Here is a 55,410-nt window from a genome sequence, read left to right on the forward strand (position 1 = left end):
CGGCCTGAACGGCGCCATTTGCCGGCTATATTCCTGTACCTGAGCATAGTTGTCGCGCAATTAGTAGCGAATCGATGTCTCCGCCGATGGCTGGAGGCTGACACAGGATCGGGGTTTTTGGCGACGTGGGGGTGATAGGGATCAAAAAAAGTGCCCGACTCGAAGGAGTCGGGCACTTTTTTGTGCGGTGGGGTTACAGCGGCTGGGACAGTTTCGTACAGCCATTTCGCGCTGTTCAGCGTTGATGCCGGAAGCCTCCTATTGAAAGACAAGAACGGGCTGATTTATTACCGCAGCACAAGTGGCTGAAATATCAGGCAGTTAATTTCGGGACATTTTCAGTCCGAGGCCATTGGATATCCAGGCAATGCCGGCATCCGCGAAGCTAGCGAGAGGATGCCAATGAGCGTGCCTGGGAGCAGGGCGTTACCTGAACAAAAGAACTGGAAGGATCTTGGTTTACCGGACATTCGGGACATTGATTCCGAGTTGCTGACTTCTGCAATCAGAGAATGTCCGGGTGCCGAGAGTCTGGAGGCTGCATGGGAGCAAGTTGCCAAAGGCTTCGGACTTCATGACGGCCTCAATTCAACAGTGATTGAGACACCCATTTGCCCTGTTCTGGTGAGGCGCGAGCACTTGTTGCACATTGTGGAAAAACGCCCGAATGCTCGGGAGCGCTTCACAGACTTCGCGCAAGACACCCTGAAAAAGCCGTTAGAGATCTGGAAGATTTCCTACGATGACGACTCTTTCCGACTGACATACATCGGTGTCTACAACACGAAATACCAGATGCTGGTCGTGATCCATATCGATCACGGCAACGTACTCTGGAACTTCATGAACTGTGACAAAAAGGGACTGAACAAGCATCGGCATGGAGAGCTGCTGTTTCAAAGTTACCGATGGCCCAAACAAAAAGGGCAGCCTTAACAGGCTGCCCTTCACGAAAAAGTTGCTTGATATTGTGCTCCCTCAAGCAGGGGAGAAGAGGTCTCACCCGAACGCTGATTTTCAGGTCATCAACGGGGTTCCTAACGCCGACTATCGCCACCTGATGGCAGTCGGTTTCGCGCTCTTGGGGCCGATTCTCGGCCACTGAATCAGATGTGTCAACCTACGACTTCAATGGGTAAACGGTAGCGACATGGGTGTATCAATTCATTACACCGCATCACAAATGAAGTACCCCACCCCTACTTTTTCCCCTCCCGGCACACGCCTACATTGAGCTCCAACACCTGACCATCATCCCGAGGGCAGGTCACTGGAGTAGTCGTCATGCCATTTGTCAGCGTACGCATCACCCGCGACGGTGTTACCCGTGAGCAGAAAGCTCAGGTGATCGCCGAAATCACTGAAACCCTGGAGCGCGTCCTCAACAAACGCCCGGACCTGACCCACATCGTGATCGAAGAAGTCGACACCGATAACTGGGGCTACGCCGGCATCACCACCACCGAGTACCGCCGACAACTGGCGGAACGGGGCCAGTCATGACCCCGACCGTGACCATCGATTTCATTTCCGACGTGGTGTGCCCCTGGTGCGCACTCGGGGCGACAGCGCTGGAGCAGGCGATCGGCAATCTGGCCGGCGAGGTTTCGGTGGAGCTGACCTACAAGCCCTTCGAACTCAACCCGGACATGCCCGCCGAAGGCGAGCCGGCCGTGCAGCACCTGATGCGCAAATACGGCCGCACCGCCGAAGACGTCGCTGCCGGCAAGAAGATGCAGATCGAGCGCGGCAAGGCCATCGGTTTCGAGTTCGACCTGGAGAAACGCACGCACTTTCACAACACCTTCGACGCCCATCGCTTGTTGATGTGGGCAGCGCAGGAAGGGCGGCAGGTCGCGCTGAAAAAGATCCTGCTGCGCGCTTACTTCCGCGACGGCGACAACCCCAACGATCACCCGACGCTGATCCGTCTGGCGACCGAAGCCGGGCTGGATGCCGCGAGGGCCCGCAAGGTGCTGGCCAACGATGAATTCGCCAGCGAAGTGCGGCAACTGCAGGCGTTCTACCGGCAGCACGGGATCAACTCGGTGCCCGCGCTGATCCTGAACGGCAAGCACCTGGTGTCCGGTTCGCAATCGGTCGAGTACTACGAACAAATGCTGAAAAAACTGGCTGCGGCCTGATTCAACACTTACTTATTGATTGAGGATTTCATCATGAGCAACTCGAAAAAAACCGTCGTTATCACTGGCGCCTCCCAAGGTCTGGGCGAAGGCATGGTCAAGGCCTTCCGCGAACTGGGCTACAACATCGTCGCCACCTCGCGCTCGATCAAACCGTCGAACGACCCGCAAATCCTGACCATCGCCGGCGACATTGGCGACCCGGCCACCGCTCAACGCGTGATCAGCGAAGGCGTGGCCCGCTTCGGCCGCATCGACACCCTGGTCAACAACGCCGGCATCTTCGTCGCCAAACCGTTCACCGCCTACACCCCGGAAGACTACTCCGCAGTGCTGTCGGTCAACCTCAATGGCTTCTTCTACATCACCCAACTGGCCATCGCCGAGATGGAAAAACAGGGCAAGGGCCACGTGGTCAACATCACCACCAGCCTGGTCGACCACGCCATCGACGGCGTGCCCTCGGTCCTCGCTTCCCTGACCAAGGGCGGCCTCAACGCCGCCACCAAATCCCTGGCCATCGAATACGCCAAGCGCGGAATCCGGGTGAACGCGGTATCGCCGGGCATCATCAAGACACCGATGCACGGCGAGGAAACCCACGCGGCGCTGGGTGGGCTGCATCCGGTTGGGCACATGGGCGAAATCGACGATATCGCGCAGGCGGTGGTGTACCTCGATAACGCGAACTTTGTGACTGGCGAGATTCTGCACGTGGATGGTGGGCAGAGCGCTGGGCATTGATTGATGCGGTAACACAAAGCCCTCGCAGCGATGCGAGGGCTTTTTTATGGGCGACGATTTACGGATCCGGACTCAGCACTTTGACCGCGTCATCGACCAGCGCCTTGCTCAACTCCTGCAAATATTGCGAGGCGCAGGCGTGGAGTTCCGGATCGTTGGCGGCAGAGGTATCTGATGTGAGCAGTTTGGAAATGTGCAGCAGATGGGAGGCGTGGGAGAGGGCGGTGACCACCGGGACGCCGGGGTTGGTGCGAAAGAGGGCGTGGTTGGAGTGGAAGGAGAAATGGGTGAGGCCGAGGGTTTTCAGATCTTGAGGATTGGTCATGGCTTCACCTACTGTTGTCTGGGAGGTTGGCAGGGATGACCGGTGTAGCGAGGGGCGAAATTGTGGATCTTACGATAGCTGGCATGTTCAGACTCCTACATTGCATTGAAGCTGCCGCATTCGTTATCAGGCGAATGGGTGGCAGCTGTACGCAGGCTGATAAACCGGAAATGTAGGAAACCGGCAGACCCGAAGGTCTCCCACGCACAGCCGCCATTGCACGAATGCGCAGGCATAAAAAAACGCCGGCAAACGTGATTGGGGCGCTGAAGCGCCTACATGTTACTCGGGTTATCAGGCCCGGTCGCTGAATTGGCAGCGACGGGTTTGACGGTAGCGTGGGGGAGGGTTGGGCGCAATCGTGGCCAGGTGGTGGCGAGGAGGCCGACATACTCACATGCAACACTTATGTTGCATGGGTAACAAATATGTTGCACGGTCGCTCTGCCGAAATAGCGCGTGATGCGTATAAGCGACATCGAGTTTCGGCGATGCAGCTAGGCCACAAGGGTGAGGCTGAGTTTGTACCCCATGAGGAGAGGAAACGCGATGTTCGAATATGCGTTGGAAGTCCACGAGGAGCCGAGCAGTGTCTGGTTGTCCTGCGCAGAAATTCCAGAGATGCACGCCGCTGGCGACACCCTCGAGGAAGCACTCGACGGCGCCATTGATGCGATGGAAACGGCATTGTCGATTTACGTCGATGATCGCCGGTTGATTCCGACAGGTGATGCGGGAGAGCAGGAAAGTGACGCGGTGTTGCGTCTGCCTGCACTGACCGCGGCAAAGGTTGGGCTCTGGAATACGCTTTTGGAGTCTGGGGTCAGCAAGGCTGAACTTGCACGTCGCTTGGGGGTGCAACGACCTCAGGTAGATCGGTTAGTCGATTTCCTGCATCACTCCAAGATTGAGAATGTCGAGCGTGCATTGCAGCAGCTTGGGCGGCGGATTTTACTTTCGGTTGAGGCTGCTTAAGATTGGAGAAAAGCCCCCGACAGCGATCGCTGTCGGGGGCTTTTCATTTGGGGTGGAAAAAACCAATCCCAGAAACAACAAAGCCCCTGCATTTCTGCAGAGGCTTCGTTTTGTATGGTGCCGGCACCAGGAATCGAACCCGGGACCTACTGATTACAAGTCAGTTGCTCTACCATCTGAGCTATACCGGCGTGTGGGCGACGATTATAGCGACTCGGGTGCTTCTGTAAACCCCTGAATTCAGACTATTTTTGCGCGCTCTGCGAATCACGCCCGGCGCAGGACGTTGCGCAGTTTTTGTACAGCGCGCCAGGCGCGGCTGTTTTGCATGGCGCGCAGTTGGGCTTCGGCTTGTTCGGCGCGTTGCAGGGCGGTTTCCAGGGCCGGGTTTACCGGGTGGGCGAGGTTGTGGCCTTTGCACAGCTGGAAGTTGTCGAGGTTGCACGGTGGCAGGTCGAACGCGGGTTTGAGGTTGATGTGTTCGTTGGCGAGGAAGAAGCTGTTGAGGCCGTCGAACAGGACGTTGGTGTAGCCGGCGTCGGTCACCAGGTGTTCCCAGGTGTGGTCGCGCTCCCATGGGGTTTCGATGAGGATGATCCAGGGGCGGAAGCGGCTGAAGTCCATGCCGCGCAGGACGGTTTCTTCGTGGCCCTCGACGTCGATTTTCAGGAAGTGGATCGGCCGCTCGGCGGTGTGTTCTTCGCAGATCGAGGTCAGTGTGCGTGCGTTGACAGTGAAGCTTTGCACGTCCATGCCGAGGTTTTTGCGTTCTTGCGCAACGACCGGGTCAGCGGTGGACAGGCCGGTGTCGGCAATGCCGTAGAAAGTCAGTTCGCCCGGCTGGTCGCTGGCCACGCATTGCAGCGTGGTGTCGCGGGGGCGATGCTGGCGGAGTGCGTCGTAGTAGTTCTGCATTGGCTCGACGTTGATGCCTTGCCAGCCGCGATCATAAAAGGCCTTGGTGACCGAGTCGTGGATCGGGTCATTGGCGCCGACGTCGATATAAAAACCGTTTTCAAAATACTGCAGGGCGCGCCAAAGGCGAACGTCCTCGAAATTCTGTGCGTAAGAAATGAACGTCACGGTCGCTTCCTGTCGGTCAGATTTTTCTTGTTCGGGCGCGCGCTACCTGCACGGCACAGGTCTGTATAGCAAGGGCGGATGGCAGGCGCAATTGCCCGTTGCCGGCGTCCGCGATTCGGCGGTTATGTCCTTTTGGTCGAGGGCTTATGCACAACAGGCTTTGAAGAGGACGGGCTTAGAGGGGATTTTGTGGACGGGTTCTCATTTGAATCGCAAATCCCTGTTTTGCCGGTTTTTTATTCATATGAACAAAAAATGACCAGCGCTGTTAATAGCCTCAAACATCCGTGGATATTGGATCCACGATAATTCCATCAACAGAGTTATCCACAGGCTGTGGAAGATTAAACGCGTTCGGCCAGCAACAGGAAATTGCGCGGTGTGAGCGGCGCTTCGCAGAAGGTGCCGAGACGTACGACGTATCCCTGTTCGGTGAGGAAAAGTGCCCGATCCAGATTCAGCCAAAGCTCCAGCGGCCGTCGGAACAGTCCACGCAGCAGTTCCAGGTTGCGAACTTCGGCCAATCGCTGCCAACCGGCGGCTTCCAGTGCTACCCAATCTGGCGCGCCAACTGTGGATAACTCTTTCAACGCTGCCAGATCGCGGCAGTAATCAGCGAACGGTTTGTCCAGCCAGGCGCTCGGCAGGGACGGCGTCGGCAAGTATTCGTCGACGCCGCGCACTTGCCGTTGCAACAGATCAAAGGCCAGTCGGCGGGCCATGGAGGTGTCACGCTGACGTCGGACGCGGGCACCGGCGGTGACGGTTTCGCTCATCGGCAGGGACAGATCTTCCAGCGAGAGCTGTAGGGCGGAGCGTGAACCTGCGGAGGACAACGCCTGATATTCGGTGCGACTGATCCGGTTGTAGCAGCACGGTGCGATCGCCAGTTGTCGGCAGCCAGCGGCGGAGGCCAATTGCATCAGACGTACATGCAGATCGCCACAAGCGTGCAGGGCGACAGGTGTGTGTTCGGCGTCCAGCAATAAAGCGGTGTTCGCCGCAAGCACATCCTGCTCGACATGCAGCGCATGCAAGTGATAACGCTGACTCAGCGCCTGACCGCTGGCAACCAGCGCCGGGTCGTATTCCAGACAGGTGAGTTGCTGCCCAGCGCCGAGCAGACGCCGACCTAAATGGCCTTTGCCCGAACACCAATCCAGCCAGTGCTTCGGTTGCGCGGCGAACGACAAGCGGCTGGCGAAGGCCTCGATCTGCTGCCATTTGCGTCCCGGCACATCCACATTCAAGCGATGACCGGCGGCTTCCAGCGAATGCGCAGGCAATTCACCGACCGAACTCAACTCAAGCGACAGCGCCGCCAATGAAGCAAACGGCTCCGGCGCATTCAGGAGTTCGGCAGGTTGGTTGTGGGCGTTTTCCGCATCTTCCAGCGACCGCCCGCGTAGCCACGAGGCTAGTTCCGGGTAGGACGCTTCCCATGGCAGTTGCAGATGAGTGAACGGGCGGGGCTTCCACAGCGCCTGATGCGCTGTGAGAAATGTATCCAGTGCCGTGAAACGGGCGAGCAGGGCCTCGCCCGTCAGCACGTCGGAAGAATCAGCGCCCCTGGCACGCATCGACGCGCAGCCAGCGTTCCAGCAGTTTGAAACCGCGAACCAGCACGTAGGCCATCACCAGATAGAACACGCCAGCGGCGAAGAAAATCTCCACCGGCAGGTAAGTGCGGGCAATGATCGTGCGCGCCATGCCGGTCAGTTCCAGCAGGGTCACGGTGCTGGCCAGGGCACTGGCCTTGAGCATCAGGATCACTTCGTTGCTGTAGGCTGGCAGGCCGATACGCGCGGCACGCGGCAGGATGATGTAGAACAGCGCTTTCGGCCGGGACATGCCCAGCGCCCGCGCCGCTTCGATCTCGCCCGGCGGAATCGCCTGGATCGCGCCGCGCAGGATCTCGGCGATGTACGCCGCCGTGTGCAGGGTCATGGTCGCGGTAGCGCACCAGAACGGATCGCGCAGGTACGGCCACATCGAGCTGTTTCGCACCGCGTCGAACTGCGCCAGGCCGTAATAGACCAGGAACAGCTGAACCAGCAACGGCGTGCCACGGAAAAAGAAGATGTAGGCGTAGGGCACGGCGCGCACGTACCACAGCTTCGAAGAACGGGCGATGCCCAGCGGAATCGCCAGCAACAAACCGGCGATCACGGCGATGGCCACCAGTTCCAGGGTCAGCGTCGCGCCTTGGGCCAGCTTCGGCAGCCACTTGATGATGACTTCCCAATTCATTGAGCGCTCCTCGCGAAGCCGCGTGCGGCGCGTTTTTCCAGCAGGTGCATGCCGATCATCGCCAGCACGGTCAGGCACAGGTACATGAGCGCCGCCACCATATAGAAGGTGAATGGCTGCTTGGACACGGTCACGCCGATCTGCGCGTGACGCATGATTTCTTCCAGGCCGATGACCGACACCAACGCGGTGTCTTTCATCAGGATCATGAACAGGTTGCCCAGGCCGGGCAGGGCGATGCGCCACATTTGCGGCATGATCAATTTGGTGAAGATCCGCCATTTCGACAGGCCCAGGGCCACGCCAGCCTCGCGGTGGCCTTTGGGAATGGCGAGGATTGCGCCGCGAAACACTTCCGTGGCGTAGGCGCCGAAGCACAGGCCCAGCGCAATGACGCCGGCGGCGAAGGCGCTGAGTTCCAGTTCGGGATTGCCGAGGAGCTCACCGAGCGCGCGCATGGCGTTGACCGTACCGAAGTAGATCAACAGCACCCAGAGCAATTCCGGGACGCCGCGCACCAGGGTCGAATAGGTTCCGCCAAGCCACTGCAACGGCTTGTACGGGGAAGTCTTGGCCAAGGCGCCGAGCAGACCGAGCACCAGCCCCAGGCACAGGGCCGAGAGTGCCAGTTTGACGGTCATCAGCGCGCCGGCGAAGAGCGCCGGGCCGAATCCGTAGAGGTCGATAATCATGGATTTCTTTTCAAATCGCGGCAGGCAAGGCCGGGGATCGGCACCGTCATGTAACGGCGCCGATCCGGCAGGTCAGGATCAGTAGATGCTGAACGGGAAGTACTTGTCGTTGATCTTCTTGTAGGTGCCGTCGGCAACGATTTCCTTCAGCGCGGCGTTCAGCTTCTCGCGGATCGGGTCGCCTTTACGTACAGCGATACCGATCTTGTCGCTTTCTTCTACCGGGTCGCCCTTGAATTCATAGGCTTTGCCGGCGTCGCTTTTCAGCCACTCGTAGTTGACGTATTTGTCGGCGAGGATGCCGTCCAGACGACCGGAAGTCAGGTCGAGGTAGGCGTTTTCCTGGGTGTCGTACAGCTTGACGGTGATGTCGTCACCGAAGTTGTCTTCCAGGAAGGTGCCAGCCAGGGTCGCACGCTGGGCGCCGATCACCTTGCCTTTCAGCGCAGCCTTGTCGGTTTTGAAGTCGACGTTTTTCGGCGCGATGAATTGCAGCTTGTTGGAGTAGTACGGGTCGGTGAAGTCCACCGCTTGCTTGCGCTCGTCGGTGATCGACATCGAGGAGATCAGGAAGTCGAACTTCTTGGCGTTCAGGGCCGGGATGATGCCGTCCCAGTCCGAAGTGACGACGGAGCATTCAACTTTCATCTTGGCGCACAGGGCGTCGCCGATGTCTTTGTCGAAGCCGACGACGTTGCCGCTGGCGTCTTTGTTGTTGAACGGCGGGTAAGCCGCTTCGATGCCCATCTTCAGGGTCTCGGCCATGGCACCGGCGCTGAACGCGAGGGTGACGGCGGCGGCCAGGAAGACCTTTTTGTAGTTCTGCATGCGGGTAGCTCCGTTAGCGGTTGCTGGACATGAATTGTTTGCAGCGCGCCGAAAGCGGGTTTTCGAACACCTGCTGTGGCGATCCTTGCTCTTCTACCAGGCCCTGGTGGAGGAACACCACTTCGCTGGAGACCTGACGGGCAAAGCCCATCTCGTGGGTCACGAGCAGCATGGTGCGGCCTTCTTCGGCCAATGCGCGGATGACATTAAGTACTTCCTGGACCATTTCCGGGTCAAGGGCGGAGGTGGGCTCGTCGAACAGGATCACCTTGGGCTGCATCGCCAGCGTGCGGGCAATCGCCGCGCGCTGTTGCTGGCCGCCGGACAGTTGCGCCGGATAGGCGTGGCGCTTGTCGGCGATGCCGACCTTGGCCAGCAGCGCTTCGGCGACTTCGATGGCTTCGGCCTTGCTCTGGCCGAGCACGCGGCGCGGGGCTTCGATGATGTTGTCGAGCACGCTCATGTGCGGCCACAGATTAAAGTTTTGAAACACAAAACCAATCTCGGAGCGCAGGCGGTTGATCTGCTTGCCGTCGGCGGCAACCAGTTCGCCATTCTTGGCGGCCTTGAGCTTGAGTTCTTCCCCGGCCACCAGGATCTGGCCCTGATGCGGGTTTTCCAACAGGTTGATGCAACGCAGGAACGTGGACTTGCCGGAACCGGAGGAACCCAGGATCGAGATCACATCGCCGTCGCGGGCGGTCAGCGAGATGCCTTTGAGCACCTCAAGCTGTCCGTAGCGTTTGTGCAAGTTGCGGATTTCAAGCGCGGGCGTGGCCTCAGCCATGTGCGTTCCTCATATATGTTGCGCTCCTGCTGTTGGTTGGCCTTCCTGGCGAGGCGGCCAAGCTAGCATAGCGTTTCAATGGCAGCCAACAGCGCTACGAGCGGTAAACGGATGGCGTGTGGCAGGTTGTCGCATCGGCGCAGCAGACTGTCGCCCCATCAACAACCGAACGGGTGTTTGAACGTTGATTCCCGTGGGTGTCGCGTAAAAAAAGGCGCGATGTTGCCACCTTTGGCGGGGTGTTGGAAGCGCTATCCGGCCGATCGTTCCTCATTCGCCCTTTTATTGTGCATCCCGCACTTTTTCAGTGTGTTTCTGGTGCGCTCGTTCGTTTGAAAAGTGAGTCGCAGGGTAACGTTTTGGCGAAAGGCCATTATTCTCAAGGACTTGCGATGACTGTCCGGTCGCGCGGAAAACCGCACGGCAGAAGAGTTTGAAACATTTTGGCGCATTTATTGCGTGCAGAATCCGGAACGCCCCGTTGGATTCTTTTTACGAGAAGGAACGCCAGACGGGCCGGACGCAATCGCTTTCCTCGCAAAGGTAGTTCCAATGAGCAGTACCCAAAGCTCCAATGGCCTCGAACAGGGGCTCAAACCGCGTCATGTGACCATGCTGTCGATCGCCGGGGTGATCGGTGCAGGTCTGTTCGTCGGCTCCGGCCACGCCATCGCCGCTGCCGGTCCAGCCGTTCTGCTGGCTTACGCCGCTGCTGGCGCGCTGGTTGTGCTGGTGATGCGCATGCTCGGCGAAATGGCGGTTGCCTCGCCTGACACCGGCTCGTTCTCGACTTACGCCGACCGCGCCATCGGTCACTGGGCCGGTTTCACCATCGGCTGGCTGTACTGGTGGTTCTGGGTTTTGGTGATTCCGCTGGAAGCCAACGCCGCCGCAACCATCCTGCACGCGTGGTTCCCGGGTGTGGATATCTGGGCGTTCGCGCTGATCATCACCATGCTGCTGACCGTGACCAACCTGTTCAGCGTGAAAAATTACGGTGAGTTCGAATTCTGGTTCGCCCTGCTCAAAGTCGTGGCGATCATCGGTTTCATCATCCTCGGCGTTGCGGCCATTTTCGGCTTCCTGCCGAACAGCCAGGTCAGCGGCGTGTCGCACATCTTCGACACCCAGGGCTTCCTGCCGAACGGCATGGGCGCGGTACTGGGCGCGATCCTGACCACCATGTTCTCCTTCATGGGTACCGAGATCGTGACCATTGCGGCCGCGGAATCGAAGAACCCTGGCAAGCAGATCTCCAAGGCCACCAACTCGGTGATCTGGCGGATCGGCCTGTTCTACCTCGTGTCGATCTTCATCGTCGTGGCCCTGGTGCCATGGAATGACCCGGTTCTGGCCAGCGTCGGTTCCTACCAGACTGTGCTTGAGCGCATGGGCATCCCGAACGCCAAGATGATCGTTGATATCGTGGTTCTGGTTGCTGTGACCAGCTGCCTGAACTCGGCGCTGTACACCTCTTCGCGCATGCTGTTCTCCCTCGGCAAGCGTGGCGATGCTCCGGCCATGGCGACCCGCACCAACAAAAGCGGTACCCCTTACTGGGCGGTGATGCTGTCCACCGGCGCGGCATTCCTGTGCACTTTCGCCAACTACGTGGCCCCGGCGGCGGTATTCGAGTTTCTGTTGGCCAGCTCCGGCGCGATCGCGCTGCTGGTGTACCTGGTGATCGCGATTTCGCAACTGCGCATGCGTAAACAACGCATGGCTCGCGGCGAAAAAATCGTCTTCAGCATGTGGTTGTTCCCGGGCCTGACCTACGCGGTGATCGTGTTCATCGTGGCAGCCCTGACCATCATGCTGTTCCAGGAGGCCCACCGCGTGGAAATCCTCGCGACCGGCCTGCTCAGCCTGCTGGTGGTCGCGGCCGGTCTGCTGGTGGCCCGCCGCCGCAATCTGGAAAAGCGTGGCGCCGCGGTGCTGAACTGATCCGCAACGCGTAACGCAAAACGGCCGCTGTCAGTGATGACAAGCGGCCGTTTTTGTTACTGCGAGCGGTTTATTCGCTCTTCTCTTCCTGCGCTTCCACCGACTGGCCGTAGGTGTCCAGCGCAATCCCGAAATCGCTGATGAACTGCGGTTCGCTCAGCCACGCCTGGGCGGTCTCGCGATCCATGCCATCGGCCCACATGCGGTAGTCGATCAGCATGTCGGCGGCCAGGTGAGTGGCGGCCATGCCTTCGTTCTCGGCGTTTTCCATGTCCAGCAGTTCAGGATGGTCGACGATGATGAACGCCAGTTCACGCAGCAGCGTCAGCAGCATTTCATTGCGGCTGACGGCTTCGGCGTCGCGCATCTTGCTGAACATCGCCAAGGTGTATTCCGGGATCGGCTCGGCCAGGTGGCCGAGGTCATCGTCCTGCGCCAGGGGTTTGCGACCGACCATGCGGATCTGCTTGGCTTTGGCCTTGGCGCGTTTGGCGCGTTTCTGTTGCTTGTTCAGGGATGCCATGGGAACTCAGTTTTTCTGTTGGGTTTGTGCGGCGATTGCGTCGGACGCGGCCACATAGTCTTTCTGGAAATCCGGCGATTCGATCCACGCCAGAGCGCCGGCCTCGTCGGTCTCGGTGGACCACTGGCGGTACTCGATCAGCGCGGCGAGGATGAAGTCCATCGCGCCTTCTTCGCCTTCCTGCTCGTACACCAGCTCCAGCAGCGGGTCCTCGAGGAACGCGGTGCACAGGGCCTGCTGACTGATCTTCTCGGCGTCGATCATTTTCTTGAACAGTTCGGTCAGGTCCACCGATTCGAAATCGATGCGGTCGTCGTTCGGGTCCAGCTCGACCGGCGCCTCGGCACGTTTAGTGCGGTTCTGCTTGGCCTTGGTCTTGGCCCGGGCGGCGCGTTTTTGCTGTTTGTTGGCGGAAGCCATGGTGTGTGTTCCGTGGTGCGTTAAAGGGCTTGGCTGCGTGGGATTTCGCGCCCCGGTGTGTCGCAGGCCAGTTCGCCGGTCTGCAGCCAGGTCAGAGCGATGGGCCATAGTGTGGCTTGGTATGCGCTGCGAAAAAAGGCGAAATGTCCGACTTGCTGTTCACCGATGTCCTGCGGCTCGATTCGCAGGTGGGTCTTTTGTGCATTGTGGAAGTAAGCCAGCAGGCGTTCGATGGCGGGAATCGTGCCGTAGGGATCGTCGCTGATGCTGATTGCCAGGGCTTTGGCCTGGACGTTGGCGAAGGGCAGGTTGCGGATCGTTCTACCGCTCGGACGCCGCTCATAACGTGCGGCAGGTGTGCTCCAGTCGCGCACCACGCCGGCGGGCGTGTCTTCCAGCCAGCCAAGTCGCTTGCCCGGAAAATATCCACAGAACAGCGTGACCAGCGGCATCAGCAGATGCCATTTGCCGAACATCCGCCAGCGATGCTCGGGCGCGTAATCGCGCCAGTAAGCGAACTGCGCGCCGACGGTCACCAGTCGTCGGATTATCTTCCCGGACGCCCCCAGGCCTGCTGCGCAGCCGCCGAAGCTGTGCCCGACCACATCGACCGGCTGACCGGGAAACTCCCTCTGTGCGCGTGTGAGCATCGCTTCGAAATCCAGCGCGCCCCAATCCGTCCACGAAGCCTGCAAATGCCTCATCGACTTTGGCCGCGATTCACCAATGCCGCGGTAGTCGTAAATGATCACGTCGAACCCATTGGCGAACAGATACGCCGCGAAGCGCGAGTAGTGGCGGCAACGCACGGATGTGGCGGCGTTGATGATCACAACCGGGCGTTGTGGATCCGGTGAGACGTGACGCCAGGTGAAACCGCCGAGCAGATAGCCGTCGGCGGCGGGCTCTTGGAAGGGCTCGCTTTCTGCTGACAGCTGACCGAGTGGCAGCGTCGCGCTTTGTAGGTTCATGGCGATCCAGACTTTCGGGGACGGGTCGAGAATGAACTTCATGCGGGATGCAGCGCAATGATTTGGTATGCAGTGCGTACCGGATTGACGGTTCGATTAGGCGGTCGCCAATTCGTGACGCAGTGCGTCATGAATTGGCTGGGAAAGACTTGTGTAGTCTTTTTCGCATTCAAGGCAACTCCCAATCGTTCTAAAACCCACCCCGCAAGACAAAATCTAAAAAGAGGTAACGATTGGGTTCCGCGAGAACCCGGGAGTCGTCCTCATGAAACGCGTTCTTTCATTCGTGCTGCCCGTCGCCGCTGCGGCGATATTACTGTTTCCGCTCATGGCGCAGGCTGAAAGTCTGGAGCCGATCAACAATTCCGCTGTGCAGGTTCAGCAGCAAGAGCAAAACGGTGTTCGTTATCTGGCCGGCGGGATTGGTGAAGATGAGTCGAAAGCCATTCAGCAATCCGCGGGTTACAACCTGCACATGACCTTCGCTGTCGGTACGCAAAACGAATACACCGCCGATGTCGACGTGGCGATCCAGAAAACCCCCGGTGAAACCGTGCTGACGCTCAATCAAACCGGACCATTGGTGTACGTTCAGTTACCGCCAGGCAAGTACACGGTCGTCGCCACCCGCAAGGGTGAAACGCGTCGGGATGTGGCGCAAGTAGGCGGCGGTGCTGCGCGCAATCTGGTGTTCCACTGGAACGACAACAGCTAGGGACGTTGCCGGTCGCGCCGGGATGGCGCGACCGTTGCTGTGCGGCCCAGCCAGATCAATAACCACGCGGCGCCCGACAGGAAGAGGGCGAGGAAGCAATGCGTGGCGACGGCGAACCAGAAATTCACCGGTTGTGCGGCCAGCGAATACACGGCGAAGCGTTTGCCGCGTGCCATGTTGCCGATGCGGCCCTGAATCAAGCCGTCCACGGTTTCATAGGCGATCAGGCCGATACACAGGATCAGCAACAGGCCGAGCGCGATCATCAACCAGTCGGTGCGCTTCGCGGGTGGCGCGGGGTGGGGCAGGGGGACGCGGGTTCTTTTCTGGTTCATCGCGGGGATGACCCTCTTCCGTAAGGGTTGTGCAACGTATCGCCAATTCCGGCCTGCGAGAAGGGCGGAATCGGGCCGTGATCAAATCGCAGGCATAAAAAAACCCTGAATCTTGCGATTCAGGGTTTTCGGTATTTGGTGCCCAGAGACGGAATCGAACCGCCGACACGGGGATTTTCAATCCCCTGCTCTACCGACTGAGCTATCTGGGCAACGGGGCGCATTAAAAGGGTTTTTCGGATTTACGTCAAACACTTTTTTAAAATTTCTTAAATTAATTCCGTCGCTTACGATCCGACCCCCGATTTCGCGGGGTTTACTCTGCGGGCGGAACGTAGCCTTCGGCCTGAGCGTATTCCTCGCCGGAGAAGTACTTGTCCATTTCGCCCTGAAGAAATTTGCGGTCTTCGGCGTTCATCATGTTCAGGCGTTTTTCGTTGATCAGCAGGGTCTGGTGTTTCTGCCAGTCGGCCCAGGCCTTGGCCGAGACGTGTTCGAAAATATCCTGGCCCTTGGCGCCCGGGTACGGTGGGCGCTCCAGACCTTCGAGTTGTTCTTTGTACTTGCGGCACATTACGGTGCGGGTCATGTCGACTCTCCTGCATTCAAGACGGTGGCCGCGCGTTCGAGCAAGGTCTTGACCGGGGCGGCGAGGCCCAGGCGCGGCGGGGTGGCGAGGTTATACCAGAGCCAGTCGGCCTCGGCCACGTGACCGCCGGCCTCCTGCACCTGAACCAGCCAGGGTTCTATGGACAGCTGGAAGTGGCTGAAGGTGTGGACAAGGCTCGGCAGCGCCTGCTGCTCGCCCAGTTCCAGCGAGTGCTGCGCGGCGAGGTGTTGCAGATCGTCGAGGTCGTCGAGTTCCGGCAGACTCCACAAACCACCCCACAATCCGCTGGACGGGCGGCGATAAAGCAGAATCGCGCCGTCCTCGTTGGCCAACAGCGGCATCAGCGTGCGTTTCTGCGGGATGGCCTTGCGCGGCTTGGGGATCGGGTAGCGCGTTTCCAGCCCCAGCATGTGTGCTTCGCAGCCGTTTTTCAGCGGACACAGCAGGCAGCTCGGTTTGCTGCGGGTGCAGAGCGTGGCGCCCAGGTCCATCATCGCCTGGGTGTAGGCGTTGACCCGATCCTGCGGCGTGAAGCGCTCGGCGTTGGCCCACAGTTGCTTGGCGACCTTCGGCTCGCCGGGGTAACCCTCCTGCGCGGTAAAACGCGCCAGCACCCGTTTGACGTTACCGTCGAGGATCGGCGCGCGCAGGCCCATGCTGATGCTGGCGATCGCGCCAGCAGTGGACAGGCCGATGCCCGGTAGCTCGGTGAGCTTCTCGACATCCCGGGGAAACTCGCCGCCGTAATGGCTGACGACGATCTTCGCGGTCTTCTGCAGATTGCGCGCGCGGGTGTAGTAACCGAGCCCGGTCCACAGGTGCAGTACTTCGTCTTCCGGCGCTTCGGCCAGGGCTTCGACCGTCGGCAGGGCGGCCATGAAGCGGTCGAAGTAATTGAGCACAGTGCTGACCTGGGTCTGCTGCAACATGATCTCGGACACCCACACCCGGTACGGGTTGATGTTCTGTTGCCAGGGCAAATCATGGCGGCCGTGGCGGTCGAACCACTCCAGCACCGCCGTGGAAAACTGCTCCGCTCTCATCGCTTGAACAGCCCCTTCAATGCGTTTTTCAGTTCCGGGCTGACTTTGTCACCCAGTTTTTCGTCGATTTTTTCGCTGATCTTGTCGCCGGCCAGTTTGCTCGCGACCTGGCCCATGCGTTCGTTGTCCACGCGGCAGGCCTTGGCGCCCAGCTCCAGCGGGCCACGGCAACGCAGCGGCCATTCGATGCCGACGAATTTGTCGCCGACCTGACAGGCCGGGTCCGGCATGGCACTGGTATCGCCTTCGACGACGATGCCGACGCGATAGTCCATGCCCAGCACCTTGAGGTCGATATCGCCGTCACCGTTGACGCTCATGCCGGGGATGCGCACTTTCAGGTCCGGGTTGCTGGCCACGCCATTGCGGAAGGTCAGGTTGCCCTTGAGCTCCTGGAACGGTGTGTCCTTGCCGCGCGGCTCGCCGCTCAGGGATTTGCGGTTGAGGGTGGCGATGCCCTTGCACAGTTGCTGCTCAAGGTTGGCGTTGAGCAGCACGCCGTTGTTGATCACGAAACTGGCGTTGCCGTTGAGGGTTTCGATCAGCGCCTGCTGGCTGTTGCCGCTGCCGGTGACGGTGCTGGTGAGATTGACCAGCCCCTTGACCGGCGGATTCTTGCCCTGGCTTTCGAGGATCTTCTCCACCGGCACGCGGTTGATCCGGGTTTGCAGGTTCAGCACCGGTGCTGTCTGGCGCACATCCAGCGTGCCCTTGGCTTCGAAGTCGCCGTTGTACAGCTCGCCGCGCAGGTTCTCCAGGGTCAGCAGGCCGCCCTGGCCGGTGGCTTTCAGTGCGGCGTTCTGGATCGGCAATTTGTCGAGGGTCAACTGGCCGAAGGTCAGGTCAGCGTTGACGTCGAGCTTGCTCAGGCGCTCGACAGGGAACAGGCGCTCGGTGCTCCAGGCGCTTTTGCTCGGTTTTTCCGGCAGCGGGGTGCTGCCGGCCCCGGCCATGGCATCGGCCTCGGTGCTGGCGACTTCGGCCTGGCGGACCTGGGTAGCGTTGTTGGCTTTTTCCGATTTCGGCGGCAGGTAACGGTCGACGTTAAAGGTGTCGGCCTTGAGGACCGCCCGCAGCGATTGCTTGGCGAAATCTTCGACGGCGATACGGCCGCTGAAGCTGCTGTCGTCAAGTTTCAGGTTGATGTTGTCCAGCGCCAGGCTGGTCGGCGTCGCGGCGACACGGCTGACCAGTTCAACCTTGCTCAGGCTGCCTTCGGCCATGGCTGGCAGGGTCTGGCCGATGCTGTCGACGAATTTCGCCAGGTCGAACTGGGCGATGGAAATCCCGCCGGTGATCTGTGGCGTCTTGTCCAGGTCGTTGGCCTTCAGTTCGCCCAAGGCACGCAGCTGATTGACCGAAAGCTTGATGCCGGTCCATTCGGCGACGTTGGCGGCCTTGTCCAGCAGCAATTGCCCTTGCGCGGCGAAGGTCACGGTCTTGCCTTGCAGCGGATCGCCGGCAACTTCGCCGGACAGCTTCAGGTCTTCGAACTTGTAGCGTTGCAGGGCGCGCTCGAAGCGCAGCTCGCCGTTGAGCTCGGTGCGCACCCGCAGCACTGGCTGGTTGGTGCCGAGGAACGCGGTGGCCTTGACCGGGATGTTGGTCGAATCGTGAACCGCGCCGGTGCTCAACTGGATGCTTTCGGCGCTGAATTGCTTGCCGGTCAGCTCGTCGTTGTATTCCACGCGGGCGTTGTTGACGGTCAGGCTGTCGATGTCGAGGCGGATCGGCTGGGCCGGTTTTTCCGGTTGCGCAGGGGCCTCGGGGGCGGTTTCGGCCGTGGTGGTCGGCGCTGGTGTGCTGCCGGCCTTGGGCGGCACCTTGCCGATGTCTTCCCAGTTGCCATGGCCATTCTTGTCACGGCTCAGACGCAGGTTCAGGCCTTCGACGCGCACGTCGCTCATTTGCACCTCGCGGCGCAGCAGCGGCAGCACGCGTACGGACAGGCCGAGCATCTGCAGGTCGGCGAACGGTTCTGCAGGCTTGGCCAGGGTCGCGACGCTGGCCTCGTGCAGTTCCAGGCCCAGCCACGGGAACAGGCTCCAGCCAATGTCGCCATTGAGCGTCAGCTCGATGTGGGCCTTGTCGCGGGCAATCTGGCGGATCTCGTCCTTGTAGTCGTTGGGATCAAACAGGTGGGTCAGGGCGAAGCCCGCCGCCACAATGATCAGCAACAGCCCGAGAAGTACCAGACCCAGGATTTTGCCGAACGCTTTCATGGGCGAGTCCTTGTAAGTAGTCGAATTCGTAATTTAGCCGGGGAGTATAGCGCTGCATCAACCCGCGCTGTTGCGGTGCCACGTCAAGGCTGCAGAACCGCGATATACAGCGCTTCGACAACGATCGGCATCGGGGTTCCCGGGCGTCCTGAGATCAGATGACATGAAAAAGGTGATATCAGTTTGGTTTTTCTGTCACGTGCAAATGGTAACCTTCGCCCGTTCGTCCGCCCATCTGCGACTTAACGTCGCGCTTTCAAGGAGCTTCACCCGCAAAAAACGGTCATGCCTGCGTGCATAAAGGCCGGGGTGGGCAGTGGCTGGCGAACCATACTAATAATTGGGGGATACACAATGAGCACGACCATTACGGCGGACGGCTTCAAAGCCGATCAGCCCGGGTTCCTGTCCAAGGAACGCATCATCGCCAAGCCCGGTTTCAACCGTTGGCTGGTCCCGCCGGCCGCTCTGGCCATTCACCTGTGCATCGGCATGGCCTACGGCTTCTCGGTGTTCTGGTTGCCGCTGTCCAAGGCGCTGGGCGTCACCGCTCCGGTGGCTTGCGCACCGGACATGAGCTTCATCGCACAAGTCTTCTCGTCGCAATGCGACTGGCCGATCTCCATGCTCGGCTGGATCTACACCCTGTTCTTCATCTTCCTCGGCTGCTCGGCAGCGATCTGGGGCGGCTGGCTCGAACACGCAGGACCACGCAAGGCCGGCGTTGTATCGGCATTGTGCTGGTGCGGCGGTCTGCTGATTTCTGCGCTGGGTATCTATACCCACCAGATCTGGCTGATGTGGATAGGCTCCGGCGTGATCGGCGGTATCGGTCTGGGTCTGGGCTACATCTCGCCGGTCTCGACCCTGATCAAATGGTTCCCGGACAAGCGCGGCATGGCGACCGGCATGGCGATCATGGGCTTCGGCGGTGGCGCGATGGTTGGTGCACCACTGGCGACCGCTCTGATGAGTCACTTCGCTTCGCCAACCGGTGTCGGCGTGTGGCAGAGCTTCGTGGCCATGGCCGCGATCTACTTCGTGTTCATGATCGGTGGCGCGCTGGCTTACCGCGTACCGCCAACCGGCTGGAAGCCTGAAGGCTGGACTGCACCGGCGAAGAAAGCGTCGAACGCGATGATCACCCACCGTCACGTTCACGTGAACGTGGCGTGGAAAACCCCGCAATTCCGTCTGGTGTGGCTGGTGCTGTGCCTGAACGTGTCCGCCGGTATCGGCATCCTCGGCATGGCTTCGCCACTGTTGCAGGAAGTGTTCGGTGGCAAGCTGCTGGGTAACGATCTGCCGTTCGGTCAGCTGGACGCCGGTCAACTGGCTTCCATCGCTGCAATTGCGGCCGGTTTCACCGGTCTGCTGAGCCTGTTCAACATCGGTGGTCGTTTCTTCTGGGCCTCGTTCTCGGACTACCTGGGCCGCAAGAACACTTACTTCGTGTTCTTCGCACTGGGTTTTGCGCTGTACGCGCTGATCCCGAACCTCGGTCACCTGGGCAACGTTGCGCTGTTCGTGGCTGCGTTTTGCATCATTCTGTCGATGTACGGCGGTGGTTTCGCCACCGTTCCGGCGTATCTGGCCGACCTGTTCGGTACGCAGATGGTGGGCGCGATCCACGGTCGTCTGCTGACCGCCTGGGCTGCCGCTGGCGTGCTGGGTCCGGTGCTGGTGAACTACCTGCGTGAGTATCAGCTGAGCATCGGCGTTGAACGCGCCGCCGCTTACGACATCACCCTGTACATCCTCGCCGGCCTGCTGGTGCTGGGTTTCCTGTGCAACCTGCTGGTACGCCCGGTGGCCGACAAGTACTTCATGACCGACGCCGAACTGGCTGCCGAACAGGCGCTGGGCCACGACAAGGGTGCTGACGGCAGCACCGTGCTGGAGTGGAAAGCCGCGCCGGGCAGCAAGCCGTTGGCGATCGCTGCGTGGCTGGTGGTGGGGATTCCGTTGGCGTGGGGTGTGTGGGTGACCCTGCAGAAGACGGCGGTTCTGTTCCACTAAGTTCGTTTACACCTGATCGTTCCCACGCTCTGCGTGGGAATGTCTCCCTGTGACGCTCTGCGTCACATTCGAAGTGGACGCAGAGCGTCCGGGGCTGCACTCCCACGCAGAGCGTGGGAGCGATCAGTGCCATTGAACGCTTGTATGGACATGTCTATCCCCGACAGCGCGGGGTTCTATCCGTCAGTCATTCCACCTATCGTGTTTCTGTTTCGGCCCCGCGCCCCTATAATGGCTGCCTTTTTCGCCCAATGATTTTGCGGAGCTGGTGATGGCCGAACGTAAGGCGTCTGTCGAGCGCGACACTCTGGAAACCCAGATCAAAGCCTCGATCAACCTTGATGGCACCGGAAAGGCCCGATTCGATATCGGTGTTCCTTTTCTTGAGCACATGCTGGATCAGATCGCCCGTCACGGGCTGATCGACCTGGATATCCAATGCAAGGGCGATCTGCATATCGACGACCACCATACGGTGGAAGACGTCGGTATCACCCTCGGCCAGGCCTTCGCGCAAGCCATTGGCGACAAGAAAGGCATCCGTCGCTACGGCCACGCCTACGTGCCGCTCGATGAAGCGCTGTCGCGCGTGGTGATCGACTTCTCCGGCCGTCCGGGTCTGCAGATGCACGTGCCGTACACCCGCGCCACCGTTGGCGGCTTCGACGTCGACCTGTTCCAGGAATTCTTCCAGGGCTTCGTCAACCACGCGCTGGTCAGCCTGCACATCGACAACCTGCGCGGCACCAACACTCACCACCAGATCGAAACCGTGTTCAAGGCTTTCGGCCGCGCACTGCGCATGGCCGTTGAGCTGGACGAGCGCATGGCCGGCCAGATGCCTTCGACCAAGGGCGTCCTGTAATGCAGACGGTTGCAGTTATCGATTACGGCATGGGCAACCTGCACTCGGTGGCCAAGGCCCTCGAGCACGTCGGTGCCGGCAAGGTGCTGATCACCAGCGATGCGGCAGTGATCCGCGAAGCCGACCGCGTGGTGTTCCCCGGTGTCGGTGCGATTCGCGATTGCATGGCGGAGATCCGTCGCCTCGGTTTCGATTCGCTGGTACGTGAAGTCAGCCAGGATCGTCCGTTCCTCGGCATCTGCGTCGGCATGCAAGCCTTGCTCGACAGCAGCGAAGAGAACGACGGCGTCGACTGCATCGGCCTGTTTCCGGGCGCGGTGAAGTTCTTCGGCAAGGACCTGCATGAAGACGGCGAGCACCTGAAAGTCCCGCACATGGGCTGGAACGAAGTGAAGCAGGCGGTGGATCACCCGCTGTGGCACAACATTCCGGACCTGGCGCGTTTCTACTTCGTGCACAGCTACTACATCGCCGCCGGCAACCCGCGGCAGGTGGTCGGCAGCGGTCATTACGGCGTCGATTTCGCCGCGGCACTGGCCGAAGGTTCGCGTTTCGCCGTGCAGTTCCACCCGGAGAAGAGCCATACCCATGGCCTGCAATTGCTGCAGAACTTCGCGGCGTGGGACGGTCGCTGGTAAATGGCCGTCAAGAAATCCAAACCGCCGATCCTGACCCTTACTCCCGAGCAGGAGAACGAGGCCAACCGCAAGATTCAGCGGTTCATGGAGGATCGTTTCGAACTGGACCTGGGTTCGTTCGAGGCGGCGGAAATTCTTGAGCTGTTTACCCGCGAAATTGCTCCGCACTATTACAACAGGGCGATTTTCGATGTGCAGACCCACCTCAAGGAGCGGTTTGAAAGCATCGAAAGCGACCTGTGGGCGCTCGAGAAGAATTAGGGCAGCGGCAAGCTTCAAGCTGCAAGCTGCAAGAAGTACACACGCGTGCGCGCTTGCAGCTTATGGCTTGCAGCTTGCAGCTCTTTTGACGAAGGAAAAAGCATGCTGATTATTCCCGCTATCGATCTCAAAGACGGTGCCTGCGTACGTCTGCGCCAGGGCCGCATGGAAGATTCCACAGTGTTCTCCGATGACCCGGTGAGCATGGCTGCCAAGTGGGTGGAGGGCGGCTGCCGTCGTCTGCATCTGGTCGACCTGAACGGCGCTTTCGAAGGCCAGCCGGTCAACGGCGAAGTGGTGACCGCGATCGCCAAGCGCTACCCGACCCTGCCGATCCAGATCGGCGGCGGCATCCGTTCGCTGGAAACCATTGAGCACTACGTCAAGGCTGGCGTCAGCTACGTGATCATCGGCACCAAAGCGGTGAAGGATCCGGCGTTCGTCGCTGAAGCCTGCCGTGCGTTCCCGGGCAAGATCATCGTTGGTCTGGATGCCAAAGACGGTTTTGTCGCCACCGATGGCTGGGCTGAAATCAGCACCGTGCAGGTCATCGACCTGGCCAAACAGTTCGAAGCCGACGGCGTGTCCTCGATCGTTTATACCGACATCGCCAAAGACGGCATGATGCAGGGCTGCAACGTGCCGTTCACCGCTGCGCTGGCGGCTGCCACCAGGATCCCGGTGATCGCATCCGGCGGCATTCACAACCTCGGTGACATCAAGTCGCTGCTCGACGCCAAGGCTCCGGGCATCATCGGCGCCATCACCGGCCGGGCGATCTACGAAGGCACTCTCGATGTCGCCGAAGCGCAAGCTTTCTGCGATTCGTACCAAGGCTGAGGACTGACCATGGCGCTGGCCAAACGCATCATCCCTTGCCTGGACGTGGACAACGGCCGGGTCGTCAAAGGTGTGAAGTTCGAGAACATCCGTGACGCTGGCGACCCGGTGGAAATCGCCCGTCGCTACGACGAGCAGGGTGCCGACGAGATTACCTTTCTCGACATCACCGCCAGTGTCGATGGCCGTGACACCACGCTGCACACCGTCGAGCGCATGGCCAGCCAGGTGTTCATCCCGCTGACCGTCGGCGGTGGCGTACGTACCGTGCAGGACATCCGCAACCTGCTCAACGCCGGTGCGGACAAGGTGTCGATCAACACCGCTGCCGTGTTCAACCCGGAATTTGTCGGCGAAGCGGCGCAGCATTTCGGCTCGCAATGCATTGTCGTCGCCATCGATGCGAAGAAGGTTTCGGGCCCGGGCGAAACCCCGCGCTGGGAGATCTTCACCCACGGCGGCCGCAAGCCGACCGGCCTCGACGCGGTCGAGTGGGCGAAGAAAATGGAAGGCCTGGGTGCCGGTGAAATCCTCCTGACCAGCATGGATCAGGACGGCATGAAAAACGGCTTCGACCTCGGCGTGACCCGCGCCATCAGCGATGCGCTGGGGATTCCGGTGATCGCTTCCGGCGGCGTCGGCAACCTGCAGCATCTGGCTGACGGCATCCTTGAAGGCCACGCCAGCGCGGTGCTGGCGGCGAGTATTTTCCACTTCGGCGAATACACCGTTCAGGAAGCCAAGGCCTACATGGCCCATCGCGGCATCGTGATGCGCTAGCAAGCATCCCCTTTGGAGTAGTCGCTTCAAAGGGGATGCAGGTCTGGAGAGTTAAAGCGTGTCGAACTGGTCAACCCTTACCTCTGACCTGTCATCTGATCGGTCATACGCAACACTGCATAGAGTGGCAGGCAAATCCTTTTTGTGAAGATAGACTTCCATATACTCCGACTTTGGGCTGAATCCATCGGGGGCTTGACAGTCAATGCTGTCGGATGGACCGACTTTGTAGGAGTACATTTTGCTTGCCCCTTCCGAAGTCACCAAAATATAAGTGGGTCTTTTTTTCAGGTTGAGATCAGGAAGCGGAACGATTTCGTCCTCAATCAGAACGATAGGCAGCGACAAGGCATTTCGTAAGAGCCCTGGCGGTAACTCTGGCCTGGAAGAGTTTGTGCCAATGATGCAAAGGAAATAACGCCCGGTTCTGGAACCTATCTTGGTATTGATGATGGAGTTTTCGGAACTGATCGCGGCGGAGTAGTTCAAGGGGCTTTCGCATTTTTTTGCCACGCGGACTGTCTTGTGACGATAGAACGCTGTGTCGATAGAGAACCGGTAATCCCAAGTCGGTGCTATGGCAGCGCCGCTTTTCGACATCTTGATTTTCTTGTATTTGGCGGAGGTTCGCTTGTCTGTTTCTACATTGAATGTCGGATAGAGTTCGCAGTAATTTTCAAATAGAAAGCCAGATCGGAAGCAGCTTCTCAGGTGGGGTACAAAACTTCCGTAAAGATTACCTTCGATTGCAGAGTAACCTTTTTTCGTTGGTATACAGGGTTCATCCAGGTCGCAAGGGGATATAGGCGGATACTCATTACCTGTACCTACGACACCAATGACTTCATTGGTGTAGCGATCAAGCAGCGGTGCCCCTGAGACGCCTCCTTTAATACTCTTGCAGCGAGTCTTGAAGTTATTACGCCACACCCAATCTCCTTCAATGATGTCCGGAGCGGATTTAAGCGTACAAGCTGTCATTTCGAGCGTTCGATACTGTGGCGCTCCCACAACCAGAACCTCCGAATTCAGGGCTGGTGTGCCTGTGGCCAGTTTTAGAGGTTTTATACCATCTTCCATAAGTGTTTTCAGGCTGACGTCAAGTTGGACGATGGCGATGTCGACACCTTGCATGCTGCGCCATTTCACATTTTTCAGGTTGTAGGTTTTATGTTTTTCGACATCGTCAAAGTAGTTGAACGTCATGGTTCCTTGTAGGGGTTGGTTTTGCATGATTTGGCCGTTGGACAAGTTGATGCAATGGCCAGCAGTCAGAACATAAGCCGGAGGGCGCTGGACGCCTGTTGTTTCCAGCGTATCAAGCAAGGTAGCGGTGCAAGTGTAGCCGGTCGTCAGGCGACCGATACCCTGCCAGTGATCGCGTGAACCATCGCGGTTATCCAGGGTGATTGCAGGTAACAGGCGTTTAACGCCTTCGCCGTAGTCGTGATTGGTCGCCATGCAGGTGGCACAGAACAATCCTAATGTGGCGAACAACAGTAATTTGATTGAATACATCGTTAACGCTCTTGAGTTATCGGTTAAAACACCACGGTGGTGCTGGTAACGCCAATAAACCAGGGATCAAGAGCGGGGCGGTGTTAGTTATGTACTACCCAAGGCCTGGTTTTCCAGGTATGGAAGATCTTATCGGTATGAAGTCATAACGCCAGTAGACAGCATGGCGTACCCAAGGCACTCTTGGGCACGCCATGGATTTCGGTAGCCCGACATGATCAAACGCCTGCTTCTCGCCCTCGCCAGTGCCTCCGTGTTGTTGATCAACACCGGCCACGCCGAAGAAAGTCCCGACACCGATCTGGTGCTCCTCACCGAAAACTTCCCGCCGTACAACATGGCGAAGAACGGCAAGAATTTCGCCCAGGACGAAAACATCAACGGTATCGCCACGGATATCGTGCGCGAGATGTTCAAGCGTGCCGGCATCAGTTACAGCCTGACCCTGCGCTTCCCCTGGGAGCGGGTCTACAAGCTGGCGCTGGAAAACCCCGGCTACGGTGCGTTCGTCATGGCGCGGCTTCCGGATCGCGAAAAACTCTTCAAGTGGGTCGGCCCGATAGGCCCGGACGACTGGGTCATGCTGGCCAAGGCCGACAGCAAGATCACCCTCGAAACCCTCAACGACGCGCGCAAATACAAGATCGGCGCCTACAAGGGCGATGCGATTGCCGAGACCCTGACCAAGCAGGGGTTGAAGCCGGCAGTGGTGCTGCGTGATCAGGACAACGCCAGAAAACTGGTCAGCGGCCAGATCGACCTGTGGGCCACCGGCGACCCGGCCGGGCGCTATCTGGCGCGGCAGGATGGCGTGACCGGGCTGAAAACCGTACTGCGCTTCAACAGCGCCGAGTTGTATCTGGCACTGAACAAGGACGTACCGGACGAAGCCGTTGGCAAGCTTCAAACCGCGCTCGATCAGATGCGCAAGGAAGGCGTGGTCGACGAAATCATGGGGCGCTATCTGTAGTGGTCGACGAGCCCGGCGACGATTGCGCAACAACGTCGGCGCCGCTCGTGATGGCTTCCGTCGACGGGTTTGCCGCCATGACAGGCATCGGGGTTACTGTCTCGACGGTTTCTGGTGGGTATTCACTCATGACAAGACGGGTGTCATCGGTGTAACCAAGCGGGACGGTGACTTCAGTGCCATCCTCCCGTACCAGCTCGTAGTGGCTTTCCATCTGATACACCGCGACCGATTTGAGTTTTGCCGCCATGGCGATGACGACCCGAGAGCCTGATTCGCTCCACTCGCTGGAGGACGTTTCGGTGTGAGTGAAATCCCGCGGCAGGCACGCCGAGAACTTTGTTGCCCGGATATCACTGGGCATCGCAGCCGGCCAGGCCTTGGTGAATTCCACGGCGGTATGGCGATTGAATAGCCGCATGGCCGCTGCATTTTGCGCCCTTGGCGCTTTCCATTTGATCGACTGAGCCTGCTCCGTGGTATTTCGGCCGTACCCGACCAGCACATATTGGTCGGTTCTTTTCAGATCGTAGTAACGCGAGTGGAGAAATCCATCATTGGGTTGAGCGTGATCGCTGACTGCAAACCACGGCAGGCGGGCAGTCTGCGTGACCTTCGCCACTGCGCTTTCGGGATTGATGTGTGCAGTCAGTACCGGAGCTTCTGCAGGTGCGCTGACTTGAACCGGAATCGGTATCCGTAGTGCATACGCGAAAGGGCCGGTTGTCGGTTTGTTGTGGCTCGGGGCGCCAATAAAGGTACCGGGCGCAAAGCAGATTTCGCCCGCCGCGGCGGTCGGGGGATCAATGCTCCAGGCGCTGAAGTTCAGCTTTGCACCACTGCCTTTGTCATCCCAGAGCAGATCGCCGAGGTCGGCAGCAACGACCAGATCGGCCCTGACGCAACGGATGGCGTTGAGTGAGGGTTTGCCGTGATCGCTGGAGCAGGTCATACCCAGTGCGACATAGCCTTGCGGCGCAATCGGACGCCAGATCGAAGTGCGCATGGCAGCTCCCGATCCGGATTCTTTCCAGACAAGTTCGAAGTCGGTGGGTCGGCTGAGTGCTTTGCCCCTGGTGTTACCGTGGTCTTGTAACGTTGCCTCGCAGACCACTGCGGCGACAATTTCGCCGTTGATGGAGGTGTTGTTGGGGACGAGGATGTCTCCCAGCGGAAAGTATCCCGGCAGAAGATCGGGAGCCGGCGCAGGGCGCCAGAAGGTGGCGGGCCTGGCCCGTGTGCCGTTGCTGTTCCAGATACGGTTGAATTCGCTGGTGAAGTTGATCAGCAGGTTGTCGAGCCTGATCGGCTCCATTGGCCTGTCTCGCAATGAAGCACTGTCGTTGGTAGTCATAGTCAATCCTGATAATTGAATGGCAACTCGAAAGAGTTGCGACCTGTGGCAGGTCTGACTATCCGGAAAGAGGGCAGGCGCCAGGCGGTAACTATTTATGGGCGTGTGTCGGTTTGTTACCGATAAATCCCGTCTTTGCCATGCGCGGCCGTGGCGCGATTGCTGCGCACACTGATCATCTGCTTGATGTCGATCCACTCAATACCTTGGGCTTTCAACTTCGGCAGTTCCCGCTCCAGCACTGCCAGCGTCTGTGGATAAGGGTGCCCGATCATCACGGCCGAACCCTTTTTGTGCGCCAGACTGATCGCTGTCTGCAATTGAGTCAGGATCGCCGCTTCTGTGCGCTCGTCATCGAGAAACACATCCCGCGAAACACTCGCCAGATCGATCTTCTGCGCCTGCTGCGCAGCCACGGTCCGGGCGCTGGTGCGGCTGTCGACGAAGAACTTGTGGCGGCGCTGCAACTCCCCCATCAACCACGCCATGGCCACCGGCTGTGCGGTCATGCGACTGCCCATGTGGTTGTTGATGCCGGCGGTGTAGGGGACCATTTTGAACGCGGCATTCAGGCGTTTTTCGAGTTCTTCGATGGGCAGCTCGGGATGCCAGGCGAACGGGCCGGTGGCCGGGTCCATCGGCATGTGCAGGATCACGACCTTGCCGGCGCGATGGGCTTCGCGGGCGAATTCGGTGGCGTGCGGGGTGTCGGGCATGATCGCGGTGGTGACAGGCCCGGGCAGGGCCAGCACCCGGCGATCCCGGGGCAGGTTCTGCCCCAGGTCGTCGATGATCAGTGTCAGGTAGGCTTTTTGAGGTGTGGGTCTGGCAGGTTCTGCGTGAGCAGCACCCGCCAGACAGCACAGCAGGACGAAGAGGAAACGCAAAGACATCCTCAACGGCCGGACGTGATGCTCAGGCCTTTGAGCAGGCTCAGGGCCTGGGCCAACTGGTAATCGTCATCCTGCGGCATCGCCTTGGCCTTGCCGCCGGAGCCGGTCGGTTTGTCCGCGCCGCCATTGCCGTTGCCCAGGTGACCTTGCAGATCGGCTTCCTTGAAGTAGTCGCTGTCCGCCTCGTTGGTGATCTTGGCGCGGCGCACTTCGATGTCCGGGACGATGCCCTGGGCCTGGATCGAACGGCCGTTCGGTGTGAAGTACAGCGCCGTGGTGATCTTCAGCGCCCGGTCGTTGTTCAGCGGCAGCACGGTCTGCACCGAGCCCTTGCCGAAACTGGTGGTGCCCATGACCACGGCGCGTTTCTGGTCCTGCAGGGCGCCGGCGACGATTTCCGAGGCCGAAGCGCTGCCACCGTTGATCAGCACGACCATCGGCACCGCTTCGCTTTCGTCCTTGCCGGTGGCGGAGAAACGCAGCTCTGAGTTGGCGATCCGGCCCTTGGTGTAGACGATCAGGCCTTTGGTGATGAAGTGGTCGACCACTTCCACCGCTGCCTGCAGCACACCACCCGGGTTGTTGCGCAGGTCGAGGATGATGCCGTTGAGTTTCTTGCCGTTGTCCTTGCGCAGCTTGGCCAGGGCCTTGGAGACCTCTTCGCCGGTCTTGACCTGGAACTGGGTGATGCGGATCAGGCCATAACCCGATTCCAGCAGCTGTGCCTTGACGCTCTTCACCTGAATCACCGCGCGGGCCAGGGTCACGTCGAACGGCGTGCCGCCGTCGCGCACCAGGGTCAGGGTGATCTTCTGGCCGATCTTGCCGCGCATCTTGTCCACGGCTTCGGTCATGGTCTGGCCGCGGGTCGGTGCGCCGTTGATCTTGACGATGAAGTCGCCGGCCTGGATGCCGGCCTTCGACGCCGGAGTGTCGTCGATTGGCGACACGACCTTGATGAAGCCGTCTTCGGCGCCGACCTCGATGCCCAGACCACCGAACTCACCGCTGGTGCTTTCCTGCAACTCGGCGAAGTCTTCAGGGCCCAGGTAGGCGGAGTGCGGATCAAGGTTGCTGAGCATGCCCTTGATCGCGTTTTCCAGCAGGGTCTTGTCGTCCACCGGTTCGACATAGGCGGCCTTGATCCGGTCCATGACCTCGGCAAAGGTGCGCAGCTCTTCCAGCGGCAACGGCGCCTTGGAAGTCGCGGCAGTACCTGCCGGAGCGACGGCCGGAGCCGGTTGAGCGGCAAACGCCAGAGGCGCGCCGATCACCAGGGCGATCGTCAGGGCCAGCGAGGTAAGGCGGGACAAATGCAGCATGTCGAACGAACTCCTGAATTAGATGGCGTGCTTATCCTTGCGCACGGCACCATTGCGCCGGATCACTCGGGTGACCCTGCTGACGAATTGCGAAATACAGCGCTGGTGTGTCCTGGCCGCCACTGTTACCCACAGTGGAGATGGACTCACCGGCTTTTACCACGTCACCTGCCGACTTCAGTAGCGTCTGGTTGTGACCGTAAAGACTCAGAAAACCGTTGCCGTGGTCGAGGATCACCAGCAGCCCGGCACCGCGCAGCCAGTCGGCGAACACCACGCGCCCGCCGTGTACGGCATGCACCTGGCTGCCGGCGGAGGCGCTGATCATCACGCCGTCCCACTTGGTGCGGGCATCGTCGCCACGGGTTTCGCCGAAGCGTGCCAGCAGTCGACCATCAACCGGCCATGGAAGTTTTCCCCGACTTGATGCAAAAGGGCCACCGAAGGTCTCGCCGCCGCTGGATACCAGGGCGCCGGGTGTCGATTTGACCGGTTTGCGTGGGGCGTCGGAGTTTTCCGCCTCGGCCTCACGCAAGCGCTTTTTTTCGGCTTCCTGCTGGGCGATGAGCGCTTTCTGCCGCGCTTCTTCTGCCTCGCGAGCCTGGCGGGCCAGGGTTTCTTCAATGGTTTTAAGGACTTTAGACAGGTCTGCCTGATCCTGCTCGCGGGCGGCCAGTTTCTGGTCTCGGGCTTTCACGTCGTCATTGAGCTTGGCAAGGGCCTGCTGGCGCTCCTTGCGGACCTTGTCGAGCGCTTCGCGCCGAGTGTCGAGATCGCTTTGCTGCGCCAGCAACTGCGCCTGCTGCACGCCGATGTCCTTTTCGACATTGGCCAGTTGGCGCAAGGTTTCGTTGAAGCTCTTCAGCTGTTCCAGGCGAGCCTGGCTCAGGTAGTCGTAATAGGTGAGGGTGCGGGCGAATTTCTCGGGATTCTGCTGGTTGAGCAGCAGCTTGAGGTATTCCTGGCGACCGTTCTGGTAGGCGGCGCGGGCCTGGATGGCGATCAGTCGCTGCTGTTCAGTGCGCGCGCTCTGGAGTTTTTTTTTCTCCGCATCGAGCCGCTGCAGCTCGGACTCGCTCTTCTTGAGCTCTTTCTGCAGGGCTTCGACCTGCTTCTCGAGCTTGCCCATCTCGGTTTCGGTGCCCTTGAGCTCCTTTTGTACCCCGGATTTTTCCTCCTGGAGCTTGCCCAGCAGTTTTTTCAGCTCGGCAATGTCCTGGCGCGTGGCGTCCAGTTGCTGTTGGGTTTGCGCGCGCTCATCCGCGAAGGCCGGTTGGAGCAGGCATGTCAGAGCGAGGGCGATCAGGACGCGAAGCATAGAGGCGGGCGGCACCAGGGTAAGGGACGGCCTAGTATGCCCGCCCGACGCGGCAAAAAAAACGCCTCAAAGCCAACTGCTTTGAGGCGTTCGTCATAAAAAGCCGTTTCAGGCTGATTACAGGGCGTTTTTGATATCAGACCAGAATCGAAGTGCCAGTCATTTCCGCCGGTTTTTCCAGGCCCAACAGTTTCAGCATGGTTGGCGCCACGTCCGCCAGCACGCCGCCTTCGCGGACTTTCAGGTCACGCTTGCCGACATAGATGAACGGCACCGGTTCGGTGGTGTGCGCGGTATGCGCTTGCCCGGTGGATTCGTCGGCCATCTGCTCGACGTTGCCGTGGTCGGCGGTGATCAGCGCTTCGCCGCCGACTTTTTCCAGGGCTTCGACGATGCGGCCGACGCAGGTGTCCAGGCATTCCACGGCTTTCACTGCGGCTTCGAACACGCCGCTATGGCCGACCATGTCGCCGTTGGCGTAGTTGACCACGATCACGTCGTAGCGCTGGTTCTCGATGGCCTCGACGATGCGATCAGTGACTTCCGGAGCGCTCATTTCCGGCTGCAAGTCATACGTGGCGACTTTTGGCGACGGGATCAGGATGCGCTCTTCGCCCGGGAACGGTTCTTCGCGGCCGCCGGAGAAGAAGAAGGTCACGTGGGCGTACTTCTCGGTTTCGGCGATGCGCAGTTGGGTCTTGCCGTTTTTCGCCAGATAGTCGCCGAGCACGTTTTCCAGGCTGCCCGGGGCAAAGGCTGCGGGGGCCGGGATGCTGGCGGCGTACTGGGTCAGTCCCACGTACTGCACTTTTGGCTGGCGTGCGCGCTCGAATTCCTGGAAACCGTCTTCGACAAACACGCGGCTCAGCTCGCGGGCGCGGTCGGCGCGGAAGTTCATGAACACCACGGCATCGCCGTCTTCGACTTTCACCGGCTCACCGATGCTGGTGGCCTTGACGAATTCGTCGCTCTCGCCACGGGCGTAAGCGGCTTCCAGCCCTTCCTGGGCGGTGGCGGCGTTGAATTCGCCCTTGCCGTCAACGATCAGATTGTAGGCCTGGGCCACGCGATCCCAGCGGTTGTCGCGGTCCATGGCGTAGTAGCGGCCGATCAGGCTGGCGATGCGGCCCTTGCCGAGGGCCTGGAAGGTCGCATCGAGCAGTTCGATCGACGAGGCGGCGCTTTTCGGCGGCGTGTCACGGCCGTCGAGGAAGGCGTGCAGGTAGATCTTTTCGGCGCCGCGCTTGAAGGCCAGTTCGGCCATGGCGATCAGGTGATCCTGGTGGCTGTGAACGCCGCCATCCGACAGCAGGCCCATGAAGTGCACGGCCTTGCCGGCGGCCACGGCCTTGTCCACGGCGGCGCAGATGGTCGAGTTCTCGAAGAACTCGCCGTCGCGGATCGCTTTGGTCACACGGGTGAAGTCCTGATACACCACGCGGCCGGCGCCGAGGTTCATGTGGCCGACTTCAGAGTTGCCCATCTGGCCGTCCGGCAGACCGACGTCCATGCCGCTGCCCGAGATCAAGCCATTCGGCACGGTGGCCCACAGGCGATCCAGCACAGGCTTTTTGGCCGCATAGACGGCGTTGGATTCGGGGCTGTCGCTGTGACCGAAGCCGTCGAGAATCATCAGGACCAAAGGTTTAGGCGTGGTAGTCATGGAATCCACTCGTGGCTAATAAGAAGAGGGCGATGGAAAAGGGAGTTGGAGTTTAAAGCGAAGTTCCGGCGGCGTCACCGCCGGACGGGGTTTGGCCGACCATAGTGGCTGTGTATACTGGCCGACATTTTAACGCCCTGGAACCTCCTTCGATGGTTGCTCACCTGATTGAATTTGCCACTAACCACTACATTCTTGTCGGTATCTTCGTCGTACTGCTGGCTTTGCTGCTGGCGCATACGGTGCAGGGCGGCGGTAAAAGCCTGAGCACGGGCGAGCTGACCGCACTGGTCAACAAGGAAGCCGGCGTGGTGGTGGACATCCGTCCGAGCAAGGACTACGCCGCCGGTCACATCGTTGGCGCGGTGAACATTCCCCAGGACAAACTGGCCGCCCGCATCGGCGAGCTGGAAAAACACAAGGCCAAGACCATCATTCTGGTCGACGCGCTGGGCCAGACCGCCGGCACCCACGCCCGCGAGCTGATGAAGGCCGGCTTTACCGCTGCCAAGCTGTCCGGCGGGATTTCCAGCTGGAAAGGCGACAACCTGCCGTTGGTGAAGTGACATGAGCAACGTCATCGTCTACTCCAGCGATTACTGCCCTTACTGCTCGCGCGCCAAGTACCTGCTCGCGAACAAAGGCGTGGCCTTCGAAGAGATCAAGGTCGATGGCAAGCCGCAGGTGCGCGCCGCCATGGCCCAGAAGGCCGGACGCACGTCCGTGCCGCAAATCTGGATCGGCGATACCCACGTCGGCGGATGTGATGATTTGTATGCCCTGGAGCGCGCCGGCAAGCTCGACGCGCTGCTCAAGGCCTGACCTGCTGCACACTTAAAGAACCCTAAAAGACCCAAGATCAGAAAGGATCTGAGATGACTGACCAACAGAACACTGCAGCCAGCGAAGAAGAAACCGCACCGCAATTCTCCTTGCAGCGCATCTACGTACGCGACCTGTCCTTCGAAGCCCCGAAAAGCCCGGCGATCTTCCGCCAGCAGTGGGATCCGGCGGTCTCTCTGGATCTGAACACCCGCCAGAAAGCCCTGGAAGGTGATTTCTACGAAGTCGTGCTGACCCTGTCCGTCACCGTGAAAAACGGTGAAGAAGTGGCCTTCATCGCTGAAGTGCAACAGGCCGGTATCTTCCTGATCAAGAATCTGGACGCGGCTTCCATGAGCCACACCCTGGGTGCGTTCTGCCCGAACATCCTGTTCCCGTACGCGCGCGAAACCCTGGACAGCCTGGTGACCCGCGGTTCGTTCCCGGCCCTGATGCTGGCCCCGGTGAACTTCGACGCCCTGTACGCGCAAGAGCTGCAGCGCATGCAGGAATCCGGCGAAACTCCGACTGTTCAGTAAGCGGTCGATGCAACACCGAAAAAAGCGCCGTTACAGGCGCTTTTTTCTTGGCTGATCGTTCCCACGTCGAGGCGTCGAACCGTCCGCGTGGGAATGCCTCAAGGGACGCTCCGCGTCACGGGCTGCATTCCCACGCAGAGCGTGGGAACGATCAATCCAAGGGTGTTATTTGAAGTCGTTCTGCCGCCACGCTTCATAAACGGCCACTGCCACGGTATTGGACAGGTTCAGGCTGCGGCAGCCTTCGCGCATCGGCAGGCGCAAGCGCTGTTCGCCGGGCAGGGCGTCGAGCACTTCCGGCGGCAGGCCACGGCTTTCCGGGCCGAAGATGAACGCATCGCCGGGGACGAACGCGGCATCGTGAAACGGCCGCGAACCCTTGGTGGTGAAGGCGAACAGCCGTGGATGACCGAGGCTTTCGAGGCAACTGGCGAGGTCGGCATGGCGCTGCAAGGTGGCATACTCGTGGTAGTCGAGACCGGCGCGGCGCAAGCGCTTGTCGTCCATCTCGAAGCCCAGCGGTTCGATCAAATGCAGGTGGCAGCCGCTGTTGGCGCACAGCCTGATAACGTTGCCGGTGTTCGGCGGAATTTCCGGTTGAAAAAGGATGACGTGAAACATGCACGGCTCCGAAGGTAAAGATGACGCGCATTCTACGCCGCAAGCGGATCCGCGTTCGAAACTATTCCCACGGGTGATGGCCTCACTGGCGATCGTCGGTGTGATGGTCGGGATGATGATCGGCCGTTTGACCACGCCTGACCCAACCGTCGTGCAGCAGGTCGAGGTGATCGATGGCGGTCTGGCGGTGTGGTTCAACAACGAGCCGAAGCTGCATGGCGAGATCGTCGATGGCAGCGTTGCGCTGTTGTTCGAGGCCGAAGGCCAGGCGCAGAAAGGCCAGCTCAAGTTCAACGGCAAGGACGTGAACTGGCGGACGCGCTTGAGTGACGGTGGATTGTTGCTGACGCTGGTGGCGGCTCGGCCGCTGCAGGGCGACTGGGCCGGCCAGGCGGTCGATGACCGCTGGCGGCTGGAGATCCATCTCCGGGAGCAATAAAAGAGGGAATCCCCGGCCTGCCTGTACCAAGGTTCCCGAAACGGGCGGGCTCATCGCATCGCGTTCTGAGCCGGTGTAAAGAAGGAACCCCTGACCTGCCTGTATCAAGGGCCCCAAAAGGGTGGACTCGATGAGTCCGGTGTAAAGAGGGGAATCCCCGGCCTGCCTGTACCAAGGCCCCCGAAAGGGTGGGTGAATCGAATCACCTGATGGAGTTATTGCAGGGGGCGTGCCAGTTTTTCTCGTTTTGAAACAAAAAAGCCCGACACAATGACGAAGGCCCCGTAATACGGGGCCTTCGTCTTTTTACAGGTTGGGGTTTTCAGCGGTTTACAGTGCAAGCCTGGGCCAATGACCGTGCCCGATTAAGGGTCACGGTGCCTTGCGGCGGTGCAGGCTGGCGCTGAGTCTTAGCCTTCATCGCCCTCATCGTCATCCCCGCCATCGACCTTCATGCCGAGTTCCTTGATCTTGCGGGTCAGGGTGTTCCGGCCCCAGCCCAGCAGCACGGCCGCGTCGCGACGACGCCCGGCGGTGTGCTTCAGAGCCGTTTCGATCATGATTCGCTCGAACGCCGGCACCGCGCTGTCGAGCAGGCTCGACTGCCCGCGTGCCAGGGCCTGATCGGCCCATTGGCGCAGCGCCTGTTCCCAGTTGGTCACCGGCGCCGAGTCCTGCGGCAGGCTCAGCAGTTCCGGCGGCAGGTCGCTGATATGCACCTCGCGCCCGGACGCCATCACGGTGATCCAGCGGCAGGTGTTTTCCAGCTGGCGCACGTTGCCAGGCCACGGCAGGTTCTTCAGGTATTCCTCGGTCTCGCTTTTCAGCAGCTTCGGTTCCACCGCCAGTTCTTGCGCGGCGCGGCTGAGGAAGTGCTTGGCCAGGGTCGGGATGTCTTCGCGACGGTCCGACAGGCGCGGGATGTGGATGCGGATCACGTTGAGGCGGTGGAACAAGTCCTCACGGAATTTCCCGGCGTGAACCAGGGTTTCCAGATTCTGGTGGGTCGCGGCGATGATCCGCACATCGACCTTGACCGGCACATGCCCGCCGACGCGATAGAACTCGCCATCGGCCAGCACCCGCAGCAGTCGGGTCTGGGTGTCCGCCGGCATGTCGCCGATTTCATCGAGGAACAGCGTGCCGCCGTCGGCCTGTTCGAAACGGCCGCGACGCAGGTTGGCCGCACCGGTGAACGCGCCTTTTTCGTGGCCGAACAGTTCGGATTCCATCAGGTCTTTCGGGATCGCCGCCATGTTCAGCGCGATGAACGGCGAGGCCGCACGCGGGCTGTGGCGGTGCAGGGCGTGGGCCACCAGTTCTTTACCGGTGCCGGATTCACCGTTGATCAGCACGGTGATGTTGGAGTGGCTCAAGCGCCCGATGGCGCGAAACACCTCCTGCATCGCCGGCGCTTCGCCGATGATTTCCGGGGTGCGGGTCAGGGTCGGGGCGACTTCCAGGCCTTGCTGCTCCTGGGCGTGCTGATTGGCACGTTTGACCAGTGACACGGCTTCGTCGACATCGAACGGCTTGGGCAGGTATTCGAACGCGCCACCCTGATAGGAGGCGACAGCGCTGTCCAGATCGGAATGAGCGGTCATGATGATCACCGGCAGCCGCGGGTGCTGCTCGCGGATCCGTGCCAGCAGGTCCAGGCCACTGGCGCCGGGCATGCGGATGTCGGAGATGATCACGTCCGGCTGCTGGCGCGCGAGGCGGCTCATCACGCCATCGGCGCTGTCGAAGCTCTGGGTGGTCATGCCTTCCTGTTGCAGGGCTTTTTCCAGAACCCAACGGATAGAACGGTCGTCATCGACGATCCACACGGTTTCACTACGGCTCATGTCGATGTGGCTCCTTGTTCCAGTGGCAGAAAGATCGAGAACGTGGTGTGGCCTGGATGGCTGTCACACTCGATCAGGCCCTGGTGCTGGCTGATGATGTTCTGGGTGATGGCCAGGCCGAGCCCGGTACCGTCCGGACGGCCGCTGACCATGGGAAAGAAGATGGTTTCCTGCAGTTCCGCCGGAATGCCCGGACCGTTGTCGATGATCTCGATCTTGGTCACCAGGCGATGACGGACGTGGCCGATGGTGAACTGGCGCATGGCTCGGGTGCGCAGGCTGATGCGGCCCAGGCGCAGCTCGTTCTGGCTGCTGATGGCCTGCATCGCGTTGCGCACGATGTTCAGCACCGCCTGAATCATTTGTTCACGATCGATCAGGACATCGGGGATGCTCGGGTCGTAATCGCGCACCAGTGTGATGCAGCCCTGGCTTTCGGCCTCGACCAGTTGGCAGACGCGCTCCAGCACTTCGTGGACGTTGCACAAGGCCAGCGACGGCAGTTTGTTCGAACCGAGCATGCGGTCGACCAGATTGCGCAGGCGGTCGGCCTCTTCGATGATGACGTTGGTGTAATCGCGCAGGCTGTCTTCCGGCAGTTCCCGGGCCAGCAGTTGCGCGGCGCCACGAATGCCGCCGAGCGGGTTCTTGATCTCGTGGGCCAGGCCGCGCACCAGCATCTTGCTGGTTTCCTGTTTCGACAGTTGCGCCTCTTCCTTGGTGATGCGCAACAGGCGATCACGGGGATGCACTTCCAGCAAAAGCAGGGTCGCGCCGTTGCTGAGGATTGGCGTCACCGCGTAATCCACGGTCAGGGTCTGGCCGGTGAGGGCGGTGAGCATCGCTTCGCGCTTGGTGAACGGGTGCGCCTGCTCCACCGCTTGGCGCAACGAATTGAGCGCCTCGGTGGACTCGGTGAACAGCTCGCTGATGAACTGCCCATGGCTGCGCTGACCGCTGATGGCCAGCAGCATCTCCGCCGCCGGGTTCATGTACTCGAGGCGCAATTCGCTGTCGAGCAGGATGGTGGCGGTGGTCAGGTTGTCGAGTAGCAAGCGATGCAGTGCGTCACTGATGGTCATGAGGACCTCTTTTGGAGCATGGCGCGCGCAGGGATACAGCGCTGATGCGAGGAAAATGCAAAAACCAAACCAAGGCTCCGAAAAGAAGCGTTCAACCCCTGAAACGGGCGTTTGACGCTCGTTTGCGTGGCAGTCAAACCGCTCTGGCGGGTACTTTCGAACCAAAATGGGTTGGAATGTGAGTACGGTGCAGCGTATTGCACCAATATAGTGCGCAAAGCTGAACGACGTCAGAAGAAACGCAGGAAAGGATTTTTCGGTTCGGCGGGTTTGTCTTTCAGCGGGCATTCCGGGCGCACGCCATAGTCGGCGCTGACGCACGGTTTGACCTGACGCTTCTGTGCCAGGGAAATGCGCTGCATGTGGAACGGCTGGTTGGCGGTTTTCTCCACGGTCCGGCCTTGGGCGTCGAGGATTTCCACCGACAGGTTGTGGCTGCCACGATCGATGTTGCTCAGCGGGAACACCGGGCTCAGGCCGGGTTCGCCGACGGCCTGGCCATCCAGTAGCAGGCGATACAAATGACCTTTTTGCAGGCCCGGCTCGCTGGTGACGCTGACGATCAGCTCTCCGGCGCTGCTGCGAATGGTCGCGTCCGGCTCAGGGATCAGCACCCGCAGCATGTCGTAGTGGAACAGCGGCGGCTCTGCTGATTTGTTCGAAGGCGTGACCGGTGCAGCTGTCGGGTTCGAGGCCATGCGATTGCTGGTGGCCAGCGGTACACGCTTGGCGTTGCCCCGTGGTTGATCGGTGTAGACCCGATTGCCCTGTGCATCGACGTAAGTGAACACCTCGGCCGATGCGCCAGACGCGATCAGCGACAGGCACAAGGCAATCAATCCCCGTGTCATGGCTTGTGCACCCGCTGCACGGTGAACACCACCGCCGGACTCTGCTGAATGATCGCCTCGCCATTGATCACCTGCACCGCGAGCCGATGCTCGCCCCGGTCTACGTTCACCAGTTGCAGGATCGGTACATTGCTCGGCTGGCCATAAGGCGCATCATCCAGCAGCAGACGCAATTGATGCGGCGGTTGCAGGCGCGGCTTGATCAGCACGCTGACCGTGAACGTACCGTTGTTGGCGCGCAGGGCTTCTTCGGTAGGCAGGCCGGTCAGCTCCAGCGCTTCATAGGCATTGCGCGCTGGCGCTTGGCTAACCGTTTCTGACGATGGCGCGCTCGGTGCCTGAGGCTGGACGCTGTTTAGCGGCGGCAACTCCACCGGCTGCGCCTGCACGCCGTCCGGCGCGTGATCGCTGTACACGGTGTTGCCGCTGGCATCGGTGTACTTGTAGATCTGCGCGGCGGCGGGCAGGGCGATCAGCAGCAAAATACAGAGAAGGGTGCGACCCATGAAATCGACCGGAAACGAAAACGATGGGTTGCAGCATAGGCCAGTCGCGGCGGTTGGCCCAACCCCTGCACACATCCAGAGATTATTCGGTTGATCGTTCCCACGCTCTGCGTAGGAATGCAGCCCGTGACGCTCCGCGTCACCGGACGCGGAGCGTCCCTTGAGGCGTTCCCACGCAGAACGTGGGAACGATCAGAGGCGATAAATTGCGGGCACAAAAAAGGCCTCCCGAAGGAGGCCTCTTTCTGTCACGCCGCGTAGCGCGGCGCTACCGGATCAGCAGCTGTAGTACAGCTCATATTCCAGTGGGTGTACGAAGGTGCGGACCTTGATTTCTTCTTCGGATTTCAGCGCGATGTAAGCGTCGATGAAGTCGTCGGAGAACACGCCGCCCTTGGTCAGGAACGCACGGCCCTTGTCCAGCTCTTCCAGGGCTTCTTTCAGGCTGCCGCAAACTTGCGGGATCTCTTTCGCCTCTTCAGGCGGCAGGTCGTACAGGTTCTTGTCGGCAGCATCGCCTGGGTGGATCTTGTTCTGGATACCGTCCAGACCGGCCATCAGCAGCGCTGCGAAAGCCAGGTACGGGTTGGCAGCCGGATCCGGGAAGCGGGCTTCGATACGACGGCCTTTAGGGCTGTTGACGTAAGGAATACGGATCGAGGCAGAACGGTTGCGAGCCGAGTAGGCCAGCATCACTGGAGCTTCGAAGCCTGGCACCAGACGCTTGTAGGAGTTGGTGGCCGGGTTGGTGAAGCCGTTCAGGGCCTTACCGTGCTTGATGATGCCGCCGATGAAGTACAGGGCGGTGTCGGACAGGCCGGCATAACCTTCACCCGCGAAGGTGTTCTTGCCATCTTTGGAGATGGACATGTGAACGTGCATGCCCGAACCGTTGTCGCCGTACAGCGGCTTCGGCATGAAGGTCGCGGTGCGGCCGTAGGCGTCGGCAACGTTGTGTACAACGTATTTCAGGGTCTGGGTTTCGTCGGCTTTCTTCACCAGGGTGTTGAACTTGACGCCGATTTCGTTCTGGCCGGCAGTTGCCACTTCGTGGTGGTGAACTTCAACGGTCAGGCCCATTTCTTCCAGTGCGTTGCACATGGAGGTACGGATTTCGTGGTCGTGGTCGAACGGCGGAACCGGGAAGTAGCCGCCTTTCACGCCTGGACGGTGGCCTTTGTTGCCGCCTTCCACGTCCTGGTCGGACATCCACGAGCCTTGCTCGGAGTAGATCTTGAACATCGAACCGGAGATGTCGGACTTGAACTTCACTTCGTCGAAGATGAAGAACTCTGGCTCTGGACCGGCGAATACGGTGTCACCGATACCGGTGGTCTTCAGGTATTCCTCGGCGCGGCGGGCGATGGCGCGCGGGTCGCGATCGTAACCTTGCATGGTCGAAGGTTCGATGATGTCGCAGACCAGAATCAGGGTCGGCTCTTCGGTGAACGGGTCCAGAACGGCGGTTTCGTCGTCCGGCAGCAGGATCATGTCGGAGGCTTCGATGCCTTTCCAGCCAGCGATGGAGGAACCGTCGAACATCTTGCCAACTTCGAAGAAGTCGTCTTCCAGCGCATCGCGAGCCGGCATGGTCACGTGGTGCTGAGTGCCTTTGGTGTCCGTGAAGCGCAGATCAATCCACTTGACGTCATGATCTTTGATGAGTTGAACCGACTTCGACATAGTGTCCTCCGGGTGAATTAGGGCGGGTAGTGGATGCCCTTAATAGTGGTGATGCCGGCGCGAATACTCTGCCAAGGCAACCTGCCTCACAAGGGAGCAAATTGCATGCCAGTGCCCCAGCATGGGTTTTTTGCCCCAAATTCACGCTTCTGGAGGTCGAAAGCGCCTTAATGGCAGAAAACTCGCCCTTTAATGTAGCGCTTGAACTGAGAATTGACCCGTTTTGGTGCGTGCAAAACCTTCTGCACATTAACTGGTTAAACCTTGAGCAATTTCCGCTATAATCCGCGCCCCCCTTTTTCGGCTGGCCCTGCGCGCGCTGTTTTCATGAAACTAATCGTAAAAGTCTTCCCCGAGATCACCATCAAAAGCCGACCTGTCCGGACGAAATTCATCCGCCAGCTGGCCAAGAACATCCGCACCGTGCTCCGCGACCTGGACCCGGCCGTGGTGGTGAACGGTGTGTGGGACAACCTCGAGCTGGAAACCCGCGTCACCGACCCCAAGGCCCTGAAAGAGATGGGCGAGCGCCTGACCTGCATGCCGGGCATCGCGCACTTTCTGCAGATCGATGAGTACCCGCTGGGCGACTTCGACGACATCACCGAAAAGTGCAAGCAGCACTACGGCGATGCATTGGCCGGGAAGATCTTTTCGGTGCGCTGCAAGCGTGCGGGCAAGCATGCGTTCAGCTCGATGGACGTCGAAAAATATGTCGGCAGCAAGCTGCGCCGTGAGTGCGGCGCTGCCGGAATCGACCTGAAACAGCCGGAGATCGAAGTCCGCATCGAAGTTCGCGACAAACGGTTGTTCGTGATTCACAGCCAGCACAATGGCATCGGCGGCTACCCGCTCGGTGCGCTGGAGCAGACGCTGGTATTGATGTCCGGCGGTTTTGACTCGACGGTGGCCGCGTACCAGATCCTTCGTCGCGGCCTGATGACGCACTTCTGCTTCTTCAATCTGGGCGGTCGTGCTCACGAATTGGGCGTAATGGAAGTCGCGCATTTCATCTGGAAGAAGTACGGCAGCTCGCAACGCGTGCTATTTGTCAGTGTTCCATTCGAAGAAGTCCTGGGCGAAATTCTCGGCAAGGTCGACGACAGTCATATGGGCGTCGTATTGAAGCGTATGATGTTGCGCGCAGCGTCGAGCATTGCCGAACGCCTGCACATCGATGCGCTGGTCACCGGTGAAGCGATTTCCCAGGTGTCGAGCCAGACGCTGCCGAATCTGTCGGTCATCGATTGCGTCACCGACAAACTGGTCCTGCGGCCGCTGATCGTCGCCCACAAGCAGGACATCATCGACACGGCCGACCAGATCGGTACCGGTGATTTCGCCCGGCACATGCCGGAATACTGCGGCGTCATCTCGGTCAACCCGAAGACCGCCGCCAAGCGTGGCCGGGTCGAGCACGAAGAGCAGGAATTCGACATGGCGGTGCTTGAGCGTGCGCTCGCAAACGCCAGACTGGTGCCGATCGATCGGGTGATCGACGAATTGGGCCAGGATTTGCAGATCGAAGAAGTCAGCGAAGCGCTGGCCGGTCAGATCGTCATCGACATCCGCCACCCGGATGCCGCCGAGGATGACCCGCTGGAACTCGCCGGCATAGAGGTACAGACGATGCCGTTCTACGCAGTGAACGCTCGTTTCAAGGAACTGGACCCTACTCGCCAGTACCTGCTGTATTGCGACAAAGGCGTGATGAGTCGCCTGCATGCCCACCATTTGCTCAGTGAGGGGCATGCCAATGTGCGCGTTTATCGACCGAGCTAAGTGCCCGGGGCTGTTTGCCTGTGGCCTGCGTCACCGGCCCCCCGACACCGCCGTCAAGCTGTAACGGCCATGCCGGACACTACTGTCAATCGCTGCCAAGACTTGTCAGCAAACCGAATCCTCTGATCGAGATACACAAGTGATCGAAAATCTACGCAACATCGCCATCATTGCCCACGTTGACCATGGTAAGACCACCCTGGTAGACAAACTCCTGCGTCAATCCGGCACCCTGGAGCGCAACGAGCTCAACGACGAGCGCGTGATGGACTCCAACGACCAGGAAAAAGAGCGCGGCATTACCATTCTGGCGAAAAACACCGCCATCAACTGGAACGGCTACCACATCAACATCGTGGACACCCCGGGCCACGCCGACTTCGGCGGCGAAGTCGAGCGCGTTATGTCCATGGTTGACTCCGTGCTGCTGCTGGTCGACGCCCAGGACGGCCCTATGCCGCAAACCCGTTTCGTGACCAAGAAGGCTTTCGAAGCCGGCCTGCGTCCAATCGTGGTCATCAACAAGGTTGACCGTCCGGGCGCGCGTCCTGACTGGGTTCTGGACCAGATCTTCGATCTGTTCGACAACCTGGGCGCCACCGAAGAACAACTGGACTTCCAGGTTGTTTACGCTTCGGCCCTGAACGGCATCGCCGGTCTGGACCACACCGCCATGGGCGAAGACATGACCGCGCTGTACCAGGCGGTAGTCGACCACGTTCCGCCTCCGGCTGTTGACCGTGACGGTCCGTTCCAGATGCAGATCTCCGCGCTGGACTACAACAGCTTCCTGGGTGTTATCGGTGTTGGCCGTATCGCTCGTGGTCGCGTCAAGCCGAACACCCCGGTTGTCGCTATCAGCGCCGACGGCAAGCGCCGCAACGGTCGTATCCTGAAGCTGATGGGTCACCACGGTCTGCACCGCGTTGACGTTGAAGAAGCTGCAGCTGGCGACATCGTCTGCATCAGCGGTTTCGACGAGCTGTTCATCTCCGACACTCTGTGCGACATCAACAACGTCGAGGCGATGAAGCCTCTGACCGTTGACGAGCCAACCGTTTCCATGACCTTCCAGGTAAACGACTCGCCATTTTGCGGTAAAGAAGGCAAGTTCGTGACCTCCCGTAACATCAAGGATCGTCTGGACAAAGAGCTGCTGTACAACGTTGCACTGCGCGTTGAAGAAGGCGACTCGGCTGACAAGTTCAAGGTATCTGGCCGTGGTGAGCTGCACCTCTCGGTACTGATCGAAACCATGCGTCGCGAAGGCTTCGAGCTGGCCCTGGGCCGTCCTGAAGTGATCATCCGTGAAGTTGACGGCGTGAAGCAGGAACCGTTCGAAAACGTCACCATCGACATCCCTGAAGAATCCCAGGGCAAGGTCATGGAAGAGATGGGTCTGCGTAAAGGCGACCTGAGCAACATGGTGCCGGATGGCAAAGGCCGTGTTCGTCTGGAATACAACATCCCTGCTCGTGGTCTGATCGGTTTCCGTAACCAGTTCCTGACCCTGACCAACGGTGCTGGCATCCTGACCTCGATCTTCGACCGTTACGCTCCAGTGAAGTCGGGCCACATGTCCGGCCGTCAGAACGGCGTTCTGGTTTCGGTTGAAACCGGCAAGGCACTGACCTACTCCCTGGAAACCCTGCAGGCTCGTGGCAAGCTGTTCGTAGAACACGGCCAGGAGATCTACAACGGTCAGATCGTTGGTCAGAACTCCCGCGACAACGACCTGGGTGTGAACCCGACCAAAGGCAAGAAGCTCGACAACATGCGTGCTTCGGGTAAAGACGAAACCATCGCTCTGGTCCCACCTGTTCGCTTCACCCTGGAACAGGCTCTGGAATACATCCAGGAAGACGAGCTGTGCGAAGTCACTCCTAAGTCCATCCGTCTTCGCAAGAAGATCCTGGACGAAAGCGAGCGTACCCGCGCTGCCAAGAAAGCCAAGGCGTAAGATTTAGCCAAGGCTGAAAAAAACGCCCCCGGTCGAGAGATCGGGGGCGTTTTTGTTTGTCTGGCTTTCGAAAGTCTCGTTCCCACGTCGAGGCGTCGAACCGTCTGCGTGGGAATGCCTCAGCGGACGCTCCGCGTTAGGCTCTTGGGACGCGGAGCGTCCCGGGCTGCGTTCCCACGCAGAGCGTGGGAACGATCAATCAGGCGTCGGGATCAGAACCGCTCGATCGACCGCGAATTCTGCACCCGCTCCACTTCCTTCGGCTTGTACGCGCAGTAACCCGGGCGCGGGCCGATCTTAGGGTGGTTGCGGCAGGTGTCCGGGCGCTTGTCATAAATGGTGCACAGGCGGCTCTTACGATCCAGGTAGTAGCAATCGTTGTTGCTCATGCGCTGCAGGGTGAAAATCCCCGACTTCTGGTTGAAGCGCTCGACCAGCCCTTCCTTTTGCAGACGCTTGGCGATGTTCTTCGGCGGGTCGCCCAGTTCGAACTCGTCGACCACACCGATACGCACCAGATCCTTGATCTTGACCTCGACCGGCAGCGTGCAGCAGCTGGAAACGCACGAGCCGCACATCGGGGCCGAATATTTGGCCCAGGTATCGAGACGGTCGATCTCGGCTGCGGCGATCAGGTTGGGCTTCATCATCGGTGTTTACCAGGCGTGTGCATCAGGGCGCGCGATCATACCGGGACTGGTGGATTTTTGAACAACCTTTCGCCAGATTTTTTCTTCATGCGCGCACATCGTCCGACAATTCGGCACGGCCCCTGCATTCATTGAGGCATTCGCCAGAGTATTGCCGGTCGATCTCACACTCTCGGTAAAAACTGCCGAACCAGAGCCCTTACCGTCGGTCAGACCGTCTAGGCTCTGACAACTCCCCGCTCGCTCGAGGTCCTATCGATGACTCAAGAACCACTAGTTCGCGAAGCAGAGGTGGCCGCATTCCGCGACGCCGTCCTGACCAAACTCACCTATGCGGTGGGCAAAGACCCGGATCACGCCTTCGACCATGACTGGTTCGAAGCCATCGCCCTGGCGGCGCGCGATCACATGGTCGAGCACTGGATGGACCACACCCGGCAGATTTACCGCAAAGGCCAGAAGCGGGTGTATTACCTCTCGCTGGAATTTCTCATCGGCCGTTTGCTGTACGACAGCCTGAGCAACCTCGGTTTGCTGGACGTCGCCCGTGAAGCCTTGACCGAACTGGGCGTCGATCTCGAGCGCATCCGCATCCTGGAGCCGGATGCGGCGCTGGGCAACGGTGGCCTCGGACGGCTGGCGGCGTGCTTCATGGAAAGCATGTCGACCCTCGGTATCGCCGGCCACGGCTACGGCATTCGTTATGAGCACGGGTTGTTCCGTCAGGCCATCGTCGACGGCTGGCAGCAGGAACAGACCGAGCACTGGCTGGATTTCGGCAACCCCTGGGAGTTCGAGCGGCCAGAGGTGGTCTACCCGATCGGCTTTGGCGGCAGCGTCGAGACAGTCACCGACGCCAGCGGCAAGTCCCGGCAAGTCTGGCACCCGGCGGAAACCGTCCGGGCGATTGCCTATGACACACCGGTGGTCGGCTGGCGCGGGGCGAGCGTCAACACCTTGCGCCTGTGGCGGGCGAGGGCCATGGAAGACCTGCATCTGGAGCGCTTCAACGCCGGTGACCATCTCGGTGCCGTCGCCGAAGTGGCCCGGGCCGAAAGTATCTCCCGCGTGCTTTACCCGGCGGACAGCACCGAAGCCGGGCAGGAATTGCGCCTGCGTCAGGAATACTTCTTCGTCGCCGCCTCGCTTCAGGATCTGCTGCGCCGTCACCGCAACATGCATACCTCGGTGCTGACCCTGGGCGATCATGCGGCGATCCAGCTCAACGACACCCACCCTTCGATCGCCGTCGCCGAACTGATGCGCCAACTGGTCGACGTCTACGACGTGGCCTGGGACGCGGCGTGGCAAGTCACCGTCGACACGCTGTCGTACACCAACCACACGCTGCTGCCCGAAGCGCTGGAAACCTGGCCGGTGGGGCTGATGGAACGCATGCTGCCGCGGCATATGCAGATCATTTATCTGATCAACGCCCAGCACATCGATTCGTTGCGGGCCAAGGGCATCCACGATTTCGACGTGCTGCGCGCGGTGTCGCTGATCGAGGAAGACAACGGTCGCCGGGTGCGCATGGGCAACCTGGCGTTCCTCGGTTCTCACAGCGTCAACGGTGTGTCCGGGCTGCACACGCAGCTGATGCGCAAAACCGTATTTGCCGAGCTGCACAAGCTGTATCCGGAGCGGATCAACAACAAGACCAACGGCATCACCTTCCGCCGCTGGCTGTACCAGGCCAACCCGGAACTGACGTCGATGTTGGTCGATGCCCTTGGCGCCGACGTGCTGGACAACCCTGAAGAGCGTCTGCTCGATCTTGAGCCGTTCGCCGAAAAACCAGCGTTCCGCAAAGCCTTCGCCGAGCAGCGGCTGCACAGCAAAAAGGCCCTGGCTTACCTGATCCATGAACGGCTGGGGATCGCGGTCAACCCGGCGGCGATGTTCGACGTGCAGGTCAAACGGATCCACGAATACAAGCGCCAGTTGCTCAACCTGATGCACACCGTCGCGCTGTATCAGGCGATCCGTGCCGAGCCGGAAATCGACTGGGTGCCGCGGGTGAAAATCTTCGCCGGCAAGGCTGCGGCGAGTTATCACCAGGCCAAGCTGATCATCAAGCTGACCAACGACATCGCCCGGGTGGTGAACAACGACCCGACCGTGCGTGGCCTGCTCAAAGTGGTGTTCCTGCCCAACTACAACGTCAGCCTGGCGGAGAGCATCATTCCGGCGGCGGACCTGTCGGAGCAGATCTCCACCGCCGGTTTCGAAGCCTCGGGCACCAGCAACATGAAGTTCGGCCTGAACGGCGCGCTGACCATCGGCACCCTCGACGGTGCCAACGTGGAAATGTGCGAAAACATCGGCGCCGAGCACATGTTTATCTTTGGCCTCAGTGCCCAGCAGGTCGAAGCGCGCAAGCAGAACCACGAGTTCAGCGCGGTGCCGGACATTGCCGCGTCCCATCGCCTCAACGATGTGTTGCAGGCGATTCGCAGCGGGGTGTTTTCGCCGGACGACACATCGCGCTACACCGGGCTGATCGATTCGCTGGTGGATTACGACCGGTTCTTCGTCTGCGCCGATTTCGACTCCTACTGGGAGGCGCAGATGCGCGTCGATGCGCTCTGGCACGACGCCAATAACTGGTGGCGCTCGGCGGTGCTGAACACCTCGCGCATGGGCTGGTTCTCGTCCGACCGGACGATCCGCGAGTACGCCACGGATATCTGGAAGGCACTGGAGTAACTTTTAGCGACAAATGTGCGCCCGGCCCCACGATTGTTGGGCCGGGCCGATATACTGAGCCTTGGTTCCGCCCCGCCACGGGGCTGCTCAGGGATATCGACCATGCAATGGATGTTCATGTTGATCGGGCTGCTGCTCGGCTGGCTGCTCGACGAGTCGTTCAGCGATGCGCTGTTGGGCGCGTTGCTGGGGCTCGCCATCGGGCAGGCGATGCGCATCGCGCGGCTCGGTTCACAGGCTGCCGAGCAACAGCGTCAGCTGGATCACGCGAAGATCGCGTTGCAGGGCGTCGAACAGCGACTGTTTCTGCTGGAGGGCACTCCAGTGCATTCGCCAGCGCCGCCGAGTGTCGCGCCGGCCAGCGAAACGATCGTTGAACCCGTCACGGTATTTGAACAACCCTCTGCCGCAGAACCCGAGCTGATCTGGGAGCTGCCACCCGAACTCGAACCTGTTGCCGTCGCCGCCAGCGAATCCAGTCAGCCGCTGCCGGTCGATGTCTGGCGTCTGGACGCCGTTACGCCTGAACCTGAACCCCGACAACCCGCCGAACCTCGTGGCCCGAACCTTATCGAGCGCGGCATCAGCGCTGCGCGCAACTGGCTGTTCGGTGGCAACACCGTGCTGCGGGTCGGCGTGGTGCTGTTGTTCTTCGGTCTGGCGTTCCTGCTGCGCTACGCCACCGAAGGCATGGTGGTGCCGATCGAATTGCGTTACGCCGGGGTCGCGGCAGCAGCGCTGGGCTTGCTGGCGCTGGGTTGGTGGTTGCGCCATCGCAACAACAGCTACGCCTTGATGTTGCAAGGCACCGGGATCGCGGTGTTGTACCTGACGGTGTTTGCGGCGATGCGTTTGCACCCGCTGCTCGATCCGTCTGCTGCGCTGGGCTTGCTGGTGGCGGTGACGGTGTTTTCGGCCATTCTGGCCATCACCCAGGATTCCCTGGCCCTGGCCTGCGTCGCCGCACTGGGCGGTTTCGCCGCGCCGATCCTGACCTCCACCGGCGCCGGCAACCACGTCGCGCTGTTCAGTTATTTCGCGCTGCTCAACGCCGGCATTCTGGCCATCGCCTGGTTCAAGGCCTGGCGCCTGCTCAACCTGATCGGCTTCGTGGGCACCTTCGGCATCGGTTTCGCCTGGGGCCTGCGTTCGTACACGCCGGAACTGCTGTGGAGCACCGAACCGTTCCTGATGCTGTTCTTCCTGATGTACCTCGCCATCGGCCTGCTGTTCGCCCGACGCAAGTTGCTGGACATGCCGGATGCCCCGGCGGACGACGAGCGCGAGGCGCTGCTGCACTGGTCGGCGCGCAAGGGCGATTACGTCGACGGGACGATGCTGTTCGGTCCGCCGCTGGTGGGTTTCGGCCTGCAATTCGCGCTGGTCCAGCATCTGGAATTCGCTGCCGCGTTCAGTGCGCTGGCGCTGGGCATGATCTACATGGCCCTCGCCAGAATGCTGATAGGCGGTCGGGCGATGTTGCTGGGCGAGACTTGCCTGGCGCTCGGGGTGATTTTCGCCAGCCTGGCGATCCCGCTGGGGCTGGATGCGCGCTGGACGTCCGCGGCCTGGGCGGTGGAGGGCGCGGGGATTTTCTGGCTCGGTTTGCGTCAGCAACGGCCGTTGGCACGGGCCTTCGCATTGCTGCTGCAACTGGGTTCGGCGCTGGCGTTTCTCAGCCAGTTACGTGTCGGCGAAAGCAGCCTCCTCGACGGCGCGCCGCTGGGGGCATTGATGCTCGGCGCGGCGTTGTTGTTCAGCTTCTATCAATTGCGCAAGGCGTCGCCGGAGCAAACCTCGCTGTGGGAGCGTCAGGGCTTGCCAGTGCTGACGTGCCTGGGGCTGACCTTCCTGTATCTGCTGGCGCCGCTGTTCTTCTTCATTCAGGGCACGGCGATCAGTTGGGCATTGGCCGGGCTGGCGACCTTGTTCGTCGGCTTGCGCCTGCAATCGCGCACGTTCCTGTTCACCGCGTTTGCCGTGCAACTGCTCGGCGGGGCGTTGTTCCTGTTGCGCCTGCAAGGGGCGGGCGAGGATTCGGCGGCCGTGTTCAGCGCCGGTTGGAGCGGTCTGCTCAGCGCCTCGTTGATCGGTCTGGCGCTGATCGCCGGCATGCTGCTGGCGGCGCGCGACGAGATGGTGCGCAGCGATGTTCGCCTGCTGCGCGGTTTGTCGGTGGTGCTGCTGGCGGGTCTGGTGCTGATCAATCTGGCGGTGTTGTTTGTGCTGCCGTGGCAGACCGCGAGCGCAGTGTGGGCGGCCAGTGGTTTGCTGATCATCTGGCTCAGTCTGTACCTCAAGCAGCGCGTGAGTTTTGTGTTCGGTCTGCTGTTGCAACTGATCGGCGGCGCGGCGTTTCTGCTTGCCGGCCCCGAGTTGTTGGGGCCGCTGTCCAGCGAGGGGCTGCGACCGCTGGCCCATGGCGGATTCTGGACGCCGCTGGTGCTGGGTCTGGCGGCGATGATCGGGGCGTGGCGCCTGCAATTGGGCAATCACGCTTCGGCGTTCGATGTGCTGAGCCTGCAGCGACTGTCCGACGTGTTGCTGGTGTGGGGCGTCGGTTGGTGGGCGCTGGCGTGGTTCAGCGAAGTGATGCGGTTTGCGCCGGTGAATCTGGAAAAATCGCTATTGCTGCTGGTCGCCGCGTTGATGGTCGCGTTGTGGGCGGTGTTGGCCTTGCGCCTGAAATGGCCGTCGCTCGGTCTACTCTGCACCTTGCTGATTCCGGTGGCCGGGCTGGTGTTGCTGGTCTCGTGGCATTCGCGTTATCACCCGGCGGCGGATTTCGGCTGGTTGGCGTGGGCGGCGGTGTTCGTTGTGCATTTCATCAGCCTGCGACGTCTGGCACCGATGTTGCTGGCGCGGGCCTTGAGCACGGCCCATGTGCTCGGTTGCTGGCTGCTGATCGGCGTGCTGGCGCTGGAATTGCGCTACGGCCTGCTGCTGTTGTCCGAGCAGTACAACGCCTGGCGCTGGCTGGGCTGGGCGATTCTGCCGAGCGTGTATCTGTTGCTGATGGCCGCACCGCGTCAGTGGCCATGGCCGGTGGCAGCGTTCCCTCGCCAATACCGTTTGTATGCGGCGGCGCCGCTGGCGGTGCTGATGCTGGTCTGGTTCTGGCTGGCTAATGGCGTGAGTGATGGCAACGCCGAGCCGCTGCCTTACGTTCCGCTGCTCAACCCACTGGAGCTGGGTCTGCTGTTTGCGTTGTTCGGTGTCTACGTCTGGTCGCGCAGCGCCGTGGCCGAGCTTTCGATTCGCCAGGATTACGCGGCATACGTTACGCAACTGATTGCCGGCGTTTCGCTGTTCGCGTTCTGCACTGCGCTGGTCACCCGCGCTGCGCACCATTGGGCGGGGATTCCGTTCGAGCTGGATCTGCTGCTCGAATCGATGCTGGTGCAGGCCGGTCTGTCCATCGTCTGGACGCTGATGGCGCTCGGGCTGATGATCGGCGGGCATCTGCGCCATCGCCGCGAAGTGTGGCTGATCGGCGCGGCGCTGATTGCGCTGGTGGTGGCCAAACTGATTTTTGTCGAATTGAGCAACCGTGGCGGACTGGCCCGGATCGTCTCGTTCATCGGCGTTGGTGTGTTGTTGCTGGTGGTGGGCTATTTTGCGCCGCTGCCGCCCAAACGCGTCGAAGCTGCACCGGCGGCGGACCAGTCGGCCCCGGAAACCGAAGGAGTGTCGTCTTGAGTCGCAAGCTTAATCTCGGGTGGCTGTTGCTGGGCGTGGCCATGGCGGCCGGCGCCCAGGAAAAACCGGCGGACTTCGTCGCGCAGGTGCCGTTGTCGGTCAGTGGCGCAGGCCCGTGGTATCGACTCGAACTGCCGCTGAGCGTGCAGTTGCAGGCGCGCCAGACTGATCTCAGCGACCTGCGGGTGTTCAACGCCGCCGGAGAACCGCAGGCCTATGCGCTGGCCCGGGAATCGGCGCAGACTCGCGATGATGGCCAGTTGCATGAGGTGAAGTGGTTCCCGCTGTACAACTCGGCGGATGCCACCGAGCGTGCGCCGAGCGTACGCGTGCAATCCACCACCACCGGTACGCTGGTGGAAGTGCAGCCTTCCAGCCAGCTCGAAGCCGGGGAAGAAGTGCTGCGCGGTTGGCTGCTCGACGCCAGCGCGATCAAGGCGCCGTTGCAGCAGTTGATTCTCGATTGGACCAGCGAGCGCGACGGTTTCCAGCGTTTCAGCATCGAGGCCAGCGACGACCTGCAGCACTGGCAGGCTTGGGGCGAAGGTCAGGTGGCGCGCCTGACCTTTGCCGACGAACGGGTCGAGCAGCATGAAGTGGCGCTGCCCGGGCAATCGGCGCGGTATCTGCGTCTGCTGTGGGATTCGCCGGCCTCGGCGCCGGTCCTGACGTCGGCGCAACTGAAAAGCAGCGACCCGCGCAACCTGCCGCTGCCATTGGTCTGGTCGCCGGCACTGGCCGGCAGCAGCGGCAAGCCCGGCGAATACACCTGGCAGTTGCCGATGGGGCTGAACATCGAGCGGGTGCAGGTCGAACTGAAGCAGGCCAACAGCCTGGCGCCAGTGACACTGTCGGGGCGTCGCGAAAGCAGTATGCCGTGGCAACCGTTGAGCAGCGGCTTGCTCTATCGCCTGACCCAGAATGGCCAGGACGTGGTGCAGAACGAATTGCAGCTCTACGGCCAGACCGTGCAGCAGTTGAAACTGACGGTCGACGAACGCGGCGGCGGTCTCGGCGAGCAGGCACCGAGCGTGAAATACGCGGTGCGCGCCACTCAGGTCATTTTCCTCGCGCGCGGCGACGGACCGTACAGCCTGGCGCTGGGCAATCCGACCGTGAAGACGGCAAACCTGCCGCTGACCACGCTGATCCCCGATTTCAAACCGGAGAAACTGGCCACGCTGGGCAAGGCCACGGTGCAGGGTGAAGCGCTGACGACTCAGACCTCGACGGCCACCACGGCTGCGACCACCGACACCCACTGGAAGAAATTCGGCCTGTGGGCGGTGCTGCTGCTCAGCGTGCTGTTTCTGGCGGCGATGGCCTTCAGTCTGTTGCGCAAGCCGTCGGCCAAGTCCTGAATATGACGGGTGTGACCTCCACACCCGTCGGGTTTGCATCTACGCTGAATCCGGTGCCTGAACTCTCTCGGTTCGATCACGTCTGATAGCAGGAATTGCCCCCGACGCACGTTACCGGCGTCATTGCTCGCTACGGTTTCAGACTCCCTGTAAACTGCGCGGGTTTTTAGCCCCCCATTCCACCGGAGCCGTCCATGTCCCGCGTTACCCTGAGTCGCTATTTGATTGAGCAGACCCGCAGCAACAACACTCCTGCCGATCTGCGTTTCCTGATCGAAGTGGTGGCGCGCGCCTGTAAAGAAATCAGCCACGCCGTGTCCAAAGGCGCCCTGGGCGGTGTTCTGGGCAGCATGGGCACGGAAAACGTGCAAGGCGAAGTGCAGAAGAAGCTCGACGTGCTGTCGAACGAAATCCTGCTCGAAGCCAACGAGTGGGGCGGTCACCTGGCCGGCATGGCGTCCGAAGAAATGGACAATGCCTACCAGATCCCGGGCAAATACCCGAAAGGCGCCTACCTGCTGGTATTCGACCCGCTGGACGGTTCGTCGAACATCGACATCAACGCCCCGGTCGGCACTATCTTCTCCGTGCTGCGCTGCCCGAACGAATACCTGAGCCAGAACGAAGCCCTGAATGAAAAGGCTTTCCTGCAGCCAGGCACCCAGCAGGTGGCTGCCGGTTACGCGATCTACGGTCCGCAAACCATGCTGATCCTGACCCTGGGCAATGGCGTCAAGGGCTTCACCCTGGACCGCGAAATGGGCAGCTTCGTGCTGACCCACGAAGACATCACCATTCCTGAATCCACCCAGGAATTCGCCATCAACATGTCCAACCAGCGTCACTGGGAAGCTCCGGTACAGCGCTACGTTTCGGAGCTGCTGGCCGGTGAAGAAGGCCCGCTGAAAAAGAACTACAACATGCGTTGGGTCGCGGCGATGGTTGCCGACGTGCACCGCATCCTGACCCGTGGCGGTCTGTTCATGTACCCGCGCGACAGCCGCGAGCCATCCAAGCCGGGCAAGCTGCGCCTGATGTACGAAGCCAACCCGATGTCGTTCCTGGTGGAACAGGCGGGCGGCGCTTCTACCGACGGCCACCAGCGCATCCTCGATATTCAGCCTGAAGGCCTGCACCAGCGCGTAGCGGTGTTCCTCGGCTCGAAAGAAGAAGTCGCCCGCGCCACGGCTTACCACAAGGAATAAACCATGACCGCGCCCTGGCAGCCGTTGCTCGATTGGTGGTTCGGTCATGCCGAATCGGCAAAGGATGTAACGGCTGAAAAGGGCAAGTTGTGGTTTGGCAAGAAAGACAGCCAGGACCTCGAAGCGCGTGAGCGTTTCGGGGTCTTTGTCGATCAGGCCCTCGCTGGCGAATTGGCCGAGTGGACGCAACATCCCGAAGGTTGGCTGGCGCTGGTGCTGCTGCTCGACCAACTCCCGCGAATGATCTTTCGCGATACGCCCAAGGCTTTTTCCGGTGATCTACGGGCACAGAAACTGGTGGCTCAGGGGATTGCCGCAGACTTCGATCGGCAGTTGAAACCGATCCAGCGACTCTTCATTTACCTCGTCTTCGAACACTGCGAAAACCTCGCGGTGCAGAATGAAGCGGTCTCGCGATTCATCGAACTGGTGGCTGAGCAGCCGGAGGCGGAGCGTGGGGTGTTTGCCGACAACCTGGATTATGCCGAGCGGCATCAGAAGGTGATTGCGCGGTTTGGACGGTTTCCGCATCGCAATGCGGTGTTGGGGCGGGAGTCTACGGTTGAGGAGCTGGAGTTTCTTTCGCAGCCGGGGTCGAGTTT

Annotated in this window: 52 protein-coding genes and 2 tRNA genes (1 of these 54 cut by a window edge); 25 read left to right on the top strand and 29 right to left on the bottom strand. The window is 60.5% G+C overall.

The genetic code is table 11. From position 1 onward, the window contains the following. Window positions 1–402: 402 nt before the first annotated feature. The 4 genes from BMZ46_RS29330 to BMZ46_RS12840 all read left to right on the top strand — a co-directional run bounded on the left by BMZ46_RS29330 (window position 403) and on the right by BMZ46_RS12840 (window position 2,888). Window positions 403–936 carry a PBECR2 nuclease fold domain-containing protein gene (locus tag BMZ46_RS29330; RefSeq protein WP_039764637.1) on the top strand — a complete coding sequence of 178 codons (534 nt, stop codon included), beginning with the start codon at window positions 403–405 and terminating at the stop codon, window positions 934–936. Between the two features lie 348 nt (window positions 937–1,284). Next, window positions 1,285–1,503, top strand: a complete 219-nt coding sequence (locus tag BMZ46_RS12830) for a tautomerase family protein (RefSeq protein WP_007952610.1) — start codon at window positions 1,285–1,287, stop codon at window positions 1,501–1,503. After that, window positions 1,500–2,144, top strand: coding sequence for a DsbA family oxidoreductase (locus BMZ46_RS12835; protein ID WP_039764640.1), 645 nt, complete (start codon window positions 1,500–1,502; stop codon window positions 2,142–2,144). Before BMZ46_RS12830 ends, BMZ46_RS12835 begins: the two co-directional genes overlap by 4 nt. Window positions 2,145–2,177: 33 nt before the next feature. After that, window positions 2,178–2,888, top strand: coding sequence for an SDR family NAD(P)-dependent oxidoreductase (locus BMZ46_RS12840; RefSeq protein WP_074689489.1), 711 nt, complete (start codon window positions 2,178–2,180; stop codon window positions 2,886–2,888). Window positions 2,889–2,946: 58 nt separating this feature from the next. On the opposite strand, the gene BMZ46_RS12845 is transcribed toward BMZ46_RS12840, so the two are convergent. Further along, window positions 2,947–3,213, bottom strand: a complete 267-nt coding sequence (locus BMZ46_RS12845; RefSeq protein ID WP_074689491.1) for a DUF3077 domain-containing protein — start codon at window positions 3,211–3,213, stop codon at window positions 2,947–2,949. A gap of 549 nt (window positions 3,214–3,762) precedes the next feature. Here BMZ46_RS12845 and BMZ46_RS12850 point away from each other — a divergent pair. Next, complete coding sequence (locus BMZ46_RS12850) at window positions 3,763–4,188, top strand: type II toxin-antitoxin system HicB family antitoxin (protein WP_074689493.1); 426 nt, start codon at window positions 3,763–3,765, stop codon at window positions 4,186–4,188. Between the two features lie 115 nt (window positions 4,189–4,303). Here BMZ46_RS12850 and BMZ46_RS12855 read toward each other — a convergent pair. From BMZ46_RS12855 to BMZ46_RS12885, 7 genes are all read right to left on the bottom strand, one after another. Continuing rightward, window positions 4,304–4,379 (bottom strand) — tRNA-Thr (locus BMZ46_RS12855). Window positions 4,380–4,455: 76 nt separating this feature from the next. Next, window positions 4,456–5,271: an FkbM family methyltransferase gene (locus tag BMZ46_RS12860; protein ID WP_074689495.1), complete on the bottom strand. Its 816-nt coding sequence runs from the start codon at window positions 5,269–5,271 to the stop codon at window positions 4,456–4,458. 344 nt (window positions 5,272–5,615) lie between these two features. Continuing rightward, the gene (locus BMZ46_RS12865; RefSeq protein ID WP_074689497.1) at window positions 5,616–6,851 is read right to left on the bottom strand and encodes a methyltransferase; all 1,236 of its coding nucleotides are present in this window, start codon (window positions 6,849–6,851) and stop codon (window positions 5,616–5,618) included. Next, window positions 6,832–7,521: an ABC transporter permease gene (locus BMZ46_RS12870; protein ID WP_039764656.1), complete on the bottom strand. Its 690-nt coding sequence runs from the start codon at window positions 7,519–7,521 to the stop codon at window positions 6,832–6,834. Before BMZ46_RS12870 ends, BMZ46_RS12865 begins: the two co-directional genes overlap by 20 nt. Beyond that, complete coding sequence (locus BMZ46_RS12875) at window positions 7,518–8,213, bottom strand: ABC transporter permease (RefSeq protein WP_039764658.1); 696 nt, start codon at window positions 8,211–8,213, stop codon at window positions 7,518–7,520. Before BMZ46_RS12875 ends, BMZ46_RS12870 begins: the two co-directional genes overlap by 4 nt. A gap of 78 nt (window positions 8,214–8,291) precedes the next feature. Next, window positions 8,292–9,041 carry an ABC transporter substrate-binding protein gene (locus tag BMZ46_RS12880; RefSeq protein WP_039764659.1) on the bottom strand — a complete coding sequence of 250 codons (750 nt, stop codon included), beginning with the start codon at window positions 9,039–9,041 and terminating at the stop codon, window positions 8,292–8,294. Window positions 9,042–9,054: 13 nt separating this feature from the next. Continuing rightward, a complete protein-coding gene (locus tag BMZ46_RS12885) occupies window positions 9,055–9,828 on the bottom strand; it encodes an ABC transporter ATP-binding protein (protein ID WP_007897462.1) in 774 nt (257 codons plus the stop codon). 552 nt (window positions 9,829–10,380) lie between these two features. On the opposite strand from BMZ46_RS12885, the gene gabP reads away from it, so the two are divergent. Further along, the gene (gabP, locus tag BMZ46_RS12890; RefSeq protein ID WP_074689499.1) at window positions 10,381–11,772 is read left to right on the top strand and encodes a GABA permease; all 1,392 of its coding nucleotides are present in this window, start codon (window positions 10,381–10,383) and stop codon (window positions 11,770–11,772) included. A 70-nt stretch (window positions 11,773–11,842) separates the two neighbouring features. Here the strand turns inward: gabP and BMZ46_RS12895 are convergent, their stop codons facing one another. The 3 genes from BMZ46_RS12895 to BMZ46_RS12905 are packed head-to-tail and all read right to left on the bottom strand — an operon-like array spanning window position 11,843 to window position 13,686. Continuing rightward, entirely contained in the window at window positions 11,843–12,295 is a 453-nt protein-coding gene (locus BMZ46_RS12895; RefSeq protein ID WP_039764661.1) for a hypothetical protein, read from the bottom strand. 6 nt (window positions 12,296–12,301) lie between these two features. Beyond that, entirely contained in the window at window positions 12,302–12,715 is a 414-nt protein-coding gene (locus tag BMZ46_RS12900) for a hypothetical protein (RefSeq protein WP_007952560.1), read from the bottom strand. A 20-nt stretch (window positions 12,716–12,735) separates the two neighbouring features. Continuing rightward, on the bottom strand, window positions 12,736–13,686 hold the full coding sequence (locus BMZ46_RS12905) for an alpha/beta hydrolase family protein (protein ID WP_039764750.1): 951 nt from the start codon (window positions 13,684–13,686) through the stop codon (window positions 12,736–12,738). Between the two features lie 265 nt (window positions 13,687–13,951). Here BMZ46_RS12905 and BMZ46_RS12910 point away from each other — a divergent pair, with 265 nt between their 5' ends. Beyond that, entirely contained in the window at window positions 13,952–14,401 is a 450-nt protein-coding gene (locus BMZ46_RS12910) for a hypothetical protein (RefSeq protein ID WP_074689501.1), read from the top strand. On the opposite strand, the gene BMZ46_RS12915 is transcribed toward BMZ46_RS12910, so the two are convergent. From BMZ46_RS12915 to BMZ46_RS12935, 5 genes are all read right to left on the bottom strand, one after another. Further along, a complete protein-coding gene (locus BMZ46_RS12915; protein WP_074689503.1) occupies window positions 14,398–14,736 on the bottom strand; it encodes a hypothetical protein in 339 nt (112 codons plus the stop codon). The two genes, BMZ46_RS12910 and BMZ46_RS12915, sit on opposite strands and share 4 nt — an antisense overlap. Before the next feature lie 136 nt (window positions 14,737–14,872). Continuing rightward, window positions 14,873–14,948, bottom strand: a tRNA-Phe gene (locus BMZ46_RS12920). A gap of 104 nt (window positions 14,949–15,052) precedes the next feature. Beyond that, window positions 15,053–15,325, bottom strand: a complete 273-nt coding sequence (locus BMZ46_RS12925) for an oxidative damage protection protein (RefSeq protein WP_007952551.1) — start codon at window positions 15,323–15,325, stop codon at window positions 15,053–15,055. Then, on the bottom strand, window positions 15,322–16,389 hold the full coding sequence (gene mutY / locus BMZ46_RS12930) for an A/G-specific adenine glycosylase (protein ID WP_039764665.1): 1,068 nt from the start codon (window positions 16,387–16,389) through the stop codon (window positions 15,322–15,324). Before mutY ends, BMZ46_RS12925 begins: the two co-directional genes overlap by 4 nt. After that, complete coding sequence (locus BMZ46_RS12935) at window positions 16,386–18,611, bottom strand: AsmA family protein (protein WP_074689505.1); 2,226 nt, start codon at window positions 18,609–18,611, stop codon at window positions 16,386–16,388. The genes mutY and BMZ46_RS12935 overlap by 4 nt, the downstream gene beginning before the upstream one ends. A 354-nt stretch (window positions 18,612–18,965) precedes the next feature. Here BMZ46_RS12935 and BMZ46_RS12940 point away from each other — a divergent pair, with 354 nt between their 5' ends. The 6 genes from BMZ46_RS12940 to hisF all read left to right on the top strand — a co-directional run bounded on the left by BMZ46_RS12940 (window position 18,966) and on the right by hisF (window position 24,014). Next, window positions 18,966–20,630, top strand: a complete 1,665-nt coding sequence (locus BMZ46_RS12940) for an OFA family MFS transporter (protein ID WP_039764668.1) — start codon at window positions 18,966–18,968, stop codon at window positions 20,628–20,630. Between the two features lie 271 nt (window positions 20,631–20,901). Then, window positions 20,902–21,495, top strand: a complete 594-nt coding sequence (hisB, locus tag BMZ46_RS12945) for an imidazoleglycerol-phosphate dehydratase HisB (protein ID WP_039764670.1) — start codon at window positions 20,902–20,904, stop codon at window positions 21,493–21,495. Further along, window positions 21,495–22,133 carry an imidazole glycerol phosphate synthase subunit HisH gene (gene hisH, locus BMZ46_RS12950; protein ID WP_007952546.1) on the top strand — a complete coding sequence of 213 codons (639 nt, stop codon included), beginning with the start codon at window positions 21,495–21,497 and terminating at the stop codon, window positions 22,131–22,133. Before hisB ends, hisH begins: the two co-directional genes overlap by 1 nt. Then, window positions 22,134–22,394 carry a DUF2164 domain-containing protein gene (locus BMZ46_RS12955; RefSeq protein WP_025110933.1) on the top strand — a complete coding sequence of 87 codons (261 nt, stop codon included), beginning with the start codon at window positions 22,134–22,136 and terminating at the stop codon, window positions 22,392–22,394. It abuts the gene before it with no gap. 102 nt (window positions 22,395–22,496) lie between these two features. Next, complete coding sequence (gene hisA, locus BMZ46_RS12960; protein ID WP_056787231.1) at window positions 22,497–23,234, top strand: 1-(5-phosphoribosyl)-5-[(5-phosphoribosylamino)methylideneamino]imidazole-4-carboxamide isomerase; 738 nt, start codon at window positions 22,497–22,499, stop codon at window positions 23,232–23,234. A gap of 9 nt (window positions 23,235–23,243) precedes the next feature. Beyond that, window positions 23,244–24,014: an imidazole glycerol phosphate synthase subunit HisF gene (gene hisF, locus BMZ46_RS12965; protein WP_007897430.1), complete on the top strand. Its 771-nt coding sequence runs from the start codon at window positions 23,244–23,246 to the stop codon at window positions 24,012–24,014. 51 nt (window positions 24,015–24,065) lie between these two features. On the opposite strand, the gene BMZ46_RS12970 is transcribed toward hisF, so the two are convergent. Continuing rightward, window positions 24,066–25,532 carry a trypsin-like serine peptidase gene (locus BMZ46_RS12970; RefSeq protein WP_074689508.1) on the bottom strand — a complete coding sequence of 489 codons (1,467 nt, stop codon included), beginning with the start codon at window positions 25,530–25,532 and terminating at the stop codon, window positions 24,066–24,068. A 214-nt stretch (window positions 25,533–25,746) separates the two neighbouring features. Between BMZ46_RS12970 and BMZ46_RS12975 the strand changes: the two genes are divergently transcribed. Then, on the top strand, window positions 25,747–26,502 hold the full coding sequence (locus tag BMZ46_RS12975) for a substrate-binding periplasmic protein (protein WP_039764677.1): 756 nt from the start codon (window positions 25,747–25,749) through the stop codon (window positions 26,500–26,502). Here BMZ46_RS12975 and BMZ46_RS12980 read toward each other — a convergent pair. The 5 genes from BMZ46_RS12980 to gpmI all read right to left on the bottom strand — a co-directional run bounded on the left by BMZ46_RS12980 (window position 26,483) and on the right by gpmI (window position 33,052). After that, a complete protein-coding gene (locus BMZ46_RS12980; RefSeq protein WP_039764679.1) occupies window positions 26,483–27,856 on the bottom strand; it encodes a Vps62-related protein in 1,374 nt (457 codons plus the stop codon). The genes BMZ46_RS12975 and BMZ46_RS12980 overlap by 20 nt on opposite strands. 116 nt (window positions 27,857–27,972) lie before the next feature. After that, window positions 27,973–28,749 carry a divergent polysaccharide deacetylase family protein gene (locus tag BMZ46_RS12985; protein WP_074689510.1) on the bottom strand — a complete coding sequence of 259 codons (777 nt, stop codon included), beginning with the start codon at window positions 28,747–28,749 and terminating at the stop codon, window positions 27,973–27,975. 2 nt (window positions 28,750–28,751) lie between these two features. Further along, entirely contained in the window at window positions 28,752–30,071 is a 1,320-nt protein-coding gene (locus BMZ46_RS12990) for a S41 family peptidase (RefSeq protein WP_011332024.1), read from the bottom strand. Between the two features lie 31 nt (window positions 30,072–30,102). Next, window positions 30,103–31,389 (bottom strand): murein hydrolase activator EnvC family protein, encoded by a 1,287-nt coding sequence (locus tag BMZ46_RS12995; RefSeq protein WP_074689512.1) that lies wholly within the window; start codon window positions 31,387–31,389, stop codon window positions 30,103–30,105. A gap of 136 nt (window positions 31,390–31,525) precedes the next feature. Next, window positions 31,526–33,052: a 2,3-bisphosphoglycerate-independent phosphoglycerate mutase gene (gpmI, locus tag BMZ46_RS13000; RefSeq protein WP_074689514.1), complete on the bottom strand. Its 1,527-nt coding sequence runs from the start codon at window positions 33,050–33,052 to the stop codon at window positions 31,526–31,528. 152 nt (window positions 33,053–33,204) lie between these two features. Between gpmI and BMZ46_RS13005 the strand changes: the two genes are divergently transcribed. Genes BMZ46_RS13005 through secB form a run of 3 tightly spaced genes read left to right on the top strand, consistent with a single transcriptional unit; the run spans window position 33,205 to window position 34,413 of the window. Beyond that, window positions 33,205–33,618, top strand: a complete 414-nt coding sequence (locus tag BMZ46_RS13005; RefSeq protein ID WP_007952524.1) for a rhodanese-like domain-containing protein — start codon at window positions 33,205–33,207, stop codon at window positions 33,616–33,618. Between the two features lies 1 nt (window position 33,619). Continuing rightward, window positions 33,620–33,874 (top strand): glutaredoxin 3, encoded by a 255-nt coding sequence (grxC, locus tag BMZ46_RS13010; RefSeq protein WP_039764687.1) that lies wholly within the window; start codon window positions 33,620–33,622, stop codon window positions 33,872–33,874. Between the two features lie 53 nt (window positions 33,875–33,927). Continuing rightward, window positions 33,928–34,413, top strand: a complete 486-nt coding sequence (gene secB, locus BMZ46_RS13015) for a protein-export chaperone SecB (protein ID WP_039764689.1) — start codon at window positions 33,928–33,930, stop codon at window positions 34,411–34,413. 165 nt (window positions 34,414–34,578) lie between these two features. On the opposite strand, the gene BMZ46_RS13020 is transcribed toward secB, so the two are convergent. After that, a complete protein-coding gene (locus tag BMZ46_RS13020; protein ID WP_007952520.1) occupies window positions 34,579–35,034 on the bottom strand; it encodes a tRNA (cytidine(34)-2'-O)-methyltransferase in 456 nt (151 codons plus the stop codon). Between BMZ46_RS13020 and BMZ46_RS13025 the strand changes: the two genes are divergently transcribed. After that, window positions 35,033–35,473 (top strand): hypothetical protein, encoded by a 441-nt coding sequence (locus BMZ46_RS13025; protein WP_074689516.1) that lies wholly within the window; start codon window positions 35,033–35,035, stop codon window positions 35,471–35,473. The genes BMZ46_RS13020 and BMZ46_RS13025 overlap by 2 nt on opposite strands. A gap of 410 nt (window positions 35,474–35,883) precedes the next feature. On the opposite strand, the gene ntrC is transcribed toward BMZ46_RS13025, so the two are convergent. The 5 genes from ntrC to glnA all read right to left on the bottom strand — a co-directional run bounded on the left by ntrC (window position 35,884) and on the right by glnA (window position 41,442). Beyond that, on the bottom strand, window positions 35,884–37,320 hold the full coding sequence (ntrC, locus tag BMZ46_RS13030; RefSeq protein WP_007952518.1) for a nitrogen regulation protein NR(I): 1,437 nt from the start codon (window positions 37,318–37,320) through the stop codon (window positions 35,884–35,886). Further along, complete coding sequence (gene glnL, locus BMZ46_RS13035; RefSeq protein ID WP_007952516.1) at window positions 37,317–38,402, bottom strand: nitrogen regulation protein NR(II); 1,086 nt, start codon at window positions 38,400–38,402, stop codon at window positions 37,317–37,319. Before glnL ends, ntrC begins: the two co-directional genes overlap by 4 nt. Window positions 38,403–38,632: 230 nt before the next feature. Further along, window positions 38,633–39,253, bottom strand: a complete 621-nt coding sequence (locus tag BMZ46_RS13040) for a DUF4124 domain-containing protein (RefSeq protein ID WP_039764693.1) — start codon at window positions 39,251–39,253, stop codon at window positions 38,633–38,635. Further along, window positions 39,250–39,759 carry a DUF4124 domain-containing protein gene (locus tag BMZ46_RS13045; protein ID WP_074689518.1) on the bottom strand — a complete coding sequence of 170 codons (510 nt, stop codon included), beginning with the start codon at window positions 39,757–39,759 and terminating at the stop codon, window positions 39,250–39,252. Before BMZ46_RS13045 ends, BMZ46_RS13040 begins: the two co-directional genes overlap by 4 nt. Window positions 39,760–40,035: 276 nt before the next feature. Next, entirely contained in the window at window positions 40,036–41,442 is a 1,407-nt protein-coding gene (glnA, locus tag BMZ46_RS13055) for a glutamate--ammonia ligase (protein WP_011332032.1), read from the bottom strand. 327 nt (window positions 41,443–41,769) lie between these two features. Between glnA and thiI the strand changes: the two genes are divergently transcribed. Both thiI and typA read left to right on the top strand, forming a co-directional pair. Beyond that, window positions 41,770–43,224 (top strand): tRNA uracil 4-sulfurtransferase ThiI, encoded by a 1,455-nt coding sequence (gene thiI, locus BMZ46_RS13065; RefSeq protein ID WP_011332034.1) that lies wholly within the window; start codon window positions 41,770–41,772, stop codon window positions 43,222–43,224. Window positions 43,225–43,363: 139 nt separating this feature from the next. After that, entirely contained in the window at window positions 43,364–45,184 is a 1,821-nt protein-coding gene (typA, locus tag BMZ46_RS13070) for a translational GTPase TypA (RefSeq protein WP_007952502.1), read from the top strand. A 212-nt stretch (window positions 45,185–45,396) separates the two neighbouring features. Here the strand turns inward: typA and BMZ46_RS13075 are convergent, their stop codons facing one another. Then, window positions 45,397–45,834: a YkgJ family cysteine cluster protein gene (locus BMZ46_RS13075; RefSeq protein WP_007952500.1), complete on the bottom strand. Its 438-nt coding sequence runs from the start codon at window positions 45,832–45,834 to the stop codon at window positions 45,397–45,399. Window positions 45,835–46,092: 258 nt separating this feature from the next. Here BMZ46_RS13075 and BMZ46_RS13080 point away from each other — a divergent pair, with 258 nt between their 5' ends. From BMZ46_RS13080 to BMZ46_RS13100, 5 genes are all read left to right on the top strand, one after another. Next, the gene (locus tag BMZ46_RS13080) at window positions 46,093–48,543 is read left to right on the top strand and encodes a glycogen/starch/alpha-glucan phosphorylase (RefSeq protein ID WP_074689522.1); all 2,451 of its coding nucleotides are present in this window, start codon (window positions 46,093–46,095) and stop codon (window positions 48,541–48,543) included. 102 nt (window positions 48,544–48,645) lie between these two features. Beyond that, on the top strand, window positions 48,646–52,242 hold the full coding sequence (locus tag BMZ46_RS13085; protein ID WP_074689524.1) for a DUF2339 domain-containing protein: 3,597 nt from the start codon (window positions 48,646–48,648) through the stop codon (window positions 52,240–52,242). Further along, window positions 52,239–53,603, top strand: coding sequence for a DUF3999 domain-containing protein (locus tag BMZ46_RS13090; RefSeq protein WP_039764701.1), 1,365 nt, complete (start codon window positions 52,239–52,241; stop codon window positions 53,601–53,603). The genes BMZ46_RS13085 and BMZ46_RS13090 overlap by 4 nt, the downstream gene beginning before the upstream one ends. A 194-nt stretch (window positions 53,604–53,797) precedes the next feature. Beyond that, window positions 53,798–54,808, top strand: a complete 1,011-nt coding sequence (locus tag BMZ46_RS13095; protein ID WP_065261556.1) for a class 1 fructose-bisphosphatase — start codon at window positions 53,798–53,800, stop codon at window positions 54,806–54,808. 3 nt (window positions 54,809–54,811) lie between these two features. Continuing rightward, window positions 54,812–55,410: the 5' portion of a DUF924 family protein gene (locus BMZ46_RS13100; protein WP_074689526.1), read on the top strand. Its footprint extends 4 nt past the window's final position; the window shows 599 of its 603 coding nt (coding positions 1–599); its start codon is at window positions 54,812–54,814; its stop codon lies off the right edge, out of view.

It is taken from the genome of Pseudomonas sp. NFIX49, assembly GCF_900115915.1.
Classification (GTDB): Bacteria; Pseudomonadota; Gammaproteobacteria; order Pseudomonadales; family Pseudomonadaceae; genus Aquipseudomonas; species Aquipseudomonas pharyngis.

Coding starts and splice junctions, on each gene's coding strand:
- BMZ46_RS29330 (WP_039764637.1), top strand. CDS start 403: ATGAGCGTGCCTGGGAGCAGGGCGTTACCTGAACAAAAGAACTGGAAG.
- BMZ46_RS12830 (WP_007952610.1), top strand. CDS start 1,285: ATGCCATTTGTCAGCGTACGCATCACCCGCGACGGTGTTACCCGTGAG.
- BMZ46_RS12835 (WP_039764640.1), top strand. CDS start 1,500: ATGACCCCGACCGTGACCATCGATTTCATTTCCGACGTGGTGTGCCCC.
- BMZ46_RS12840 (WP_074689489.1), top strand. CDS start 2,178: ATGAGCAACTCGAAAAAAACCGTCGTTATCACTGGCGCCTCCCAAGGT.
- BMZ46_RS12845 (WP_074689491.1), bottom strand. CDS start 3,213: ATGACCAATCCTCAAGATCTGAAAACCCTCGGCCTCACCCATTTCTCC.
- BMZ46_RS12850 (WP_074689493.1), top strand. CDS start 3,763: ATGTTCGAATATGCGTTGGAAGTCCACGAGGAGCCGAGCAGTGTCTGG.
- BMZ46_RS12865 (WP_074689497.1), bottom strand. CDS start 6,851: ATGCGTGCCAGGGGCGCTGATTCTTCCGACGTGCTGACGGGCGAGGCC.
- BMZ46_RS12870 (WP_039764656.1), bottom strand. CDS start 7,521: ATGAATTGGGAAGTCATCATCAAGTGGCTGCCGAAGCTGGCCCAAGGC.
- BMZ46_RS12875 (WP_039764658.1), bottom strand. CDS start 8,213: ATGATTATCGACCTCTACGGATTCGGCCCGGCGCTCTTCGCCGGCGCG.
- BMZ46_RS12880 (WP_039764659.1), bottom strand. CDS start 9,041: ATGCAGAACTACAAAAAGGTCTTCCTGGCCGCCGCCGTCACCCTCGCG.
- BMZ46_RS12885 (WP_007897462.1), bottom strand. CDS start 9,828: ATGGCTGAGGCCACGCCCGCGCTTGAAATCCGCAACTTGCACAAACGC.
- gabP (WP_074689499.1), top strand. CDS start 10,381: ATGAGCAGTACCCAAAGCTCCAATGGCCTCGAACAGGGGCTCAAACCG.
- BMZ46_RS12895 (WP_039764661.1), bottom strand. CDS start 12,295: ATGGCATCCCTGAACAAGCAACAGAAACGCGCCAAACGCGCCAAGGCC.
- BMZ46_RS12900 (WP_007952560.1), bottom strand. CDS start 12,715: ATGGCTTCCGCCAACAAACAGCAAAAACGCGCCGCCCGGGCCAAGACC.
- BMZ46_RS12905 (WP_039764750.1), bottom strand. CDS start 13,686: ATGAACCTACAAAGCGCGACGCTGCCACTCGGTCAGCTGTCAGCAGAA.
- BMZ46_RS12910 (WP_074689501.1), top strand. CDS start 13,952: ATGAAACGCGTTCTTTCATTCGTGCTGCCCGTCGCCGCTGCGGCGATA.
- BMZ46_RS12915 (WP_074689503.1), bottom strand. CDS start 14,736: ATGAACCAGAAAAGAACCCGCGTCCCCCTGCCCCACCCCGCGCCACCC.
- BMZ46_RS12925 (WP_007952551.1), bottom strand. CDS start 15,325: ATGACCCGCACCGTAATGTGCCGCAAGTACAAAGAACAACTCGAAGGT.
- mutY (WP_039764665.1), bottom strand. CDS start 16,389: ATGAGAGCGGAGCAGTTTTCCACGGCGGTGCTGGAGTGGTTCGACCGC.
- BMZ46_RS12935 (WP_074689505.1), bottom strand. CDS start 18,611: ATGAAAGCGTTCGGCAAAATCCTGGGTCTGGTACTTCTCGGGCTGTTG.
- BMZ46_RS12940 (WP_039764668.1), top strand. CDS start 18,966: ATGAGCACGACCATTACGGCGGACGGCTTCAAAGCCGATCAGCCCGGG.
- hisB (WP_039764670.1), top strand. CDS start 20,902: ATGGCCGAACGTAAGGCGTCTGTCGAGCGCGACACTCTGGAAACCCAG.
- hisH (WP_007952546.1), top strand. CDS start 21,495: ATGCAGACGGTTGCAGTTATCGATTACGGCATGGGCAACCTGCACTCG.
- BMZ46_RS12955 (WP_025110933.1), top strand. CDS start 22,134: ATGGCCGTCAAGAAATCCAAACCGCCGATCCTGACCCTTACTCCCGAG.
- hisA (WP_056787231.1), top strand. CDS start 22,497: ATGCTGATTATTCCCGCTATCGATCTCAAAGACGGTGCCTGCGTACGT.
- hisF (WP_007897430.1), top strand. CDS start 23,244: ATGGCGCTGGCCAAACGCATCATCCCTTGCCTGGACGTGGACAACGGC.
- BMZ46_RS12970 (WP_074689508.1), bottom strand. CDS start 25,532: ATGTATTCAATCAAATTACTGTTGTTCGCCACATTAGGATTGTTCTGT.
- BMZ46_RS12975 (WP_039764677.1), top strand. CDS start 25,747: ATGATCAAACGCCTGCTTCTCGCCCTCGCCAGTGCCTCCGTGTTGTTG.
- BMZ46_RS12980 (WP_039764679.1), bottom strand. CDS start 27,856: ATGACTACCAACGACAGTGCTTCATTGCGAGACAGGCCAATGGAGCCG.
- BMZ46_RS12985 (WP_074689510.1), bottom strand. CDS start 28,749: ATGTCTTTGCGTTTCCTCTTCGTCCTGCTGTGCTGTCTGGCGGGTGCT.
- BMZ46_RS12990 (WP_011332024.1), bottom strand. CDS start 30,071: ATGCTGCATTTGTCCCGCCTTACCTCGCTGGCCCTGACGATCGCCCTG.
- BMZ46_RS12995 (WP_074689512.1), bottom strand. CDS start 31,389: ATGCTTCGCGTCCTGATCGCCCTCGCTCTGACATGCCTGCTCCAACCG.
- gpmI (WP_074689514.1), bottom strand. CDS start 33,052: ATGACTACCACGCCTAAACCTTTGGTCCTGATGATTCTCGACGGCTTC.
- BMZ46_RS13005 (WP_007952524.1), top strand. CDS start 33,205: ATGGTTGCTCACCTGATTGAATTTGCCACTAACCACTACATTCTTGTC.
- grxC (WP_039764687.1), top strand. CDS start 33,620: ATGAGCAACGTCATCGTCTACTCCAGCGATTACTGCCCTTACTGCTCG.
- secB (WP_039764689.1), top strand. CDS start 33,928: ATGACTGACCAACAGAACACTGCAGCCAGCGAAGAAGAAACCGCACCG.
- BMZ46_RS13025 (WP_074689516.1), top strand. CDS start 35,033: ATGCACGGCTCCGAAGGTAAAGATGACGCGCATTCTACGCCGCAAGCG.
- BMZ46_RS13020 (WP_007952520.1), bottom strand. CDS start 35,034: ATGTTTCACGTCATCCTTTTTCAACCGGAAATTCCGCCGAACACCGGC.
- ntrC (WP_007952518.1), bottom strand. CDS start 37,320: ATGAGCCGTAGTGAAACCGTGTGGATCGTCGATGACGACCGTTCTATC.
- glnL (WP_007952516.1), bottom strand. CDS start 38,402: ATGACCATCAGTGACGCACTGCATCGCTTGCTACTCGACAACCTGACC.
- BMZ46_RS13040 (WP_039764693.1), bottom strand. CDS start 39,253: ATGACACGGGGATTGATTGCCTTGTGCCTGTCGCTGATCGCGTCTGGC.
- BMZ46_RS13045 (WP_074689518.1), bottom strand. CDS start 39,759: ATGGGTCGCACCCTTCTCTGTATTTTGCTGCTGATCGCCCTGCCCGCC.
- glnA (WP_011332032.1), bottom strand. CDS start 41,442: ATGTCGAAGTCGGTTCAACTCATCAAAGATCATGACGTCAAGTGGATT.
- thiI (WP_011332034.1), top strand. CDS start 41,770: ATGAAACTAATCGTAAAAGTCTTCCCCGAGATCACCATCAAAAGCCGA.
- BMZ46_RS13075 (WP_007952500.1), bottom strand. CDS start 45,834: ATGATGAAGCCCAACCTGATCGCCGCAGCCGAGATCGACCGTCTCGAT.
- BMZ46_RS13080 (WP_074689522.1), top strand. CDS start 46,093: ATGACTCAAGAACCACTAGTTCGCGAAGCAGAGGTGGCCGCATTCCGC.
- BMZ46_RS13085 (WP_074689524.1), top strand. CDS start 48,646: ATGCAATGGATGTTCATGTTGATCGGGCTGCTGCTCGGCTGGCTGCTC.
- BMZ46_RS13095 (WP_065261556.1), top strand. CDS start 53,798: ATGTCCCGCGTTACCCTGAGTCGCTATTTGATTGAGCAGACCCGCAGC.